At 71.6% G+C, this 55,874-nt stretch carries 52 protein-coding genes and 4 tRNA genes (1 of these 56 running past the window's edge); 20 read left to right on the top strand and 36 right to left on the bottom strand.

Annotated features, from left to right (window positions below; all coding sequences use genetic code 11):
* The 6 genes from ACGFW5_RS25300 to ACGFW5_RS25275 form a co-directional block, all read right to left on the bottom strand.
* Positions 1–915, bottom strand: partial view of a hypothetical protein gene (locus ACGFW5_RS25300; RefSeq protein ID WP_393836582.1) — the 5' portion only. The gene continues 12 nt to the left of window position 1, outside the view; 915 of the gene's 927 nt are visible here — the first part of the coding sequence; it begins with the start codon at positions 913–915; its stop codon lies off the left edge, out of view.
* 176 nt (positions 916–1,091) lie between these two features.
* Positions 1,092–1,814: a 50S ribosomal protein L1 gene (gene rplA, locus ACGFW5_RS25295; RefSeq protein ID WP_393836581.1), complete on the bottom strand. Its 723-nt coding sequence runs from the start codon at positions 1,812–1,814 to the stop codon at positions 1,092–1,094.
* A gap of 115 nt (positions 1,815–1,929) precedes the next feature.
* Positions 1,930–2,364 carry a 50S ribosomal protein L11 gene (gene rplK / locus ACGFW5_RS25290; protein ID WP_267055802.1) on the bottom strand — a complete coding sequence of 145 codons (435 nt, stop codon included), beginning with the start codon at positions 2,362–2,364 and terminating at the stop codon, positions 1,930–1,932.
* A gap of 180 nt (positions 2,365–2,544) precedes the next feature.
* On the bottom strand, positions 2,545–3,498 hold the full coding sequence (nusG, locus tag ACGFW5_RS25285) for a transcription termination/antitermination protein NusG (RefSeq protein ID WP_393836580.1): 954 nt from the start codon (positions 3,496–3,498) through the stop codon (positions 2,545–2,547).
* A 74-nt stretch (positions 3,499–3,572) separates the two neighbouring features.
* A complete protein-coding gene (gene secE, locus ACGFW5_RS25280; RefSeq protein WP_053731183.1) occupies positions 3,573–3,869 on the bottom strand; it encodes a preprotein translocase subunit SecE in 297 nt (98 codons plus the stop codon).
* A gap of 106 nt (positions 3,870–3,975) precedes the next feature.
* Positions 3,976–4,048 (bottom strand) — tRNA-Trp (locus ACGFW5_RS25275).
* Positions 4,049–4,342: 294 nt separating this feature from the next.
* Here ACGFW5_RS25275 and ACGFW5_RS25270 point away from each other — a divergent pair.
* Both ACGFW5_RS25270 and ACGFW5_RS25265 read left to right on the top strand, forming a co-directional pair.
* The gene (locus ACGFW5_RS25270) at positions 4,343–5,581 is read left to right on the top strand and encodes a pyridoxal phosphate-dependent aminotransferase (RefSeq protein WP_393836579.1); all 1,239 of its coding nucleotides are present in this window, start codon (positions 4,343–4,345) and stop codon (positions 5,579–5,581) included.
* Between the two features lie 131 nt (positions 5,582–5,712).
* A complete protein-coding gene (locus ACGFW5_RS25265) occupies positions 5,713–6,732 on the top strand; it encodes an adenosine deaminase (RefSeq protein WP_393836578.1) in 1,020 nt (339 codons plus the stop codon).
* Positions 6,733–7,163: 431 nt separating this feature from the next.
* Here the strand turns inward: ACGFW5_RS25265 and ACGFW5_RS25260 are convergent, their stop codons facing one another.
* A complete protein-coding gene (locus tag ACGFW5_RS25260; protein ID WP_393836577.1) occupies positions 7,164–7,787 on the bottom strand; it encodes a TetR/AcrR family transcriptional regulator in 624 nt (207 codons plus the stop codon).
* A gap of 86 nt (positions 7,788–7,873) precedes the next feature.
* On the opposite strand from ACGFW5_RS25260, the gene ACGFW5_RS25255 reads away from it, so the two are divergent.
* A complete protein-coding gene (locus ACGFW5_RS25255) occupies positions 7,874–8,506 on the top strand; it encodes an NAD(P)-dependent oxidoreductase (protein WP_393836576.1) in 633 nt (210 codons plus the stop codon).
* A gap of 63 nt (positions 8,507–8,569) precedes the next feature.
* On the opposite strand, the gene ACGFW5_RS25250 is transcribed toward ACGFW5_RS25255, so the two are convergent.
* The 6 genes from ACGFW5_RS25250 to ACGFW5_RS25225 form a co-directional block, all read right to left on the bottom strand.
* A complete protein-coding gene (locus ACGFW5_RS25250) occupies positions 8,570–9,625 on the bottom strand; it encodes a UDP-N-acetylmuramate dehydrogenase (protein WP_393836575.1) in 1,056 nt (351 codons plus the stop codon).
* 342 nt (positions 9,626–9,967) lie between these two features.
* Positions 9,968–10,402 (bottom strand): MaoC family dehydratase, encoded by a 435-nt coding sequence (locus ACGFW5_RS25245; protein ID WP_393836574.1) that lies wholly within the window; start codon positions 10,400–10,402, stop codon positions 9,968–9,970.
* 1 nt (position 10,403) lies between these two features.
* Positions 10,404–10,856 carry a MaoC family dehydratase N-terminal domain-containing protein gene (locus ACGFW5_RS25240; RefSeq protein ID WP_393836573.1) on the bottom strand — a complete coding sequence of 151 codons (453 nt, stop codon included), beginning with the start codon at positions 10,854–10,856 and terminating at the stop codon, positions 10,404–10,406.
* Between the two features lie 116 nt (positions 10,857–10,972).
* Positions 10,973–11,137: a 50S ribosomal protein L33 gene (gene rpmG, locus ACGFW5_RS25235; protein ID WP_003956487.1), complete on the bottom strand. Its 165-nt coding sequence runs from the start codon at positions 11,135–11,137 to the stop codon at positions 10,973–10,975.
* 88 nt (positions 11,138–11,225) lie between these two features.
* A tRNA-Met gene (locus ACGFW5_RS25230) sits at positions 11,226–11,298 on the bottom strand.
* A gap of 44 nt (positions 11,299–11,342) precedes the next feature.
* Positions 11,343–11,415 (bottom strand) — tRNA-Thr (locus ACGFW5_RS25225).
* 231 nt (positions 11,416–11,646) lie between these two features.
* Between ACGFW5_RS25225 and ACGFW5_RS25220 the strand changes: the two genes are divergently transcribed.
* Together ACGFW5_RS25220 and ACGFW5_RS25215 are read left to right on the top strand one after the other, a co-directional pair.
* The gene (locus ACGFW5_RS25220) at positions 11,647–12,918 is read left to right on the top strand and encodes an amidohydrolase family protein (RefSeq protein WP_393836572.1); all 1,272 of its coding nucleotides are present in this window, start codon (positions 11,647–11,649) and stop codon (positions 12,916–12,918) included.
* A 72-nt stretch (positions 12,919–12,990) separates the two neighbouring features.
* Positions 12,991–13,647, top strand: coding sequence for an SDR family oxidoreductase (locus ACGFW5_RS25215; RefSeq protein ID WP_393836571.1), 657 nt, complete (start codon positions 12,991–12,993; stop codon positions 13,645–13,647).
* A gap of 83 nt (positions 13,648–13,730) precedes the next feature.
* On the opposite strand, the gene ACGFW5_RS25210 is transcribed toward ACGFW5_RS25215, so the two are convergent.
* Positions 13,731–13,812: transfer RNA gene (locus ACGFW5_RS25210), tRNA-Tyr, on the bottom strand.
* Positions 13,813–14,040: 228 nt separating this feature from the next.
* Here ACGFW5_RS25210 and ACGFW5_RS25205 point away from each other — a divergent pair.
* From ACGFW5_RS25205 to ACGFW5_RS25195, 3 genes are all read left to right on the top strand, one after another.
* A complete protein-coding gene (locus ACGFW5_RS25205; protein WP_393836570.1) occupies positions 14,041–14,529 on the top strand; it encodes a YajQ family cyclic di-GMP-binding protein in 489 nt (162 codons plus the stop codon).
* 110 nt (positions 14,530–14,639) lie between these two features.
* Positions 14,640–15,149 carry a methylated-DNA--[protein]-cysteine S-methyltransferase gene (locus ACGFW5_RS25200; RefSeq protein WP_393836569.1) on the top strand — a complete coding sequence of 170 codons (510 nt, stop codon included), beginning with the start codon at positions 14,640–14,642 and terminating at the stop codon, positions 15,147–15,149.
* Positions 15,146–15,817 (top strand): alpha-ketoglutarate-dependent dioxygenase AlkB family protein, encoded by a 672-nt coding sequence (locus tag ACGFW5_RS25195; protein WP_393836568.1) that lies wholly within the window; start codon positions 15,146–15,148, stop codon positions 15,815–15,817. The genes ACGFW5_RS25200 and ACGFW5_RS25195 overlap by 4 nt, the downstream gene beginning before the upstream one ends.
* A 34-nt stretch (positions 15,818–15,851) precedes the next feature.
* Here the strand turns inward: ACGFW5_RS25195 and ACGFW5_RS25190 are convergent, their stop codons facing one another.
* From ACGFW5_RS25190 to ACGFW5_RS25125, 14 genes are all read right to left on the bottom strand, one after another.
* A complete protein-coding gene (locus ACGFW5_RS25190) occupies positions 15,852–16,121 on the bottom strand; it encodes a GlsB/YeaQ/YmgE family stress response membrane protein (RefSeq protein WP_393836567.1) in 270 nt (89 codons plus the stop codon).
* Positions 16,122–16,374: 253 nt separating this feature from the next.
* Positions 16,375–16,767: a YccF domain-containing protein gene (locus ACGFW5_RS25185; protein WP_393836566.1), complete on the bottom strand. Its 393-nt coding sequence runs from the start codon at positions 16,765–16,767 to the stop codon at positions 16,375–16,377.
* Positions 16,764–17,627 (bottom strand): zinc metalloprotease HtpX, encoded by an 864-nt coding sequence (gene htpX, locus ACGFW5_RS25180; RefSeq protein ID WP_393836565.1) that lies wholly within the window; start codon positions 17,625–17,627, stop codon positions 16,764–16,766. The genes ACGFW5_RS25185 and htpX overlap by 4 nt, the downstream gene beginning before the upstream one ends.
* A gap of 146 nt (positions 17,628–17,773) precedes the next feature.
* A complete protein-coding gene (locus ACGFW5_RS25175; protein ID WP_393836564.1) occupies positions 17,774–18,232 on the bottom strand; it encodes an MscL family protein in 459 nt (152 codons plus the stop codon).
* A 142-nt stretch (positions 18,233–18,374) separates the two neighbouring features.
* Positions 18,375–20,012, bottom strand: coding sequence for an NADH-quinone oxidoreductase subunit N (locus ACGFW5_RS25170; protein WP_393836563.1), 1,638 nt, complete (start codon positions 20,010–20,012; stop codon positions 18,375–18,377).
* Complete coding sequence (locus ACGFW5_RS25165) at positions 20,009–21,583, bottom strand: NuoM family protein (protein ID WP_393836562.1); 1,575 nt, start codon at positions 21,581–21,583, stop codon at positions 20,009–20,011. The genes ACGFW5_RS25170 and ACGFW5_RS25165 overlap by 4 nt, the downstream gene beginning before the upstream one ends.
* Positions 21,584–21,586: 3 nt before the next feature.
* Positions 21,587–23,587, bottom strand: coding sequence for an NADH-quinone oxidoreductase subunit L (locus ACGFW5_RS25160; RefSeq protein WP_393836561.1), 2,001 nt, complete (start codon positions 23,585–23,587; stop codon positions 21,587–21,589).
* Positions 23,584–23,958 (bottom strand): NADH-quinone oxidoreductase subunit NuoK, encoded by a 375-nt coding sequence (gene nuoK, locus ACGFW5_RS25155; RefSeq protein WP_393836560.1) that lies wholly within the window; start codon positions 23,956–23,958, stop codon positions 23,584–23,586. Before nuoK ends, ACGFW5_RS25160 begins: the two co-directional genes overlap by 4 nt.
* Positions 23,958–24,668, bottom strand: a complete 711-nt coding sequence (locus tag ACGFW5_RS25150) for an NADH-quinone oxidoreductase subunit J (RefSeq protein WP_393836559.1) — start codon at positions 24,666–24,668, stop codon at positions 23,958–23,960. The genes nuoK and ACGFW5_RS25150 overlap by 1 nt, the downstream gene beginning before the upstream one ends.
* Positions 24,665–25,375 (bottom strand): NuoI/complex I 23 kDa subunit family protein, encoded by a 711-nt coding sequence (locus ACGFW5_RS25145; RefSeq protein WP_393836558.1) that lies wholly within the window; start codon positions 25,373–25,375, stop codon positions 24,665–24,667. Before ACGFW5_RS25145 ends, ACGFW5_RS25150 begins: the two co-directional genes overlap by 4 nt.
* Positions 25,375–26,343 carry an NADH-quinone oxidoreductase subunit H gene (locus ACGFW5_RS25140; RefSeq protein ID WP_393836557.1) on the bottom strand — a complete coding sequence of 323 codons (969 nt, stop codon included), beginning with the start codon at positions 26,341–26,343 and terminating at the stop codon, positions 25,375–25,377. Before ACGFW5_RS25140 ends, ACGFW5_RS25145 begins: the two co-directional genes overlap by 1 nt.
* Complete coding sequence (locus tag ACGFW5_RS25135; RefSeq protein WP_393836556.1) at positions 26,336–27,937, bottom strand: NADH-quinone oxidoreductase subunit C; 1,602 nt, start codon at positions 27,935–27,937, stop codon at positions 26,336–26,338. Before ACGFW5_RS25135 ends, ACGFW5_RS25140 begins: the two co-directional genes overlap by 8 nt.
* Positions 27,934–28,539: an NADH-quinone oxidoreductase subunit B gene (locus ACGFW5_RS25130; RefSeq protein ID WP_393836555.1), complete on the bottom strand. Its 606-nt coding sequence runs from the start codon at positions 28,537–28,539 to the stop codon at positions 27,934–27,936. Before ACGFW5_RS25130 ends, ACGFW5_RS25135 begins: the two co-directional genes overlap by 4 nt.
* A complete protein-coding gene (locus ACGFW5_RS25125) occupies positions 28,530–28,937 on the bottom strand; it encodes an NADH-quinone oxidoreductase subunit A (RefSeq protein ID WP_393836554.1) in 408 nt (135 codons plus the stop codon). The genes ACGFW5_RS25130 and ACGFW5_RS25125 overlap by 10 nt, the downstream gene beginning before the upstream one ends.
* 209 nt (positions 28,938–29,146) lie before the next feature.
* Between ACGFW5_RS25125 and ACGFW5_RS25120 the strand changes: the two genes are divergently transcribed.
* The 5 genes from ACGFW5_RS25120 to ACGFW5_RS25100 all read left to right on the top strand — a co-directional run bounded on the left by ACGFW5_RS25120 (position 29,147) and on the right by ACGFW5_RS25100 (position 36,381).
* Complete coding sequence (locus ACGFW5_RS25120; protein ID WP_393836553.1) at positions 29,147–30,370, top strand: sensor histidine kinase; 1,224 nt, start codon at positions 29,147–29,149, stop codon at positions 30,368–30,370.
* Between the two features lie 298 nt (positions 30,371–30,668).
* Positions 30,669–31,994: a sensor histidine kinase gene (locus tag ACGFW5_RS25115; RefSeq protein WP_393836626.1), complete on the top strand. Its 1,326-nt coding sequence runs from the start codon at positions 30,669–30,671 to the stop codon at positions 31,992–31,994.
* A gap of 408 nt (positions 31,995–32,402) precedes the next feature.
* Positions 32,403–33,062 (top strand): LuxR C-terminal-related transcriptional regulator, encoded by a 660-nt coding sequence (locus ACGFW5_RS25110; protein WP_393836625.1) that lies wholly within the window; start codon positions 32,403–32,405, stop codon positions 33,060–33,062.
* Between the two features lie 324 nt (positions 33,063–33,386).
* Positions 33,387–35,324 carry a 2-oxoacid:acceptor oxidoreductase subunit alpha gene (locus ACGFW5_RS25105; RefSeq protein ID WP_393836552.1) on the top strand — a complete coding sequence of 646 codons (1,938 nt, stop codon included), beginning with the start codon at positions 33,387–33,389 and terminating at the stop codon, positions 35,322–35,324.
* Complete coding sequence (locus ACGFW5_RS25100; RefSeq protein WP_393836551.1) at positions 35,317–36,381, top strand: 2-oxoacid:ferredoxin oxidoreductase subunit beta; 1,065 nt, start codon at positions 35,317–35,319, stop codon at positions 36,379–36,381. The genes ACGFW5_RS25105 and ACGFW5_RS25100 overlap by 8 nt, the downstream gene beginning before the upstream one ends.
* A gap of 96 nt (positions 36,382–36,477) precedes the next feature.
* On the opposite strand, the gene ACGFW5_RS25095 is transcribed toward ACGFW5_RS25100, so the two are convergent.
* A complete protein-coding gene (locus ACGFW5_RS25095; protein ID WP_393836550.1) occupies positions 36,478–36,882 on the bottom strand; it encodes a winged helix-turn-helix transcriptional regulator in 405 nt (134 codons plus the stop codon).
* Positions 36,883–37,048: 166 nt separating this feature from the next.
* Here ACGFW5_RS25095 and ACGFW5_RS25090 point away from each other — a divergent pair, with 166 nt between their 5' ends.
* The 3 genes from ACGFW5_RS25090 to abc-f all read left to right on the top strand — a co-directional run bounded on the left by ACGFW5_RS25090 (position 37,049) and on the right by abc-f (position 41,141).
* A complete protein-coding gene (locus tag ACGFW5_RS25090) occupies positions 37,049–37,915 on the top strand; it encodes an SDR family oxidoreductase (protein WP_393836549.1) in 867 nt (288 codons plus the stop codon).
* 181 nt (positions 37,916–38,096) lie between these two features.
* On the top strand, positions 38,097–39,137 hold the full coding sequence (gene rarD / locus ACGFW5_RS25085; RefSeq protein ID WP_393836548.1) for an EamA family transporter RarD: 1,041 nt from the start codon (positions 38,097–38,099) through the stop codon (positions 39,135–39,137).
* 375 nt (positions 39,138–39,512) lie between these two features.
* Positions 39,513–41,141: a ribosomal protection-like ABC-F family protein gene (gene abc-f, locus ACGFW5_RS25080; protein ID WP_393836547.1), complete on the top strand. Its 1,629-nt coding sequence runs from the start codon at positions 39,513–39,515 to the stop codon at positions 41,139–41,141.
* A gap of 135 nt (positions 41,142–41,276) precedes the next feature.
* On the opposite strand, the gene ACGFW5_RS25075 is transcribed toward abc-f, so the two are convergent.
* From ACGFW5_RS25075 to ACGFW5_RS25060, 4 genes are all read right to left on the bottom strand, one after another.
* Positions 41,277–41,882 (bottom strand): TetR/AcrR family transcriptional regulator, encoded by a 606-nt coding sequence (locus ACGFW5_RS25075; protein WP_393836546.1) that lies wholly within the window; start codon positions 41,880–41,882, stop codon positions 41,277–41,279.
* Between the two features lie 219 nt (positions 41,883–42,101).
* Positions 42,102–43,013 carry an ABC transporter permease gene (locus ACGFW5_RS25070; protein WP_393836545.1) on the bottom strand — a complete coding sequence of 304 codons (912 nt, stop codon included), beginning with the start codon at positions 43,011–43,013 and terminating at the stop codon, positions 42,102–42,104.
* Positions 43,000–43,950 carry an ABC transporter ATP-binding protein gene (locus ACGFW5_RS25065; protein WP_393836544.1) on the bottom strand — a complete coding sequence of 317 codons (951 nt, stop codon included), beginning with the start codon at positions 43,948–43,950 and terminating at the stop codon, positions 43,000–43,002. Before ACGFW5_RS25065 ends, ACGFW5_RS25070 begins: the two co-directional genes overlap by 14 nt.
* Positions 43,951–44,055: 105 nt before the next feature.
* Entirely contained in the window at positions 44,056–45,291 is a 1,236-nt protein-coding gene (locus ACGFW5_RS25060; RefSeq protein ID WP_393836543.1) for an outer membrane lipoprotein carrier protein LolA, read from the bottom strand.
* 316 nt (positions 45,292–45,607) lie between these two features.
* Here ACGFW5_RS25060 and ACGFW5_RS25055 point away from each other — a divergent pair, with 316 nt between their 5' ends.
* Positions 45,608–46,147: a hypothetical protein gene (locus ACGFW5_RS25055; protein ID WP_393836542.1), complete on the top strand. Its 540-nt coding sequence runs from the start codon at positions 45,608–45,610 to the stop codon at positions 46,145–46,147.
* A 3-nt stretch (positions 46,148–46,150) separates the two neighbouring features.
* Here the strand turns inward: ACGFW5_RS25055 and ACGFW5_RS25050 are convergent, their stop codons facing one another.
* Positions 46,151–47,161, bottom strand: a complete 1,011-nt coding sequence (locus ACGFW5_RS25050; protein ID WP_393836541.1) for a polyprenyl synthetase family protein — start codon at positions 47,159–47,161, stop codon at positions 46,151–46,153.
* 190 nt (positions 47,162–47,351) lie between these two features.
* Between ACGFW5_RS25050 and ACGFW5_RS25045 the strand changes: the two genes are divergently transcribed.
* Together ACGFW5_RS25045 and ACGFW5_RS25040 are read left to right on the top strand one after the other, a co-directional pair.
* The gene (locus ACGFW5_RS25045) at positions 47,352–48,851 is read left to right on the top strand and encodes a peptide MFS transporter (protein ID WP_393836624.1); all 1,500 of its coding nucleotides are present in this window, start codon (positions 47,352–47,354) and stop codon (positions 48,849–48,851) included.
* A 31-nt stretch (positions 48,852–48,882) separates the two neighbouring features.
* Complete coding sequence (locus ACGFW5_RS25040) at positions 48,883–50,883, top strand: CocE/NonD family hydrolase (protein ID WP_393836540.1); 2,001 nt, start codon at positions 48,883–48,885, stop codon at positions 50,881–50,883.
* A gap of 357 nt (positions 50,884–51,240) precedes the next feature.
* Here the strand turns inward: ACGFW5_RS25040 and ACGFW5_RS25035 are convergent, their stop codons facing one another.
* Positions 51,241–52,446: an FAD-dependent oxidoreductase gene (locus ACGFW5_RS25035; RefSeq protein ID WP_393836539.1), complete on the bottom strand. Its 1,206-nt coding sequence runs from the start codon at positions 52,444–52,446 to the stop codon at positions 51,241–51,243.
* 105 nt (positions 52,447–52,551) lie between these two features.
* Positions 52,552–53,787 carry an ATP-grasp domain-containing protein gene (locus ACGFW5_RS25030; RefSeq protein ID WP_393836623.1) on the bottom strand — a complete coding sequence of 412 codons (1,236 nt, stop codon included), beginning with the start codon at positions 53,785–53,787 and terminating at the stop codon, positions 52,552–52,554.
* 223 nt (positions 53,788–54,010) lie between these two features.
* On the opposite strand from ACGFW5_RS25030, the gene fahA reads away from it, so the two are divergent.
* A complete protein-coding gene (fahA, locus tag ACGFW5_RS25025) occupies positions 54,011–55,237 on the top strand; it encodes a fumarylacetoacetase (RefSeq protein WP_393836538.1) in 1,227 nt (408 codons plus the stop codon).
* The last annotated feature ends 637 nt before the right edge of the window (positions 55,238–55,874 follow it).

Genomic DNA, 55,874 nt, shown 5'->3' with positions numbered 1-55,874 from the left:
GCCTGCGCCTGCGCCGGCGCCCTTCATCATGTCGGCGAAGTCGAACATCTCGTTCTCCGACGGAGCACTGACCGCGACCTTGGCGCCATAGTCCGAGTAGTGCGCCTTCATGGTCATCCTGCCCATCGGGACGTCGATGCCGACGTTCGTCTGGACCGGGTAGCCGTCCTTGTTGATCCAGAGCTCGGTGTCGTAGCCCGTGATACCGCCCTTCTTCGCGGTGTCGATCAACTTCTGGCGGTCCTGGGCGGACATGCCGTCGAGCGTCTGGTTGCCGGCGGCCATCTCGTCGATGCTGAGGGTGCCCTTGTAGTGCTCGGCAGGGGCGCCGTCGATCTGCTCGGTACCGAGGTGCTTCACGTTCGGCGAGCTCGTCAGGAGCGCGAGCTGCTGGGCCGGGTCCTGCTTCTGGGCGCCCCCGGCCAGCGTCGTGGTGGCACCCTGGGTGGCGCCCCCGGCTGCGGCCATGGCGCCGAGGTCCATCTTCATCCAGTGCTTGCCGTCCATCTCCTTGGCCACCGCGGCGCCCATGTCCATGTACATGACGTTGTCCAGCTGGACCACATGGATCTTGTTCAGGAGGCCTGGTTCGGTCTGGGTGAGGGCCGGACCGCCCATAGTCATGTCCATCGCGGCCGGGTCCCAGGACTGGACGCCGGACATTTCCATGTCGCCGCCGACGACACCCGGAGCGACCTGGGTCCCACTCGGGATCGACATCTTCATGGTGAACCTGGCCGACTTGGCCGCCGAGGTCTTCTTGTAAGCCGCCTGGAGCGCCGTGCGAGCCGCCTTCGGGCTCGGCTCCTGGGCGCCCTTCTTGGAATCCCCTCCGCTCTGACACGCGGAGGCCCCCGCCACCAGTACCGCGACCGCTGCCAGGGATATACCGGCGCGCTTGACCGACCTGCTCATGTTGTCCCCACCCCATTGACTCAACTACGACGAGATCTTCACAACCGTAGCTCAGGACGCTGACAGGCCGACCACAAAAAACCGGCCCCCGCGCCTCTGACGAGGTGCGGGGGCCGGTCTCGGTACGCGGCGTACGTCTCCGTACGCGAACCCGCGACTGCCGGTGATCCGGGGGATCAGACGGCGGCCGGGTCCTCCTCGACGAGGAGGTTGCGGGTGCGGTTCTGGTCCAGGGTGATACCGGGGCCCATCGTGGTGGTGATGGTCGCCTTCTTGATGTACCGGCCCTTGGCGGCGGACGGCTTCAGACGAAGGATCTCGTCCAGGGCCGCACCGTAGTTCTCCACCAGCTTGGTGTCGTCGAAGGACACCTTGCCGATGATGAAGTGCAGGTTCGAGTGCTTGTCGACGCGGAACTCGATCTTGCCGCCCTTGATCTCCTCGACCGCCTTGGCGACGTCGGGGGTGACCGTGCCGGTCTTCGGGTTCGGCATCAGACCACGGGGACCGAGCACGCGGCCGAGGCGGCCGACCTTGCCCATGAGGTCCGGGGTGGAGACGACGGCGTCGAAGTCCAGACGGCCCTTCGCAACCTCGTCGATGAGCTCGTCGGAGCCGACGATGTCGGCGCCCGCGGCAAGCGCGGCCTCGGCACGGTCGCCGGTCGCGAAGACCAGGACCCGGGCGGTCTTACCGGTGCCGTGCGGGAGGTTCACGGTGCCACGGACCATCTGGTCGGCCTTGCGCGGGTCGACACCCAGGCGGAAGGCGACCTCGACGGTGCCGTCGAACTTGGTCGTGGAGGTCTCCTTGGCGAGACGGACCGCTTCGAGCGGCGCGTACAGCTTGTCCGCGTCGATCTTGGCGTCCGCAGCGCGGAGAGTCTTGCTGCGCTTCACTTCTGCTCCTGTATGGAGTAACACCATGCGGCTGACGCCGCGTGGCAGGCATGGAGTCGTGGTGCGGGCCAGCGCTTGGCCCTACCACTGGAGGTCAAACGGGGGTGAGCTGAGATCAGCCCTCGACCGTGATGCCCATGGAACGGGCGGTGCCAGCGATGATCTTCGACGCGGCGTCGAGGTCGTTGGCGTTCAGGTCGGCCAGCTTCGTCGTGGCGATCTCGCGAACCTGGGCCTGCGTGATCTTGGCGACCTTGGTCTTGTGGGGCTCGCCGGAGCCCTTCTCGACACCAGCGGCCTTGAGGATCATCTTCGCGGCCGGCGGCGTCTTGGTGATGAAGGTGAAGGAGCGGTCTTCGTAGACCGTGATCTCCACCGGGATCACCCAGCCACGCTGCGACTCGGTCGCGGCGTTGTAGGCCTTGCAGAACTCCATGATGTTGACGCCGTGCTGGCCCAGCGCGGGACCGACCGGCGGAGCCGGGTTCGCCGCACCGGCGTTGATCTGGAGCTTGATAAGCCCCGTGACCTTCTTCTTCTTGGGAGGCATTGCTCTCTCCGGGTCCTAGTGAGAGTGAACCGCCTTCATCCGATCAACCGGATGGAGGCATACCGCACAACGATAACGGGTATAGCTGCGCGGCTAAAAACCGAGCAGGTCAGAGGGGCTGTGACAGCCTCTCTGACCTGCTCGGAAGTGCTGGTTCCAGAAGTGGTCGGCCGTGCGGCCCTAGTTCTTCTGGATCTGGTCGAAGCTGAGCTCGACCGGGGTCTCGCGACCGAAGATCTCGACGAGACCCTTGACCTTCTTCGAGTCGGCGTTGATCTCGTTGATGGTCGCCTGAAGCGTCGCGAACGGGCCGTCGGTGACGGTGACCGAGTCGCCCACCTCGAAGTCGAGCACCTGGACCTCGACCTTGCGCTGCGGCGCCGGCTTGCCCTCGGCCTCGGCTGCCTCGCGGGCGGCCTTCTCCTCGGCCTCGGGGGCGAGCATCTTGACGATCTCGTCCAGCGTCAGCGGGTACGGGTCGTAGGCGTTGCCCACGAAGCCGGTGACACCGGGGGTGTTGCGGACGACGCCCCACGACTCGTTCGTCAGATCCATGCGGACGAGAACGTAACCGGGCAGCTTGTTCTGCCGGACGTTCTTGCGCTCGCCGTTCTTGATCTGGACGATCTCCTCTTCGGGGACCTCGGCCTGGTAGATGAACTCCTCGACGTTCAGCGAGACGGCACGCTGTTCGAGGTTGGCCTTGACGCGCTTCTCGTAACCGGCGTACGTGTGGATGACGTACCACTCGCCGGGCAGGAAGCGGAGCTCCTGGCGCAGGGCCTCGACCGGGTCGACCGGGGCGGCGGGCTCCGCCGGCTCCTCGGCCTCGTCGGACGCCGCGTCCTCGTCGGAGTCGGTGGGCTCGTCGGAGTCGGTGGACTCCTCGTCGGTCTCGGCGGCGGCGTCCTCGTCGGAAGCCTCGTCGTCGGCGGTGTCGCTCGCCTCGGCGGCCTCGGGCTCTTCGGCCTCGGCGTCGTCGGACTCGACGTGCAGGGCAGCCTCTTCGGCCGCCTCGCCCGCAGCGGCGTCGGCAGCCTCGGCCTCGTCCTCGTCGGCCGCCTCGATGATGTCGAGCTCGTCCTCGACGGACTCGACCGACTCGGAGGCGTCGTTCAGGTTCGGGTCAGACACGGTGGCTGCTTCTTCCTGGCTACAGATGGGGTGGAACATGCGAAAGGGGCGCCAAAAGGGGCGCCCTTCGCGGATCAGCCGAAGACGTACTTGACTACCTGCGAGAAGCCGGAGTCAATCAACGTCACGATGCCAATCATGATGACGACGAACACGATCACCACGGAGGTGTACGTCGTCAGCTGGCTGCGTGTCGGCCAGACAACTTTACGGAGTTCGGCGACGACCTGCCGGTAGAAGAGCGCGAGACGGCCCAGAGGGCCCTTCTTTCCGCGCTTACCGCCCTTGCGGGCCTTCTTCTTCGAATCCTTGGACTCCGCTGCCTCGTCCTGGGCATCAGGCATGTCGATGGAGCCCACGGCGTCCGTCACGCTTCTCACCTGATTCCGGGTCATGGCCGTGCCGCGCCCGGTGGAGCCGCACGGCGGTGCATTGAAGTACGTACATGCGCACACACCCTGGCGAAGGTGTGTGTAGCAGGGCCGGAGGGACTTGAACCCCCAACCGCTGGTTTTGGAGACCAGTGCTCTACCAATTGAGCTACGACCCTTTGTGGTTCCCCCAACCTACCGCATGTGGTGGTGTGGTCGGTGAGGGCCAACAGGCAGTGAGTGTACGTGGTCGGCGGCCCGGCGTCGAACAGCTTCCCCCCGGACACCCCCGGTCACCCCCGGCCGCCCCCTCACGGCCCGCCTCCCCGCCAACGCCGCAACACCGCCGCTCCACGGCTGCCCCGCCGCTGCCCCACCATGGTTTCGAAGGCGGCTCGGACGCCTGTCCACACGCTGACCGGTCCGTGAAACGCGGGTGCTCCGGCCGCGGGGGGTCTGGGAGCATGGCCCGCATGAGCGCTGCAACTCCCTCGTCCTCCTCCCCCACCGAGCGCCGGGTCTCCGCGCGCATCGGCGCCATCTCCGAGTCCGCGACCCTCGCCGTCGACGCCAAGGCCAAGGCCCTCAAGGCCGCCGGGCGTCCGGTGATCGGCTTCGGCGCGGGCGAGCCCGACTTCCCGACGCCCGACTACATCGTCGAGGCCGCCGTCGAGGCCTGCCGTAACCCGAAGTACCACCGCTACACGCCGGCGGGGGGCCTGCCCGAGCTGAAGGCCGCGATCGCCGCCAAGACGCTGCGCGACTCCGGGTACGAGGTCGACGCCTCCCAGGTCCTGGTGACCAACGGCGGCAAGCAGGCGATCTACGAGGCCTTCGCCGCGATCCTCGACCCGGGCGACGAGGTCATCGTCCCGGCGCCGTACTGGACCACCTACCCCGAGTCGATCCGGCTCGCGGGCGGTGTCCCGGTGGACGTCGTGGCCGACGAGACGACCGGCTACCGGGTCTCGGTGGAGCAGCTGGAGGCGGCCCGCACCGAGCGTACGAAGGTCGTCCTGTTCGTCTCGCCGTCCAACCCGACGGGCGCCGTCTACAGCGAGGCCGACGCCGAGGCGATCGGGCGCTGGGCCGTCGAGCACGGCCTGTGGGTGATGACGGACGAGATCTACGAGCACCTGGTGTACGGCAGCGCCGCGTTCACCTCGCTGCCCGCGATCGTGCCCGAGCTGCGCGACAAGTGCATCGTGGTCAACGGTGTCGCCAAGACCTTCGCGATGACCGGCTGGCGGGTGGGGTGGATCATCGGCCCGAAGGACGTCGTGAAGGCCGCGACCAACCTCCAGTCGCACGCCACGTCCAACGTGTCCAACGTCGCGCAGATCGCCGCGCTGGCCGCCGTCTCCGGCAACCTGGACGCGGTCGCGACGATGCGGGAGTCCTTCGACCGGCGCCGCCAGACCATGGTGCGCATGCTGAGCGAGATCGAGGGCGTGGTCTGCCCGACGCCCGAGGGCGCGTTCTACGCCTACCCGTCGGTCAAGGGCCTGCTCGGCAAGGAGATCCGCGGCAAGCGCCCGGCGACCTCCACGGAGCTCGCCGCGCTCATCCTGGACGAGACCGAGGTCGCGGTCGTCCCGGGCGAGGCCTTCGGCACCCCGGGCTACCTGCGGCTCTCGTACGCGCTCGGCGACGAGGACCTGGTCGAGGGTGTCTCGCGGATCCAGAAGCTGCTGGCGGAGGCCAGGGACTGAGTTCCGATCCGCTCGCGGCAGGGTCACCTCCACTTTCTGGTAGGTGGCCCTGTTCCGTTTCTGTGTACGAGCGGGACCACCTTCAGGGAAAGCCCTACCGGTGTGGCGGGGGCGTGCGGCAGGATCTTGGGATGGAGCACGTACGTGATGTCTCTGCACTGCCGAAGGCCCATCTGCATCTGCACTTCACCGGGTCCATGCGGCCCTCGACCCTGCTGGAGCTCGCCGACAAGTACGGCGTACGGCTGCCCGACGCGCTGACCGGCGCGGAGCCGCCGAAGCTGCGGGCCACCGACGAGCGCGGCTGGTTCCGCTTCCAGCGCCTCTACGACACGGCCCGGTCGTGTCTGCGGGCCCCCGAGGACATCCAGCGCCTGGTGCGCGAGGCCGCCGAGGAGGACGTCAAGGACGGCTCCGGCTGGCTGGAGATCCAGGTCGACCCGACCTCGTACGCCCCGCTGCTGGGCGGGCTCATCCCGGCCCTTGAGATCATCCTGGACGCGGTCGACTCGGCGTCGCGCGAGACCGGGCTCGGCATGCGCGTCGTGGTCGCGGCGAACCGCATGAAGCACCCCCTCGACGCGCGCACCCTGGCCCGGCTCGCGGTGCGCTACGCCGATCGCGGGGTCGTCGGCTTCGGCCTCTCCAACGACGAACGCCGGGGCATGGCGCGGGACTTCGACCGCGCCTTCGCGATCGCCCGCGAGGGCGGTCTGCTCGCGGCGCCGCACGGAGGCGAGCTGTCCGGCCCGTCCTCCGTACGCGACTGCCTCGACGACCTGCACGCGCAGCGGGTCGGGCACGGGGTGCGGGCGGCGGAGGACCCCCGCCTCCTGCGCCGCCTCGCCGAGAAGGGCATCACCTGCGAGGTCTGCCCCGCGTCCAACGTCGCGCTCGGCGTCTACGAGAAGCCGCAGGACGTGCCGCTGCGGGTGCTGTACGACGCCGGGGTCCCGATGGCCCTGGGGGCGGACGACCCCCTCCTGTTCGGCTCGCGCCTGGCGGCCCAGTACGAGATCGCCCGCCACGACCACGGCTTCACCGACCCCGAACTGGCCGAACTGGCCCGCCAGTCCATCCGCGCGTCGGCTGCGCCGGCGGGGGTGCGGGAGGGGCTTCTGGCGGGGGTGGACCGGTGGCTAACCCCTTGACCGCGCCACGGCAACCGGGGCTGTCCGCGCCGGGTGCCCTACAGGGGCGCGGGGAACTGCGCGAGTGCCCCAGCACGGTCCGCACCCGAATGCGGCGGGGTCACTGGGGCTCCGCCCCAGACCCCTACGCGCCTTAAGGGCGCTCGTCCTCAAACGCCGGACGGGCTGAAGATGCGCACGCCACCCTGCATCGCATAGTCAGGGGCGAGGGGAACTGCGCGAGACCCGGACACAACCCGCAGGCGAAGGCGGGGGCGCCCAGGGGATGCGCATGCCGCCCAGCACCAGTCCCACCAAGGGGCGCGGGGAACTGCGCGAGACCCGGACACAACCCGCAGGCGAAGGCGGGGGCGCCCAGGGGATGCGCATGCCGCCCGGCACCAGTACCGCCAAGGGGCGCGAGGAACGGCGCGGACGCTGGGGGCCGGCCGCTACGCGACCCCCCGCAGGACCGTCCGCGCGACGGCCCGCGCGAAATCGTCCAGCCCCTGCGGCGGCACCCCGCCCGGCGTCATGTCGTACGCGAACGCCCGCTGAGCGCACGCGCCGAGCAGCAGACACGCGCCCGCGTACGTGTCCGCGTCCGCCCCGACCCGCCCCGCTCGCTGCTCCGCACGGAGATACGCGTCCACCCCCTCGATCGGCACATGCGGGCCGGACCCCAGTTCCCGCAGGGCCTCGTCGTGGCGGCGCTTGAGCTGGGGGTCCGCGTACAGCGACGCCGCGATCGGGAAGCTCTCCGCGTAGAACAACGCCGCCTGGCGGGCGATCTCCGTCAGGTTCTCCTCGACCGAGCGCTCCCCCGGCTCCGCCGCAAGCCGCTCGACCAGCGGCCCCAGCTTGGGCAGCCGCTCCTTGAGGACCGTCACGAACAGGTCCTCCTTGCTGGCGAAGTGCTTGTAGAGCGCCGCCTCCGAACACCCCGCCGCCTTGGCGATCTCCTTCGTCGTGGCGCGGGCGAGCCCGATGGTGTGCATCAGCCGATGCGCGGCGTCGACGATGCGGACGCGGGCGGGCGGCGGCGAGGGCGACGGCGACCGCGACGGCACCTGCATGTGTGCTCCAAAAGGCTTGACGCGTGGGTGAGTACGTACCCACTCTAGGGGTGAGTGAATACTTACCCACCCCAGGAGGGCGCAGCATGAGGCTCACGGTTTTCGGTGCCACGGGCGGCATCGGACAGGAAATCGTCCAACAGGCCCTCGCTTCGGGGCACGAGGTCACGGCCGTGGTGCGCGACCCGGCGCGGTTCGCCGTGACCGGCGCGGGGCTCAGCGTCTTCCGGGCCGACCTGACCGACCCCGGGGCGCTGCGCGAGGCGGTCGCCGGGCGGCACGCGGTGCTGTCGGGGCTGGGCGCCCGCAAGCGATCGGACGCCGGGATCACGACCCCGCTCACCCGGTCGGTGCTCACCGCGATGGAGGCCGAGGGGACCCGGCGGATCGTCGTGGTGAGCGCGGCGCCGGTCGGGCCCGAGGCACCCGGCGACGGGCTGCTCGACCGGGGCATGCGGTCCATGATCAGCGCGATCCTGAAGGACGTGTACGTCGATCTGCGGGCCATGGAGGCCGAGTTGGCGGCCGGCGCCACGGACTGGACGTCCGTACGGCCGCCCAAACTGACCGACAAGCCGCTCACCGGGACCTACCGCCGGGTCGTCGGCGGCAATCCCAGGGCCGGGCGGACCATCGCCCGGGCGGATGTGGCCCACGCGATGCTGGCGTGCGTCGACGATCCGGCCACGGTCAAGCAGGGGGTGGGAGTGGCGTACTGAGCGGGGCGTGGGTGGTGGGAGCGGGCGAACGGGAGCGTCACGGGGCGCTTCCCTTCGGGCCCGTCAGATCTCCACGCCGACAGCCACCGGCTCGTTGACCAGCGTCACCCCGAAGGCCCGCTCGACGCCCGCGACCACCTCACGGGCGAGCGCCAGCAGGTCCTCGGTGGTGGCGCCGCCGCGGTTCGTGAGCGCGAGGGTGTGCTTCGAGGAGATGCGCGCCGGGCCGCTTCCGTACCCCTTGCAGAAGCCCGCCTTGTCGATCAGCCAGGCGGCGGACGTCTTGGTGTGCCCCTCGCCCGCGGGCCACGCGGGGGGAGCCACGTCGGCTCCCAGCCGCTCCTGGGCGCGGGCGAGGAAAGCCGCGTACGCCTCGTCGGGCAGGACCGGGTTGGTGAAGAACGAGCCGGCCGACCAGGTGTCGTGGTCCTCGGGGTCCAGCACCATGCCTTTACCGGCGCGCAGCTTCAGGACGGTCTCGCGGGCGGTCGCGGCGGGCACGCGCTCACCGGGCTCGACGCCGAGGGTGCGGGCGGTCTCGGCGTACTTGACGGGTGCGGAGAGGCCCCCGGCGTCCTCAAGACCGAACACGACGCGCAGGACGACGTAGCGGTCGGGGTGGCGCTTGAAGCGGCTGTGGCGGTACGAGAAGTCGCACTCGGCGTTGGTGAGGGTGACGGTGGTGCGGTCACGGCGGTCGTAGGCGACGACGTGCGTGATGGTGCTGGAGACTTCCTGGCCGTACGCCCCGACGTTCTGGATCGGGGTCGCGCCCGCGGAGCCCGGAATGCCGGCAAGGCACTCGATGCCGGCGAGGCCCGCCTCGACGCTGCGGGCCACGGCGTCGCTCCACACTTCACCGGCGGCGAGTTCGAGGCGGGTGCCGTCGAGGTCGAAGCCGCGGGTGGCGATGCGCAGGGCGGTTCCCGCGAAGCCCTTGTCCCCGATGAGCAGATTGCTGCCGCCGCCGATGACGAGCAGCGGCGTACCGGCGGCGTCGGCCTCACGGACGGCGTCGATGACCTCGGCGTCGGTGGTGGCCGTCACCAGGCGGTCCGCCGGGCCGCCGAGGCGGAGGGTGGTCAGGGGGGCGAGGGGGGCGTCGTGGAGTTCCTGCACGGGGTCCAGCGTACGGGGGTGGGGCGGGGCCGGGGGCGCGGGTCGGCCGCGGTCGGGTGCGGGCCCGTTTCGGGGGGCGCCGCCCTGCGGGCGGCCGTGCGGGCAGATGCGGCGGGCCGGGGCTGCGGCTTCGGCGGCACGGAGCGCGTCGTTGCGGGGTGGGGGGCGTGAACGCGGCGGGGTACTTCCTCATACGTCGCGCGGTTGTGCCCACCGAGAGGGCGCCCGGTATCGGCGCTCCTCCTTGCGGGGGCACCCCGCCGCGTCCCCACCCGACCGCATCACGTCCGCCCGCCGTCGCCATGCGTCGTACCGGCTCACACGGGTGCCGGAGCGCCGTTCTCAGGCCAGTCGCACTACGGCACGCGACATGCCGAGGACCTTCTGGCCCGCGCTCATCGCGATGAGGTCCACCCGGACCGTGCGCGCCTCGTCGTCCAGCTTCGCCGCCACCTTGGCGCTGACCTCGATCAGCGCGCCGGTGTCGTCGTTCGGGACCACGACCGGCTTGGTGAAGCGGACGCCGTACTCGGTGACCGCTCCCGGGTCGCCCACCCAGTCCGTGACCACGCGTACCGCCTGGGCCATCGTGAACATGCCGTGCGCGATGACGTCGGGCAGCCCGACCTCCTTCGCGAACTTCTCGTTCCAGTGGATCGGGTTGAAGTCGCCGGACGCGCCCGCGTACCGGACGAGCGTGGCGCGGGTCACGGGGAAGGACGCGGCCGGCAGCTCGGTGCCGGGCTCGACGTCCTCGTAACGGATCTTCGCGGTCATCTCAGGCCCCCTCGGCCGCTCGGGACACCAGCTTGGTCCAGGCGGTCACGACGTGTTCGCCCGCCTCGTCGTGGACCTCGCCCCGGATGTCCAGGATGTCGTTGCCCGCAAGGGACTTGATCGCCTCGATGGTCGAGGTGACGGTGAGCCGGTCGCCCGCACGGACGGGACGGCTGTACGCGAACCTCTGGTCGCCGTGCACCACCCGGCTGTAGTCCAGGCCCAGCTGCGGGTCCTCGATGACCTGGCCGGCGGCGGTGAACGTGATGGCGAACACAAAGGTCGGCGGCGCGATCACATCGGTGTGGCCCAGCGACTTGGCCACCTCCGGGTCGGTGTACGCGGGGTTGTCGTCCCCGACCGCCACGGCGAACTCGCGGATCTTCTCGCGGCCGACCTCGTACGGGTCGGTGGGCGGATAGGTCCGCCCCACGAAGGACTGGTCGAGCGCCATCGGCTGGCTACCTCCTGCGAATGAGGAACGGGAGTGTTGGTGTGATCAACGCCGAGAGGCCGCTCCCCGGTATGGGGAACGGCCTCTCGAACGAGCCTGAATGCCAGACGCCGTGATTAGCGGGTCTCGCGGTGCGCAGTGTGCGAGTTGCAGCGCGGGCAGTGCTTCTTCATCTCCAGTCGGTCCGGGTTGTTACGCCGGTTCTTCTTGGTGATGTAGTTCCGCTCCTTGCACTCCACGCAGGCCAGCGTGATCTTCGGGCGGACGTCGGTGGCAGCCACGTGAGTGCTCCTTGACGGACGGGTTGACGGATGAACGCATGAAAGAGTAGCCGATCGAAGGACCGACCCCACAATCGGCTACTGTGTGTAGCGGTGACCGGACTTGAACCGGTGACACAGCGATTATGAGCCGCTTGCTCTACCGACTGAGCTACACCGCTTTGACACGGAGTCCCTCACCCGAAGGTGAGGGCTTCCGCACCAGAGCCCCAATACGGAATCGAACCGTAGACCTTCTCCTTACCATGGAGACGCTCTACCGACTGAGCTATTGGGGCGAGCGAGGAAGACATTACACGCTCCCTCGCCGATCGCCCAAATCCGTTTCGTGCCGCCCCACCAGCGGTCTCCCGAGGGCCCGCCCCACCGGTCCCGTAGGCCACTCAGGGCCACACCGGTACGACTATTTCGCTCCTCCTCGATGCGCGGGTGGGGCGCCCCTAGGCTCGCCTCACGCTGCGTGATCATGCCCGCCCGAGCCCGATCACCCGAGCCCGATCAGGAGCGCGATGTCCGACAGCCACCAGCAGCCGGCCCACTCCCCCGGCACCGGCGAAGGCCCCGACCCGACCGCAGGCTCCTCGCTGCTGCTGTGCGGCGCCCTGCTGCCCGACGGGCGGAGCGTGGACGTGCGGCTCGGGGGCGGTCGCATCGAGGCGGTGGGCACCGCGGGCAGCCTCGCCGCGCACGGTGCCTCCCGGGTCGACCTCAACGGCTTCCTGCTGCTGCCCGCCCCCGTCGAGCCGCACGCCCACAGCGACACCGCCCTGACCGCGTTCAGCGCGGAGGGGCCCGTCTCGTACGCGGTCGAAGAGGTGCAGCGCCGGGCCACCGAGGCCGCGCTGCTCCAGCTCGGGCACGGAGCGACGGCGTTGCGCTCGCACGTACGCATCGACGAGGTGAGCGGTCTTGACCCGCTGGAGGCCGTGCTCCAGACCCGCCGTTCCCTGCGCGGCCTCACCGAGCTCGCGGTGGTCGCGGTGCCGCGCCTGCTCACCGGGGTGGCCGGCGCCGACGGGCTCGCCATGCTGCGTGACGCGGTCAAGATGGGCGCGTCCGTGGTGGGCGGCTGCCCCGACCTCGACGCCGACCCGGCCGGCTACGCGGAGGCCGTGCTCGAACTCGCCGCCGAGCACGGCTGCGCGGTCGACCTGCACACCGACGCCGCCGACCCGGCGCGCCTGGCCCGGCTCGCGGCCATGTCCGGCGGGCTGCGCCCCGGCGTCGTGATCGGACCGTGCGGGGGCCTGTCGCGGCTCCCGCGCGAGACCGCGGCCCGCGCCGCCGGCCAACTCGCCTCCGCCGGAGTCGCGGTGACCTGCCTCCCGCAGGGCGGCTGCGGCATGACGGATCGTCAATCCGTCGCGCCCGTACGCCTGTTGAGGTCCGCCGGGGTGCGCATCGCGGCCGGGAGCGGCGCGTTGCGCGACGTGTCCAACCCGGTCGGCCGCGGCGACCCCCTGGAGGCCGCCTACCTGCTCGCCTCCCAGGCCGGCCTGCGCCCGGAGGACGCGTACGCGGCGGTCAGCACGGTGGCCCGCGAGACGATGGGCCTGCCGGAGGTGCGCGTGGAGGCGGGCTTCCCCGCCGAACTGCTCGCCGTACGGGGCGAACGCATCGCGGGCGTCCTGTCGCTGGCCTACAGCCGCATCGTCATCCACCGGGGCCGGGTGGTGGCCCGCACGAGCGCGGTGCGCGAGTACTGCGACTCGGCCGCGGCCGTCGCACTCGACCTCCCCCGCCAGGGCCGCGCGGAGTCCGGGCGCACCGACCCCGGCTGACGGCCGGGCACACCGGGGGCAGGATCACCGCTCCGCCAGCGGGCCGCGGCATCTGCGCGTACCGTCGTGACCATGCGCATTGTCATCGCTGGAGGTCATGGTCAGATCGCGCTGCGGCTCGAGCGGTTGCTCGCCGCGCGCGGCGACGAGGTGGCGGGGATCATCCGCAGGCGCGAGCAGGCGGACGATCTGCGGGCGGCCGGCGCGGAGCCGGTGGTCCTCGACCTGGAATCGGCGACGGTGGACGCCGTCGCCGAGGTGCTGCGGGGCGCGGACGCGGTCGTCTTCGCGGCGGGCGCGGGCCCCGGCAGTGACGCCGCCCGCAAGGAGACCGTGGACCGCGCGGCGGCCGTCCTGTTCGCCGACGCGGCCGAACGGGCGGGCGTGCGCCGCTACGTCATCGTGTCGTCCATGGGCGCGAACGCCTCCCACACCGGTGACGGCGTCTTCGACGCCTATCTGCGCGCGAAGGGCGCCGCCGACGACGCCGTACGCTCCCGGGCGGCCCTGGACTGGACGGTCCTGCGGCCCGGATCGCTGACCGACGACGCGGGCAAGGGCCTGGTCTCGCTGGCCGCGTCGACGGGCCGCGGCCCCATCCCCCGCGACGACGTGGCCGCCGTGCTGGCCGAGCTCCTGGACACCCCTGCGACAGCGGGCCTGACCCTGGAACTGATCACCGGTTCGGCGCCGGTGGCGGTCGCGGTGAAGGGCGTGGCGGGCAACTGAGCCGACCGTCCCGGTCCCGCCGGGGCCCGGCAACGAAGAGACCCCGGGTGACCTTTGCAGGTCACCCGGGGTCTCACCCAGTGTGGCGGCGCCAGGATTCGAACCTGGGTAGGCAGAGCCGACGGATTTACAGTCCGTTCCCATTGGCCACTCGGGCACACCGCCATGGGATGTCGCCGCCGGTTTCCCGCTGTGAGGCGGTGCTCCGTGGCAACGACGTAAACGATACCTGATGCTCAGGGGTGCTTCGCCACCCCATTGATCAGCGCTGGGCCGGGCAGGGGATGGCTAGGCTTTGGGGCGGTGGTTCGGCAGTGGGGCCGGGTCGCCGCGCGTTCGGCCGCAGGGCTCGTGCGCACCCCGACACACCCCCGATCCAAGGAGCCACAGGACATGGCCGACTCCAGTTTCGACATCGTCTCCAAGGTCGAGCGGCAGGAGGTCGACAACGCCCTCAACCAGACCGTCAAGGAGATCTCGCAGCGCTACGACTTCAAGGGCACGGACGCCTCGATCGCGTGGTCCGGCGAGAAGATCCTCATGCAGGCGAACGGCGAGGAGCGCGTGAAGGCGATCCTCGACATCTTCCAGACCAAGCTGATCAAGCGCGGCATCTCCCTGAAGTCGCTGGACGCGGGTGAGCCGCAGCTGTCCGGCAAGGAGTACAAGATCTTCGCCTCCATCGAGGAGGGCATCTCCCAGGACAACGCCAAGAAGGTCGCCAAGGCCATCCGCGACGAGGGCCCCAAGGGCGTCAAGGCGCAGGTGCAGGGCGACGAGCTGCGCGTCTCGTCGAAGAGCCGCGACGACCTCCAGGCCGTCCAGACCCTGCTCAAGGGCAAGGACTTCGACTTCGCCATCCAGTTCGTGAACTACCGCTGACCCGCGTTCGCACCGCTCGCCCGACGTCCGGACGTGGTGTCCGATTTCCGCCAGCACCCGGCGGTCGGGGGTCGCAGACTCGGTGTCGTACAGGAAGAAGGGAATGTGCGATGACTGTCTACGCGACCCTCGACAGCCCCTTGGGTGAGCTGCTGCTCGTGGGCGAGGAATCGGCGACCGCGCCGGGCGGGACCGCGCTGGTCTCGCTCTCCGTGCCCGGGCAGAAGGGCGGCGCTGTCGTGCGGGACGGGTGGCGGCACGCGCCCGGCGCGTTCGCCGCCGTCGCCGCCCAGCTGCGGGCGTACTTCGCGGGCGAGCTGACCCGGTTCGACATCGAGTACGCGGCCGGCGCGCCCGGCACCGCTTTCCAGCGCCAGGTCTGGGCCGAGCTGGACGCCATCGAGTACGGGACGACGACTTCGTACGGGGAGATCGCCCGCAGGATCGGCGCGTCCTCGGTGCTGGTGCGTGCGGTCGGCACCGCGATCGGGCGCAATCCGCTGCTCGTGGTGCGGCCCTGCCATCGCGTGATCGGCTCCGACGGCAGCCTGAAGGGGTACGCCGGCGGACTTGAGCGCAAGCAGGCGCTGCTCGGGCTGGAGGGTGCGCTGTCGTCGTGAGCGAGGGGCTGTTCCGGTTGCCACGGCCCGACCGCGCCGAGATCGCGCCCGGCGCGGTCCATGTGCCGGGCTGGCTTTCGCCCGACGGCCGGCGCGAGCTGGTGGCGGCCTGCCGGGAGTGGGCGCGCGGGCCCGTGCCCATCCGGCACACCCGGCTGCCGGGCGGCGGTGTCATGTCCGTGCAGACGGTGTGCGTGGGATGGCACTGGCAGCCCTACCGGTACACGCGTACCGCGGCGGACGTGAACGGGCGGCCCGTCGCCGCGTTCCCCGGCTGGCTCGGCGAGTTGGGGCGGTCCGCGGTGGCCGCGGCGTACGGCGATCCGGAGGCGGCGGCGCGCTACTCCCCCGACACCGCGCTCATCAACTTCTATGACGGGTCCGCCAGGATGGGCCTGCACCAGGACAAGGAGGAGCGGTCCGACGCGCCCGTCGTCTCGATCAGCATCGGCGACAGCTGCGTCTTCCGTTTCGGCAACACCGAGAACCGCGGGCGGCCCTACACGGACGTGGAGCTGGTCTCCGGCGATCTGTTCGTCTTCGGGGGGCCGTCCCGTTTCGCGTACCACGGGGTCCCCAAGGTGCTGCCCGGCAACGGTGATCCGGCGGCCGGCCTCACCGGCGGGCGGCTCAACATCACCCTGCGCGAGACGGGGCTCGACGGCTGATCCGCTCAAGGCGGCGTGGTCCGTGCCCCGGTGGTCAGCGGCTGCGCGAATTGCCGAACAGGATGCGGTAGATGATCAGCAGGACGAGCGAGCCGCCGATCGCCGCCGCCCAAGTCGCGCCGTCGTAGAAGTGGTTGGCGATGGGGCGGTCGAGCCAGCGGGCCGATATCCAGCCACCGACGAAGGCTCCCGCGACCCCGATGACGGCCGTCCCGACGAAGCCGCCGGGGTCGCGGCCGGGGAGCAGGATCTTGGCTATGGCTCCCGCGAGCAGGCCGAGAATGATCCAGCTGAGGATGTCCATGCCGGAGACCCGCCTTTCGTCCGTACGCGCCGCGGCGTACCTGCCGTGTTGCGTAACCGCGCAACTGTCGTGTTCGTACGGGAGGACGCGGGCGGGGGCACGCGCGGTTGCATGCGGGGTTGCATGCGGGGTCCGGGGGCGGTCCGTGACACAGGAGTGCGGAGCCTGAGCGGCGCCGCCCGGGCGCGGGGCGCCGCATGCCGGGCGGGCCCGCGCAGCACGTCGGTTCACCAGACCGGCGCCCGCCGTAGGCTCAGCGCGCGGCGAACGGCTGGTCCGTGCGGACGATCTCCTTGCCCAGGGGCAGCAGCGACACCGGGATCAGCTTGAAGTTGGCGATGCCCAGCGGGATGCCGATGATCGTGACGCACAGGACGATGCCGGTGACGACGTGGCCGAGCGCCAGCCACCAGCCCGCAAGGATCAGCCACAGGACATTGCCCACGCAGGAGGCGGCGCCCGCGTCGCGCCGGTCGACGACGGTGTAGCCGAACGGCCAGAGGGCGTACACACCGATACGGAAGGCCGCCAGGCCGAACGGGATCCCGATGATGGTGATGCAGAGCAGCAGGCCCGCGAGCAGGTAGCCGAGGAACATCCAGAAGCCGCACAGAATCAGCCAGATGACGTTCAGGATTGTCTTCACGGGCGGCGACCTGCCATCTGTTCGAGTCGGGCGATGCGTTCTGCCATGGGCGGGTGGGTCGAGAACAGTTTGGACACTCCCTGACCTGGACGGAAGGGGTTGGCGATCATCATGTGGCTCGCCGTCTCGATCCGGGGCTCGGGCGGCAGGGGCAGCTGCTTGGTGCCCGCGTCGAGCTTGCGCAGCGCACTGGCGAGGGCCAGCGGGTCCCCGGTGAGCTGGGCTCCGGACGCGTCGGCCTCGTACTCACGGGAACGGCTGATCGCGAGCTGGATCACGGACGCCGCGAGCGGGCCCAGGATCATGATCAGCAGCACGCCGAAGATGCCAGGACCGTCGTCGTCGTCGGAGCGGCCGATCGGGATCAGGAACGCGAAGTTGACCAGGAACATGATCACCGCGGCGAGGGCGCCGGCGACCGAGGAGATCAGGATGTCGCGGTTGTAGACATGGCTCAGCTCGTGGCCGATCACGCCCCTCAGCTCACGCTCGTCGAGGATCCCCAGGATCCCGTCCGTACAGCACACCGCCGCGTTGCGCGGGTTGCGGCCCGTCGCGAAGGCGTTCGGCGCCTGGGTGGGCGAGATGTACAGCCGGGGCATGGGCTGGCGGGCCTGTGTGGAGAGCTCGCGGACCATCCGGTAGAGCTCCGGGGCCTCGAACTCGCTGACCGGCCGCGCGCGCATGGCCCGCAGCGCCAGCTTGTCGCTGTTCCAGTACGCGTAGGCATTGGTGCCCAGCGCCACGAGGACCGCGACGATCAGCCCCGTACGCCCGAAGAAGCTGCCGATGACGATGATGAGCGCGGACAGTCCTCCGAGGAGGACAGCGGTCTTCAGCCCGTTGTGCCGGCGGTGCACGGTACGCCCTCCAAATGGTGCGGTGGGGAGCCTTCGCTGGTGGTCGTTCCACTGTCCAGTGGACTCTCCCGTACTGGTCAACGCCAGGCGGGAGGCGCAGGTTCCCTTGTGCGCACTGGAGGGCGCGTTACGCCGTCCGGGGCGCGTCAGCGCGGGGCGGGCAGCCCGGCCATCTCCAGCGCCCTCGGGTCGGGCTCCAGGTCGCTGGTGCAGTGCGAGCAGCGGGTCGCGATGCCGGGGACCTGGGAGTAGCAGCGGGGGCAGTCGCGCAGCGCGGCCTTGATGTCGACCGGCTTGTCCTTCCGGTCGAAGCGGGCCTGCACCTTCATCATGGGCACGACGACAATGAAGTAGAGCACCGCGGCGGTGACCACGAAGGCGATGGCCGCGCTGATGAACTTCCCGTACGGGAACGTCACGCCCTCGGCGGTGAAGGTCGCCGCGCTGTAGTCACCGGTCGAGCGGGTGGCCAGGCCGATCAGTGGGGTGATGAACGCGGTACTGAATCCCGTGACCACCGCGGTGAAGGCCGACCCGACGGCCAGACCGACCGCCATCGTCACTATGTTCCCGCGCAGGATGAAGTCCTTGAACCCGCTCAGCACCGCTCTGCTCCCTGATGTCTCTCGTCTGGTTCCGCGCCGTCGCACGTGACCGTGCGCTCCCGTCCCGGATGTGCGCGTACGACAGTGCCGTCCCAAGCACCTGTGCGGCAAACCGTGCCCTCGCCGCGGGCGGCCCAAAAGCTCAGAAGAGGGTCACCGTGGCGAAGTGCAGGGCGAGTTGGGGCAGACCGGACAGAACGACCCCGCCGAGCGCGGTGAGCCCGATGGCGACGGCGAGCGGGGCCGGGATGCGCGGGCGGGCGGGACGCGGGGCCCCGCCCGAGGTCGCGGCTTGGGCCGGGGGCCGCTCGTCCGCCGCTTCCACGGCCTCCGCCGGATCCGCGGTCGCCGCTGTCTCCGCGGTCGCCGCTGTCTCCGCCGTCGTTGCCACCTCCGCAGGCCGGAACAGGATCGCCGTCCAGCGCAGGTAGTAGTAGAGGGCGACGACGACGTTGACCGCCATCACGACCGCGAGCCAGCCCAGGCCCGCGTCGACGGCCGCCGAGAACACGGTGACCTTGGCGAACAGGCCGATGATGCCCGGCGGGAGCCCGGCGAGGCACAGCAGGAAGAAGGCGAGCGCGAGGGCGGCCAGGGGGTGCTCGGCGTACAGCCCCCGGTAGTCGCTGAGGCGGTTGAGGGGCTTGCTCCGGGCCACCAGCACGGCGACCGCGAACGCGCCCAGGTTCACCACGGCGTACATCAGGGCGTACGCGACGGTGGCGCCGACCTTGCTGTCGCTGGAGTAGGCGGCGGCCGCGATCGGCACCAGGAGGTAGCCGGCCTGGCCCACCGATGACCAGGCGAGCAGCCGGACCGCGCTGTGGGCGCGGGTGGCGGACTGGCGCAGGGCGGCCGCGTTGCCCAGGGTCATGGTCAGCGCGGCGAACACGGCGAGCGCCGGGCCCCACACGTCGGCGTACGCGGGGAAGGCGACGACCGTCACCAGGATGAGCCCGGAGAAGCCCACCGCCTTGCCGACGACGGAGAGGTACGCGGCGATGGGCAGGGGCGCGCCCACATAGGTGTCGGGCACCCAGAAGTGGAAGGGCGCCGCGGCCGTCTTGAAGGCGAAGCCGACCAGGGTGAGCACGACGCCGGTCTCGGCGACGGTCCCCAACTGGCCGGGGACGGTGGCCAGTTCGGTGGCGAGCTCGGTGAGGTGCAGGGTGCCCGTCGCCGCGTACACGAAGCTGACGCCGAGCAGCATCACGGCGGTCGCGGTGACCGACGACAGGAAGAACTTCAGGGCCGCCTCGGAGGAGAGCCGGTCGCCGCGCTTGAGCCCGACCAGGGCGAACGCGGGCAGTGAGGCGACTTCCAGGGCGACGACGAGGGTGGCCAGGTCGCGCGCGGCGGGCAGCAGGGCGGCGCCTGCCGCGGAGGACAGCAGCAGGAACCAGAACTCACCGGCGGGGAGGTCTTCTTCGGTGTCCTTCATCGAGAGCAGCGCCGTCAGGAGCGCGCCACCGAGCACCAGCACCTGGATGACGAAGGCGAACTGGTCGACGGTGTAGCTGCACGCGTCCGGATTGGCGGTCAGGCAGAAGGTCGAGCGGCTGCCGGTGCGCAGTGGCGTGAGCGAGGCGAGCGCGGCGACCAGGCCCCCGATGGTGATCCACCCGAGCAGCGGCTTGCGCGCCGGGGGCAGGAACAGGTCGGCGAGCAGCACGACAAGAGCGAGGGCCGCGGCGATCAGGGGCGGTGCGATCGCGACCCAGTCGACGGACTGGACCAGGCTCGCGGTGCCGGCCGCCGCGGTGGTGACGTCGGGGGTCACGACTTGCCTCCTGCGAGGAGCTTCTGGACGGCCGGGTCGGTGAGGCCGAGGAGGACCGCGGGCCAGAGCCCGCCGATGACGGTGAGCGCGACGAGCGGGCTCCAGGCGGCGAACTCGTAGCCCTGGATGTCGGCGAGCACGGGACCTTCGGCGGGCTTGCCGCCCATGCAGACCCGGCGCACGACGACCAGCAGGTACGCGGCGGTGAGCAGGGTGCCGAACGCGGCGATCGCCACGAAGGTGAGGAAGGCGGGGCGGCTGAGGCCCGGCGCCGGGTCGAACGCGCCGAACATCGAGAGCATCTCGCCCCAGAACCCGGCGAGTCCGGGCAGTCCGAGCGAGGCGACCGCCGCGAAGGCGAGGAGGCCGCCCAGGCGGGGGGCCCGGCCGTAGAGGGCGGCTCCGGTGGCGCCGGCCAGGGTGTCGAGGTCGGCGGTGCCGTACCGGTCCTTCAGGGCGCCGACCAGGAAGAACAGCAGGCCCGTGATGAGGCCGTGGGCGATGTTGGCGAACAGCGCGCCGTTGACGCCCGTCGGGGTCATCGAGGCGATGCCGAGCAGTACGAAGCCCATGTGGCCGACCGAGGAGTACGCGATGAGCCGTTTCAGGTCGCCCTTGTTGCCCTGCTTGGCGAGGGAGAGGCAGGCCAGCGATCCGTAGATGATCCCGGCGACCGCGAACGCGGCCAGGTAGGGCGCGAAGGTGTGCATGCCGTGCGGTGCGATCGGCAGCACGATGCGCACGAACCCGTACGTGCCCATCTTCAGGAGCACGCCCGCGAGCAGCACCGAGCCGACGGTCGGCGCGGCGGTGTGGGCGTCCGGGAGCCAGCTGTGCAGGGGGAACATCGGGGTCTTGACCGCGAGCCCGATCCCGATCGCCAGAACGGCGATGACCTGCACGGATGTGGTCAGGCCCCGGCCGTTGTCAGTGGCGAGTGCCACCATGTCGAAGGTGCCCGCCTTGACCCCGATCAGGAGCAGGCCGAGCAGCATGACGACCGAGCCGAGCAGGGTGTAGAGGATGAACTTCCAGGCGGCGGCGGCCCTTTCGGCGCCGCCCCAGCGGGCGATGAGGAAGTACATCGGGATGAGGACCATCTCGAACGCGAGGAAGAACAGCACGAGGTCGAGGACGGCGAAGGTGGCGAGGGTGCCGGCTTCCAGGACGAGCAGGAGCGCGACGAACGCCTTCGGGGACGGGCCCGAAGGCATGTTGAAGTAGCTGTACAGCGCGCAGAGGAAGGTCAGCAGCGCGGTCAGGACGACCAGGGGGAGCGAGATGCCGTCGATGCCGAGGTGGATGTGGACGTTGAGCGCGGGGATCCACTGGACGTCCGTCGTGGCCTGCATCTTGGCGGGGTGGCCGTGGTCGAAGCCGAGCGCGAGGACGATCGCGGCGAGCAGGATCACGCCGGTGACGGTGACGCCGTGGCGCAGCACGGCCTGGTCCGGGCTTTTGCCCTTCAGGCCGGGTGGGGCGGGCAGCAGCGCGGCGACCGCGCCGATGAGGGGGACGACGACGATGAACGCCAGAAGGAACTGCATCACGGACTCGCTGATATCGATCACGGCTCAGGACCCCGCGGTGACGTTGGCAAGGACGACCACGGCGGCCGCCAGGACGAGTGAGCCGGCAAGCAGCGCGCTGAGGTAGCTCTGCACATTGCCGTTCTGCGCGCGGCGCACGGCCCAGCCGAGCCAGCGCGGTCCGGCGCTCGCGGCGCGTACGTACGTCTCGACGACCTCCCGGTCCAGGAAGCGGACCAGGCCGGCCGCGGCGAGGACGGGGCGCACGAACAGGGCGTGGTAGACGGCGTCCAGGTGGAAGCCGGTGGCCGCGTGGCGGTGCAGCGGGCCGAGCAGGAGACGGCCCGGGTCGGCGGGGTCCGGCGCGGACGCGATGGAGCCGTAGACCTCGGTGTGGCTGGCGATGGCTTCCTCCTCGACCAGGCTGCCGTCGCCCTCGGGGTGGGCGGCGACGGCGCCCATCGGGGTGCGGGCGGCAAGCGCCGAGGTGTGGCGCCAGGCCGCGTAGGTGACCAGGCCGCCGACGAGGGCGACACCCGTGGACAGGACGGCGGTGGTGACGGCCGGGGTGAGGGCCCGCCCGTCGAACCAGTCGCCGAGGTAGCCGGTGGTGAGACCGAAGCCGATGGAGGGGATGGCGAGCACCCAGAGCACCGCGTTCATGACGACGGGCTGTTTGCCGTGGTCGGGGGCCTCGGCGCCCCGACCACGGAAGGCCAGCAGCCACAGGCGCGTCGCGTACGCGGCGGTGAGGAGGGCGGTGAGCAGACCGGCGACCAGCACGGTCCAGCCGGCGCCGGACGGGGCGACCTGGCTCTCGCCGAGCGCGGTGTGCTCGGCGGCGGACAGGACGGCCTCCTTGGAGAAGAAGCCGGCGAAGGGCGGGATCGCGGCGAGCGCGAGCAGGGCCACGGTCATCGTCCAGAACGCGTCGGGGATGCGCTTGGCAAGGCCGCCCATGCGGGACATGGCGGTCAGGGAGTTGGTGCCGGTCGCGTGGATGACCACGCCCGCGGCGAGGAAGAGCAGCGCCTTGAAGGCGCCGTGCGACAGGAGGTGGAAGACGGCGGCCCCGCGGTCGCCGACGGCCAGGGCGCCCGAGAGGTAACCGAGCTGGCCGATGGTCGAGTACGCGAGGACGCGCTTGATGTCGTCCTGGGCGAGCGCGGCCAGCGCCGAGCCCACCATGGTGATCGCGGCCATCACGGCGAGCACGGTCATCGCGGCGGCCGACGCGGCGAAGACGGGCAGCAGCCGGGCCACGAAGTAGATGCCGGCGGCGACCATCGTCGCGGCGTGGATCAGCGCGGAGACCGGGGTCGGGCCGGCCATCGCGTCGGGCAGCCAGGTGTGCAGCGGGAACTGGGCGGACTTGCCGGCCACCCCGGCGAGCAGCAGCAGCGCGATGAGCGTGGGGTGAGCGATGCCGCCGGTCAGGGCGGCCTGGACGACGCCGGTGATCCGGAACGTACCGGCGTCGGTGGCGAGCGCGAACAGGCCGATCAGGAAGGGGACGTCGCCGAGCTTGGTGACCAGGAAGGCCTTCAGGGACGCGGCCCGCGCCTCGGGGGTCTCCCAGTAGTGGCCGACCAGGAAGTACGAGCAGATGCCCATGATCTCCCAGCCGACGAGCAGCACCATCAGGTCGCCGGAGTAGACGACGAGCAGCATCGCGGAGGTGAACAGGGAGACGAGCGCGGCGTAGGAGGTGTAGCGCGGGTCGTCGCGCAGATAGCCCGTCGAGTAGAGCTGGACGCAGGTCGCGACCAGGCCGACCAGGACGGCGACGAGGACCGCGAACCCGTCCAGGTGGAGGGCGAGGTCGATCGGTACGGAGCCGGTCGGGGTGAGCCGGGTGGCCGCATCGATCGCCTTGTCGCCGCCCTGGTCGACGGCGACGACGACGGCGAGCACGAACGCGGCGAACGTGGGCAGCACCGCGAGCGGCCGGACGAAGCCGGGGGCTCGGCGGCCGAGCAGCAGGCCGGCCGCGGCGCCCAGGAAGGGAAGGAGCGGAACGAGGACGGCGAGGGTCGTGGTGGTCACGCGGCGGCCTCAGCCTTCTGTGCCGGGGCGGCGGGGTCTTCGGGGTCGGCCGGGTCGGGGCCCGCGCCCTCGGCGGTGTCGCGGAGCCGGTCGATGTCGGAGGTGCCGCGGTCCCGGTACACGGCGAGCACGATCGCCAGGCCGATACCGATCTCGGCGGCGGCGATGGCGATGGTGAACAGGGTGAGCGCCTGGCCGGCGTGGAGGCTGTCGCGCAGCCACACGTCGAAGGCGACGAGGTTGAGGTTGACGGCGTTGAGCATCAGCTCGACGGACATCAGGACCAGGATCGCGTTGCGCCGCGCGAGCACACCGTAGAGGCCGGTGCAGAAGAGGAGGACGGCGAGCACGGCGGGATAGGCGAGGTGCATCAGCGCGACTCCGTCTCACGGGCGGGGGCGGGGGCGGAGGCGGCGGAGCCGGGGGTTGGGTCGGTGGCGGGGGTCTGGCCGGGGCGGGGGGCGCCGCCGGTGTGGGGGGCGCCGCCGGTGCGGGGGGCGTCGCCGGTGGCCGGGGCGTCGCCGGGTTCGCCGCTCTTGCGGGACAGCACGATCGCGCCGACCAGCGCGGCGAGCAGCAGCACGGACAGCGCCTCGAAGGGCAGCACCCAGTGCCGGAAAAGGATCTCTCCGGACACCTTGGTGGAGCCCTGGGCGGGTCCGCCGAGGTCGATCCAGCTCGTACGGAACGCGTCCACGACGACCCAGACCAGGGTCCCGGCCGCGGCGACGGCCACGGCGAGCGCCGCCCAGCGGTTGCCGGAGTCGGCATCCGGGGAGCGGCCGATGGGCGCCCTGGTGAGCATCAGCCCGAACAGGAGGAGCACCACGATCGAACCGACGTAGATGAGGACCTGCACCCAGGCGATGAACTCGGCGGTGAGCAGGAGGTATTCGACGGCAAGGCCGCCGAGCGCCACGACGAGCCACAGCGCGGCGTGCACCAGCTGCCGGGTCGTGACGGTCATGACGGCCGCGCCGAGGGTGGCGATCCCGACGAGGAGGAAGGCGATCTCCACGCCGGTCGGCGACAGGAAGCCCTGGGGCGCGGTGAGGGCCGCCTGGGCGAGGATCGCGCTCATGCCTGCCCTCCTTCGGAGCCGAGGGGGGAATCCGGGGTGGGCTCCGTGGGAGCGGGGGCCGCATCGGGCGCGGCTGCCGCCTCGGGCGCGGCTGCCGCATCGGCATCAACTGCCTGGGCGGCTTCCGCTGCCTGGGCGGCTTCTGCTGCCTGGGCGGCTTCCGCTGCCTGGGCGGCTTCCGCTGCCTGGGCGGCGGCACGCTTGTCGGCGGTCTTGCGGGCGGCGGCGACCTCCTTGGGCTCCTCGGCTCCGGGGTCGAGCGCGGGCGGGGCCGGGACGGTCCACATCCAGTCGCGCAGCTTGTCGCGCTCGTGGGTGAGTTCGTGGATGTCGGTCTCCGCGTACTCGAACTCCGGGGACCAGAAAAGCGCGTCGAAGGGGCACACCTCGATGCAGATGCCGCAGTACATGCAGAGCGAGAAGTCGATGGCGAAGCGGTCGAGGACATTGCGGCTGCGTTCACGGCCGCCCTCGACGGCCGCCGGGACCGTCTCCTTGTGGGAGTCGATGTAGATGCACCAGTCGGGGCACTCGCGGGCGCACAGCATGCACACCGTGCAGTTCTCCTCGAACAGGCCGATCACGCCCCGGCTGCGGGGCGGGAGTTCGGGCTGGACGTCGGGGTACTGCGCGGTGACGGTCTTCTTCGTCATCGTGCGGAGCGTCACGGCGAGGCCCTTGGCGAGGCCGGAACCGGGGAGAGCCATTAGCTGATCGCCACCTTCACGATGCCGGTGAGCGCGATCTGCGCGAGCGCGAGCGGGATGAGCGTGGTCCAGGCGAGCTTCTGCAACTGGTCCTCACGGAGCCGGGGGTAGCTGACCCGGAGCCAGATCACCACGAAGGCGAGCACGGCCGTCTTGAGCAGGGTCCACACCCAGCCGAGCCCGTCGGCGCCCCACGGGCCGTGCCAGCCGCCGAGGAACAGGACGGTGGTCAGGCCGCACAGGACGACGATGCCGGCGTACTCGGCGAGCAGGAACAGCGCGAAGCGCAGACCCGTGTACTCGGTGTACGCGCCGAAGATGATCTCGGAGTCGGCGACGGGCATGTCGAAGGGGGGACGCTGGAGTTCGGCGAGACCGGCGACGAAGAAGACGAGCGCGCCGACGATCTGCCAGGGCAGCCACCACCAGTGGAAGGCGTTGAGGATGCCGGGCAGCGAGACCGTGCCGGCCGCCATCGCCACGGAGGCGGCGGCGAGCAGCATGGGCAGCTCGTACGCCAGGAGCTGGGCGGCGGTGCGCAATCCGCCGAGCAGGGAGAACTTGTTGGCCGACGCCCAGCCCGCCATGAGCGAGCCGAGCACGCCCACGCCCATCACGGCGAGCACGAAGAAGATGCCCGCGTCGACGGCCTGGCCGACCGCGCCCTCGCTCGGTCCGATCGGGATCGTCACGAGGACGAGGAGGTAGGGCAGCAGGGCGACGGCGGGCGCGAGCTGGAAGATCCGCCGGTCGGCCGCGGCCGGGACGATGTCCTCCTTCTGCGCGAACTTCACGCCGTCCGCGACGAGTTGGGCCCAGCCGTGGAAGCCGCCGGCGTACATGGGGCCGAGCCGGCCCTGCATGTGCGCCATCGCCTTGTGCTCGGTCTGCCCCACCACCAGCGGCAGGACGAGGAACACGACGAAGACGACGACCAGCCGGATGGCGACGTCGAGTGCGTCATTCACGCGGGTCGCCTCCGGCGGGGTCGGTTGGTTCGGCTGGGTCGGACGATTCGGGTACGCCGATTCCGGCGGCCGGGGCGGGTTCCCCCTCCGGGGTGGGTTCCGGAGCCGGGGTGGGCTCCCCTTCCGGGGTGGGCTCCCCTTCCGGGGAGGGTTCCGCAGCCGGGGCGGGCTCCCCTTCCGGGGTGGGCTCCCCTTCCCGGGTGAGGCCCGCAGCCGGGGCGGGCTCCCCGTCCTGGGTGAGGCCCGCAGCCGGGGCGGGCTCCCCCTTCCGGGCGGGCTTCGCAGCCGGGGCGGCTTCCGCAGCCGGGGTGGGCTCCCCCTCCGAGGTGGGGCCCGCAGCCGGGGCGGGCTCCCCCTCCAAGGTGGGGCCCGCAGCCGGGGCGGGCTCCCCCTCCAAGGTGGGCTCCGGAGCCGGGGCGGGCTCCCCCTCCAAGGTGGGCTCCGGAGCCGGGGTGGGTTCCGCAGCCGGGGCGGGCTCCCCTTCCCGGGTGGGCTCCGGAGCCGGGGTGGGCTCCGCAGCCGGGGCGGGCTCCCCTTCCCGGGTGGGCTCCGGAGCCGGGGTGGGCTCCGCCTCCCGGGCGGGTCCCGCAGCCGAGGCGGGCTCCTCCTCCCCGGCGGGCTTCGCAGCCGGGGTGGGCTTCCCCTCCCGGGTGGGCTTCGCAGCCGGAGCGGGTGCCGGGGCGTCTTCGGTGAAAGCCGGTTTCGGGTTGTGCCAGGGTGCGTCCGAAGTCGTCGGGGCGACCGGAGCCGCCGGGCCGGCCGGGGTCGCCGTACTCGCCGGGCCGGTCGGGGTCGCCTCGCTCGCCGGGGTCGCCGGGGTCGCCGGAGTCCCCGGGGCGGACGGTGTGGGCGGAGTCGGCGTTTGGGATGCCGAGCCCTCCGACACGCTGCGGGCGCGCCGCACCGGGCGTTCTCCCGCCGCGCGGACAGGGCGCTCTCCCGCCGCGCGGGCAGGGCGGTCGCCCGCCGCGCGGGGGGTGCGGGTCGGGCGGGTTGGGGCCGGGGGGAGTTGGCCCTTCAGGGGGCCCCACTCGTTGGGGTCGGGGACGCCGGGCGGGAGCATCTGGCGGCGCTTGGGGCCGCCATGCGCCGCACCCGCCGCAGGCTCGCCCGGCTCCTTCGCGCCCGGCCACGCCTTCGCGACGCGGGCCGCGAGCACGAAGTCCTTGCGCAGCGGGTGGCCCTCGAAGGTGTCGGGGAGAAGCAGCGGGGCCAGGTGCGGGTGGCCGGTGAAGTCCACGCCGAACATTTCGTGCGTCTCGCGCTCGTGCCAGGCCGCGCCCGCGTACACGTCGACCGCGGAGGGCAGCACGGGAGCCGCGTGCGGGACGGTCGTGCGCAGCAGCAGGCGGCGGACCGTGCCGTCGCCCAGTGCCACGACGTGGGCGCAGATCTGGAAGCCCGTGCCGGGTTCGTCGACCGCGCTCAGCCAGTCGAAGTAGGTGCAGCCCAGCTCGTCACGGGCGGTCCGCAGCGCCGCGATCCAGGCGTCGGCCGGCACGTCGACGGTGAGCAGGTCGTACGCCCGGGCAGCCGTGGCCTGCTCGCCGAAGACGTCGGTGACGCCGTCGGGCAGGGTGTCGTACGCGTTCACGCCCGGTCCTCCCCCGAGGTCGGCGGCGCGGCGACGAGCCCGCTGGTCAGCTGGGCCGGGGTGGCCGTGTGCGCGTACCGCTCGCCGAGCGATTCGCGGGCGATCTTCTCCTGGAGCTTGAGGATGCCCTGGAGCAGCGCCTCGGGCCGGGGCGGGCAGCCTGGCACGTACACGTCGACCGGGATGATCTGGTCCACGCCCTTGGTCACCGAGTACGAGTCCCAGTACGGGCCGCCGCAGTTGGAGCAGGCGCCGAAGGAGATGACGTACTTCGGCTCGGGCATCTGCTCGTACAACCGCTTGACCGCGGGCGCCATCTTGTCCGTCACCGTGCCGGAGACGATCATGAGGTCGGCCTGGCGCGGGCCCGGCGCGAAGGGGATCACGCCGAGCCGGATGAAGTCGTGGCGGGCCATCGACGCGGCGATGAACTCGATGGCGCAGCAGGCGAGGCCGAAGTTGAAGACCCAGAGGCTGTAGCGGCGGCCCCAGTTGAGGACCACCTTCATCGGCTCGGGGGCCAGCCGCGAGAGGACACCGAGCCGCTGGGGCTCGGACAGCGGCTGGGGGTCGGGCACCCGCTGGGGGTTGGTCACGTCCATTCCAGGACGCCCTTCTTCCATGCGTAGAGCAGTCCCAGGGCCAGGAAGCCGAGGAAGATGAACATCTCGACGAGGGTGGTCGCGCCGAAGCCCGCGGCGGCGAAGACGGTCGCCCAGGGGAAGAGGAAGATCGAGTCGACGGCGAAGATCACGTACAGGAAGGCGTAGACGTAGTAGCGGACCTGGGTGTGGGCCCAGCCCTCGCCGACGGGGTCGACGCCGCACTCGTACGTCAGCAGTTTCTCCGGCGTCGGCACGGCGGGCCGCAGCAACCGCCCGGCTCCGAAGGCCGCGGCGACGAACAGCACGCCGATCACGGCCAGGAGGCCGACGACCGCATAGCTGTGGAAGTAGTCGGCAGCCAACACCTGCGTCTGGCGCACGGTCGGTTCCGGCACGTCGCGCCCCTCGTTCCCTGGCCTCGATGGTCTCGATGATCTCGTCGCGCCCTGTTCGACGCTGTGTACGGACGGGAGTCTAGGCCCTGCTAAGGGGGCCCTTGGCAGGCGCGTCTCACGGTGTGGGCCGCCGGGGTGGGGTTTTCCCCCGTACAAGAGGGTGCGGCACCCCATGGCGTCGCCGATCGCGGCCCGGCAGTCTTGGGACCATGACCAGGACCCTCCGCGACCAGCAGTGGTACGCAGCACGACCCGCAGGTGACGCCGGCGGCGACGAGACGGCCGCACCGCCCGCGGTGCGGTTCGCCTACGACCGGCACACCTGGAAGGAGATCGCCCACCTCCTGACCAACCTGCCGCTGGGGATCCTCGGTTTCGTCTACGTCGTCGCCATGGTGATGCTCGGGCTCGGCCTGTCCATCACCGTGATCGGTCTTCCGCTGCTCGCGGTGGGCCTGCTCGGCGCGCGGCAGCTGGGCAAGGTGGAGCGGGCCAGGGCGCGGGCGCTGCTGGGGGTGCGGGTCGAGGAGCCCACCCCCATCCCGGCGGGCCCGGGCAGGCACGGCGGCTTCTTCCCCTGGCTGTGGACGAGCCTGCGGGACCCGGTCGCGTGGCGCGGGGTGCTGTACGAGTTCGTGCGGCTGCCCTGGGGCATCCTGACCTTCGCGGTGACGATGGTCTCGCTGTTCGTGGCGTGGCCGGTGCTCGGGTTCGTCGCCCGCGGGCTCACCAACGGCGACCGGATGATGGTGCGCGCGCTGCTCTCGCCGTCGGACGAGCTGGAGCGGCGGATCGCCGAGCTGGAGTCCGACCGGGGCGTGGTCGTGGACACCGCCGCCGCCGACCTGCGCCGTATCGAACGCGATCTGCACGACGGGGCGCAGGCCCGCCTGGTGGCGCTCGCCATGGGTCTTGGCCTGGCGAAGGAGAAGCTGCTCGACGACCCGGACACGGCGGCCGCGATGGTCGACGAGGCGCACGGCGAGGTGAAGCTGGCCCTCCAGGAGCTGCGCGACCTGGCGCGCGGCATCCACCCCGCGGTGCTCACCGACCGCGGTCTGGACGCGGCGCTCTCCTCCGTCGCCTCCCGCTGCACGGTGCCGGTCAAGGTCGCGGTCGACCTGCCCGCGCGCCCGGCCCCGGCCATCGAGGGCATCGCGTACTTCACGGTCTCCGAGCTGTTGCAGAACGTCAGCAAGCACAGCCGGGCGCGGGCCGCGTCGGTCGAGGTGTGGCGCAGTGCCGAGCGGCTGCTCATCCAGGTCGAGGACGACGGGGTGGGCGGTGCGCGGATCGACGGCGGCACCGGCATGGCGGGTCTCGCCGAGCGGCTCGGCGCGGTGGACGGGCTGCTCGTCCTCGAATCGCCCGTCGGCGGGCCGACCGTCGTCACGGCCGAACTGCCGTGGCGCGACCGGGGCCCGAAGGACTGACCGGGCGTTGTCGGGGGCTATGGGCTGACCCGGTGTTGTCGGGGGGCGAAGGGCTGACCCGGCGTTGTCGGGGGCGAAGGGCTGACCCGGCGTTGGCGGGGGGGCGATCGGGGCCGTGGGCCTGGCCTGGTCCCGTCCCGCCGGGGGCCGGGGGCCGGGGTAGGGAAAACCCCCGGCCGAAGAGGGTGACCGGCTGCATGGTCGCGGGCGGCGCCGCACGGCAGGCTGGTGTGCAAGAGGGGGCGACGGTCAAGACGGCGGTCGCATCACACGGAATGGACGGACAGGGCCGATGACCATGGAGACCGAGTACGGGTACGGCGGGTCACGCTCCCGCGAGCCGCGGCGGCACCTCGTTCCGCCGGTGCTGCGGGCGCCGTTCGAGGGGCGCACCTTCCGGGAGTTCGGCCATCTGCTGCTCAGCCTGCCCATCAGCATCGTGCTGTTCTGCTGGGCGGTCGTCATGGTGTCGATGAGCGCCGGTCTGCTCGTCACCTTCCTCGGCATCCCGCTGATGGCGGTCAGCCTGATGGGCTGCCGGGGCTTCGGAGTGATGGAGCGGGCCCGGGCACGGGCGTTGCTCGGCGTGGAGATCGCCGAGCCGCAGTCGGTGCGCTCGCGCGGCGGCGTCATGTCGTGGGTCGGCGGGGTGCTCAAGAGCGGGGTCTCCTGGCGCCACCTGCTGTACTCGGTCCTGCACTTCCCCTGGGCGATCTTCGCCTTCGTCACGTCGCTGACGACATGGACGGTGGGCTGGACGCTGTTCTCGTACCCGCTGTGGCAGTGGGTGTTCCCGACCTACACCAACCACGACGGCATCCAGATCTACGGCGGCGAGAAGCGCGACGTCTACCTGGACACGCCCTCCACGGTCGCCCTGACGTGCCTGGTCGGGCTGTTGATCACGCTGGTCGTGCCGTGGCTGATCCGCGCGCTGGCCACGGTGGACAAGGTGATGGTCGTCGGCCTGCTCGGCCCGTCCCGCCTGGAGGAGCGGGTGACGGAGCTGGAGTCGGACCGCGGGATCGTGGTGGACACCACGGCGGCCGATCTGCGGCGTATCGAGCGCGATCTGCACGACGGTGCGCAGGCCCGCCTGGTGGCCCTCGCCATGGACCTGGGTCTGGCAAAGGAGAAGCTGGCCGAAGACCCCGAGGCGGCCGCCGTGATGGTGGGTGAGGCGCACGGCGAGGTCAAGGTGGCGTTGCAGGAGCTGCGCGACCTGGCCCGGGGCATCCACCCGGCGGTGCTCACCGACCGCGGCCTGGACGCGGCCCTTTCCTCCGTCGCCTCCCGCTGCACGGTCCCGGTGCGGGTCGAGGTGGACCTGCCGGGCCGGCCTGTCCCGGCCATCGAGGGCATCGCGTACTACACGGTGTCCGAACTGCTCCAGAACGTCAGCAAGCACAGCGGCGCGGGCCGGGCCACCGTCGACGTGTGGCGGGCCGGGAACCGGCTGATGCTCCAGGTCGGTGACAACGGACGCGGCGGCGCGGACGCTGCGGCCGGGTCGGGCCTCGCGGGGCTCGCGGAGCGGCTGGACGCGGTGGACGGGATCCTGGTCGTCGACTCGCCGCCCGGCGGCCCGACCACCATCACGGCCGAACTGCCCTGGCGCGCCTAGGGATTGCCCTCGCCGCAGTCCCGTCCGCAGTCCCGTCCGCAGTGCCGTCCGCAGTGCCGTCCACAGTCCCGCCCGCAGTCCCGTTCGGCTGCCCGTCGGCCGGACGGGACTGCGACGACACGGCCCGGCGCCCGCGGCGCCCCGATCCGGCGCCGCCTGCCACCTCCGGCGCCCCGATCCGGCGTCGCCCGCCGCCCCCCGGGCGGCCCGGCACCGCGGTCCGGCCCCCGCCCCGCACACACGGGGCCGGGGGTTTTTGCCTGGCGGGGGCGGATTCTTGCCCGAATGCTGGGATGCTGGACGGGCACACGCCACAGCTCGCACAGAGCCGTGGGGCGGGCGCCCTGGACGGGTGCCCGCCTGGGGAGCCAATGGAGCGCGGGGGGCAGCGGAGTCGTGGAGGACAGGGTGCGGGTGGTCATCGCCGAGGATTCGGTGTTGCTTCGGGAGGGCCTGACCCGGCTGCTGACCGACCGGGGGCATGACGTCGTCGCGGGAGTGGGCGACGGGGATGCGCTGGTCAAGACGGTGGGCGAGCTGGCGGAACAGGGCGCGCCGCCCGATGTCGTGGTGGCGGACGTACGGATGCCGCCCACCCACACCGACGAGGGTGTGCGCGCGGCGGTGCTGTTGCGCGCGCGGTATCCCGGCATCGGGGTGCTGGTGCTCAGCCAGTACGTGGAGGAGCAGTACGCCACCGAACTGCTCGCCGGGTCGAGCCGGGGCGTGGGCTACCTCCTGAAGGACCGGGTCGCCGACGTGCGGGAGTTCGTCGAGGCCGTGGTGCGGGTCGCCCAGGGGGGCACCGCCCTCGACCCGGAGGTCGTGGCCCAGCTCCTGGGGCGCAGCCGCAAGCAGGACGTGCTCGCCCATCTGACGCCCCGTGAGCGTGAGGTGCTGGGTCTGATGGCCGAGGGGCGGACGAACTCCGCGATCGCCAAGCAACTCGTCGTCAGCGACGGCGCGGTCGAGAAGCACGTCAGCAACATCTTCCTGAAGCTGGGGCTCTCGCCGAGCGTCGGCGACCACCGGCGCGTCCTCGCGGTGCTGACCTACATCAACTCATGACCGGCGGCCGCCCTGCCGGGGATCGAGCGGGGCCCTGCCGTCAGGGGCGAAAGTCGCTCGCCGGGCCGGGTCGGGCGACCCCTCGCGGGGCTCCCGGCGCGGTGCGGTGCGGTGCGCGGTCCGCGCCCGGGGGCGGATCGCCGGGCGGCTGACGAAGGTCCGGGGGCGAGCAGTTCGTGGCAGTTCAGGGCAGTGAGGCGTCTCAAAAGAGCGTCCAACATATGAGCGGTCCAGGGAAGGCCACCCTTACCGACGTAGGGTGGGCCTTGGCGCTACCGGTCGGCCGGAGGCGCCCGAGCAGCCGCCCGAGGGAGGTCCAGTTCAGTGACCAGCCAGGTCAGTAGCCCAGCCGAGCAGGCCGACGGAGCCGAAGAGGCCCTTGTCGGAGAGCAGCGCAGGCCAGCCGGCGAGAAGGAAATCCGGCGCCTCGACCGCGTCATCATCCGCTTCGCGGGTGACTCGGGCGACGGCATGCAGCTCACCGGCGACCGGTTCACTTCGGAGACGGCGTCGTTCGGCAACGACTTGTCGACGCTGCCGAACTTCCCGGCCGAGATCCGGGCACCTGCCGGAACACTGCCGGGCGTGTCCAGCTTCCAGCTGCACTTCGCCGACCACGACATCCTCACGCCGGGTGACGCCCCGAACGTGCTGGTGGCGATGAACCCGGCGGCCCTGAAGGCGAACCTCGCGGACGTGCCGCGCGGCGCCGAGATCATCGTGAACACGGACGAGTTCGCCAAGCGCGCGATGGCCAAGGTCGGCTACGACACCTCCCCCCTTGAGGACGGCTCCCTGTCCGCGTACAACGTGCACCCGGTGCCGTTGACGACGCTGACGGTCGAGGCGCTGAAGGAGTTCGGGCTCTCGCGCAAGGAGGCCGAGCGCTCGAAGAACATGTTCGCGCTCGGTCTGCTGTCGTGGATGTACCACCGGCCCACGGAGGGCACGGAGAAGTTCCTGCGGGCCAAGTTCGCGAAGAAGCCGGCCATCGCCGAGGCGAACGTCGCGGCGTTCCGCGCGGGGTGGAACTTCGGGGAGACCACCGAGGACTTCGCGGTCTCCTACGAGGTCGCGCCGGCCACCACGGCCTTCCCCTCGGGCACCTACCGCAACATCTCCGGCAACCTGGCGCTGTCGTACGGCCTGATCGCGGCCGGGCAGCAGGCGGACCTGCCGCTCTACCTGGGCTCGTACCCGATCACCCCGGCCTCCGACATCCTGCACGAGCTGTCGCGCCACAAGAACTTCGGCGTGCGGACCTTCCAGGCGGAGGACGAGATCGCGGGCATCGGCGCCGCGCTCGGTGCGGCGTTCGGCGGTTCGCTCGCCGTCACCACCACGTCCGGCCCCGGTGTGGCCCTGAAGTCCGAGGCGATCGGCCTTGCCGTCTCGCTCGAACTGCCGCTGCTGATCGTGGACATCCAGCGCGGCGGCCCCTCCACGGGCCTGCCGACCAAGACCGAGCAGGCCGACCTGTTGCAGGCGATGTACGGCCGCAACGGCGAGGCCCCGGTGCCGGTCGTCGCGCCGAAGACGCCCGCCGACTGTTTCGACGCGGCGATCGACGCGGCACGCATCGCGCTGACCTACCGCACCCCGGTCTTCCTGCTCTCGGACGGCTACCTGGCCAACGGCTCCGAGCCGTGGCGGATCCCGGAGACCGACGAACTCCCGGATCTACGCGTGCAGTTCGCGTCCGGGCCGAATCACACCCTGGCCGACGGCACCGAGGTGTTCTGGCCCTACAAGCGCGACCCGCAGACGCTGGCCCGCCCCTGGGCGGTCCCCGGCACACCGGGCCTCGAACACCGCATCGGCGGCATCGAGAAGCAGGACGGCACGGGCAACATCTCCTACGACCCGGCCAACCACGACTTCATGGTCCGTATCCGTCAGGCCAAGATCGACGGCATCGAGGTGCCCGACCTCACCGTGGACGACCCGGACGGCGCCCGCACCCTCGTGCTCGGCTGGGGCTCCACCTACGGCCCCATCACGGCCGCCGTACGCAGGCTGCGCGCCCAGGGCGAGCCCATCGCCCAGGCCCATCTGCGCCACCTCAACCCCTTCCCGAAGAACCTCGGCGAGATCCTGGCGCGCTACGACAAGGTCGTCGTGCCGGAGATGAACCTCGGTCAGCTCGCCACCCTGATCCGCGCCAAGTACCTGGTCGACGCGCACTCCTACAACCAGGTCAACGGCATGCCGTTCAAGGCGGAGCAGCTCGCCACCGCGCTCAAGGAGGCCATTGATGCCTGACGCTCTCAGCAACGAGCTCCTGCAACTGGTCCCCAGGGCCGAGGGCAAGCAGTCCATGAAGGACTTCAAGTCCGACCAGGAGGTGCGCTGGTGCCCGGGCTGCGGCGACTACGCGATCCTGGCCGCCGTGCAGGGCTTCATGCCCGAGCTCGGCCTGGCCAAGGAGAACATCGTCTTCGTCTCCGGCATCGGCTGCTCCTCCCGCTTCCCGTACTACATGAACACGTACGGGATGCACTCCATCCACGGCCGCGCCCCCGCGATCGCGACCGGACTCGCCTCCTCGCGGCGGGACTTGAGCGTGTGGGTGGTCACCGGTGACGGCGACGCGCTGTCCATCGGCGGCAACCACCTCATCCACGCGCTGCGCCGCAACGTCAACCTCAAGATCCTGCTCTTCAACAACCGGATCTACGGCCTGACCAAGGGCCAGTACTCCCCGACCTCCGAGGTCGGCAAGATCACCAAGTCGACGCCGATGGGATCGCTGGACGCCCCGTTCAACCCGGTGTCGCTTGCGATCGGCGCCGAGGCGTCGTTCGTGGCGCGCACCGTCGACTCCGACCGCAAGCACCTCACCGACGTGCTGCGCCAGGCCGCCGAGCACCCGGGCACCGCGCTGGTGGAGATCTACCAGAACTGCAACATCTTCAACGACGGCGCCTTCGAGGTCCTGAAGGACAAGGACCAGGCGGAGGAGGCGGTGATCCGCCTGGAGCACGGGCAGCCGATCCGCTTCGGCGCCGACGCCGCCAAGGGCGTGGTCCGCGACCCGGCCACCGGCGACCTCAAGGTGGTCCCCGTCACGCCGGAGAACGAGGCCGACATCCTCGTCCACGACGCCCACACCGCGTCGCCCACCACGGCGTTCGCGCTGTCCCGCCTCGCCGACCCGGACACCCTGCACCACACCCCGATCGGTGTGTTCCGCTCGGTGGGCCGGCCGGTCTACGACACCCTGATGGCCGACCAGCTCGACACCGCCATCGAGCAGAACGGCAAGGGCGACCTGGGCGCGCTGCTCGCGGGCAAGGACACCTGGACCGTCGTCGGCTGATCCAGTGGCATGAACACCGGGCGCCGGCCCGGAGAACCCCCAGGGGCTCTCCGGGCCGGCGCCCTTTTCGCGCTCGACACGCGCCGTCGCGGCTTCCTATGCGGGAGTCGGCTTGCGCGTCGCGTCATAGGCGGCCCGCGCCCGTTGCACATCGTCCATCCGCACCCCAGTCCAGCGGGCCAGCGCCCGCACCTGCTCGGCCGCCTCGCGTCCTAGCGGGGTGAGCGAGTAGTCGACGCGGGGCGGGATCACCGGCTTGGCGTCGCGGTGCACGATGCCGTCGCGCTCCAGCGTCCGCAGCGTCTGGGCGAGCATCTTCTCGCTGACCCCGCTCAGTTTGCCGATCTCACGTCGCAGCTCGCTGAACCGGTACGAGCGCTCAAGGAGCGCGTCCAGAACCAGGACGCCCCACCGGCTGGTGACGTGCTCCAGCACGAGCCGGTGCGGACACATCTCCTCGCGCCGGGCCGAGTCAGCGCCGCCGCCCTCACTTACTCCCATACCAGTACCTTACCTCAAAGTGGGTACTTACGAATGGTTAGCGCGATCCGTAGGGTGGTTCAAGAAGCCGCTCCAGAAAGCGCTCCAGAAGCCGTGGAGAGCGTTCCAGGAAGCGTTCAAGGGAGCGCGTTTCCCGCTCCCCATCCCCCCTCCAAGGAGAGTCACCATGAGCATCGTCGTCACCGGAGCCACCGGAGCACTGGGCCGCCTCGTCGTGGACGAGCTGCTCGCGCGGATACCGGCGAGCGAGCTCGTCGCCGTCGTACGCGACAAGGAGAAGGCGGCCGGGCTCGCCGCGCGCGGCGTGGAGCTGCGCGTGGCCGACTACAGCGAGCCCGCCACCCTGGCCGGGGTCTTCCGGGCGGGCGACCGGGTGCTGCTGATCTCCGGCAGCGAGGTCGGACGGCGGGTTCCGCAGCACACCGCGGTGATCGAGGCCGCGAAGGCGGCGGGCGTGGCCCAGCTCGCCTACACCGGCATCCTGGGCGGCCCGGACGCCGACTTCGCGCTGGCCGACGAGCACAGGGAGACCGAGCGTCTGATCCTCGCGTCGGGCCTGCCGTACACGTTCCTGCGCAACGGCTGGTACACCGAGAACTACACGGCCAACCTCGCCCCGGTCCTGGCACACGGGGCGGTCGTCACCAACGCGGGCGAGGGCCGCGTCGCCTCGGCGGCCCGCGCGGACTACGCGGCGGCCGCGGCGGTGGTCCTGACCGAGGACGGTCACCTGGGCCGGGCTTACGAGCTGAGCGGCGACGTGGCGTGGTCGTTCGCCGAGTACGCGGCCGAGGTCGCCGCAGCGTCGGGCAAGCCGGTCACCCACACCTCCGTGGCCCCCGAGGCCCACCTGGCCGTGCTGACCGGCGCGGGCCTGCCGGCCGCCTTCGCGGAGATCCTGGTCGACGTCGACCACGCCATCGAGCGGGGCCGGCTGGCCGCCACACCGGGCGACCTCTCCCGCCTGATCGGGCGCCCGACCACCCCGCTGGCCACCTCGGTCCGCGCGGCACTGGCCGCACTGACCGCATAGGGCGCGGCGGCGCGGGGGCCCGGCACGACCCGGCCCCCACCTCCACCCCCGCCCGCAGGCCCGACCCGACCCGCGTTTCTCCCCCGCCCTCCCCCGTCAGGACCGTATCGCGGTACGGACATGACACCGCGGCCCGTTCGGCGCTACCTTCTGCTGGATCGAGCGCGCACAGGGAGGGCCAGTGGTCAAGGAACCCGCGGGACAACAGAGGACCGGACTGCTGTACGGGATCGGCGCGTACGGAATGTGGGGGCTCGTCCCCCTGTTCTGGCCGCTCCTCAAACCCGCCGACGCCATCGAGATCCTGGCCCACCGCATGGTGTGGTCCCTCGCGCTCGTCGGCATCGTCCTGCTCGCCCTGCGCCGCTGGGCGTGGATCGGCGAGCTGGTGCGCCAACCGCGCAAGCTGGCGCTCATAGCCGTGGCCGCCGTCGTGATCACGGTCAACTGGGGCCTGTACATCTGGTCGGTCAACTCCGGCCACGTGGTGGAGGCGTCGCTGGGCTACTTCATCAATCCGCTCGTGACCATCGCGATGGGCGTGCTGATCCTCAAGGAGCGGCTGCGGCGGGCCCAATGGGCGGCGGTGGCGACGGGGACCGCGGCTGTCGTCGTCCTGGCGATCGGCTACGGGCAGCCGCCGTGGATCTCGCTGACGCTGGCGTTCTCGTTCGCCACGTACGGCCTGGTGAAGAAGAAGGTGAACCTCGGCGGGCTCGAATCGCTGGCCGCCGAGACCGCCGTGCAGTTCCTGCCCGCCCTCGGCTATCTGCTGTGGCTGGGCGGCCAGGGGGAGGCCACGTTCGTGAGCGGGGGCGCAGGGCACGCGGCGCTGCTCGCCGCGACCGGCGTGGTGACCGCCATACCGCTGGTCTGTTTCGGCGGCGCGGCGATCCGGGTGCCGCTCTCGACGCTCGGCCTGCTCCAATATCTGGCGCCGGTCTTCCAGTTCGTGCTCGGCATCGTGTACTTCCACGAGGCGATGCCGCCCGAGCGCTGGGCCGGCTTCGCCCTGGTGTGGCTGGCCCTGACGCTGCTGACCTGGGACGCGCTGCACACCGCCCGGCTCTCACGCAAGGCACTCGCCGCGGCGCTCGCCAACGTGCCGAATGTGCCGAACACGCACGGCGCCGCGGGAACGGGCGGCCTGCTCCCCCCGCCACCACGGATGGAGCCGGACACCCCGAACACCCCGAACACCCCACCGACCTCGCACCCCTGACCCACGCGGCCGGGCAGGCAGGACCCCAGCCGGGCCGGGGCTCGACCCACGCGGCCAGGGCAAGCAGCACCCCAGCCGGGCCGGGGCTCGACCCACGCGGCCAGGGCAAGCAGCACCCCAGCCGGGCCGGGGTCCGATCCTCGCGGCCGGGCAGGCAGGAGCAGGCGGGCCGGGAGCCGCCCCCCGGCCCGCCGAGTCAAAAACCCCGGGACACCTCAGCCCGCCCCCGCTAACCTGAACCCCATGTACTCGTACTACTACTTCCGCTGACCCGCCCCGCGGCGCGCCCCGCCCCCGCCACACCGTGCCGGGGCGCAACCCCGCGCTGCCCTCGGCCAGGAAGTAGTCCACATCGAGTACCCCCAGAGGCTGCCCATGCGCTCCCGCGCCCATCACCCTTCCCAGCTGTCCCTCAGCGACGTCCGCAAGGCCTACGGCGACCGCCTCGTGCTCGACCAGGTGTCGTTCACGATCCGCCCCGGCGAGAAGGCCGCCGTCATCGGCGAGAACGGGTCCGGCAAGTCGACCCTGCTGCGGCTGCTCGCCGGCGTCGAGCAGCCCGACAGCGGTGAGGTCACCGCCGTGTTCCCCGGCGGCACAGGACACCTCGCCCAGACCCTCGCGCTGGCCCCCGAACGCACCGTCCAGGACGCCGTGGACCTCGCGCTCGCCGAGCTGCGCACCCTGGAGGCGGACATCCGTACCGCCGAGACCGGGCTCGCCGACGCGACGGACGCCCAACTCGCCGCGTACGGCGACCTGTTGGCCGCATACGAGGACCGCGACGGCTACCGCGCCGACGCCCGCACCGACGCGGCCCTGCACGCCCTCGGCCTCGCGCACATCACCCGCGACCGCGCCCTCGGCTCGCTCTCCGGCGGCGAGCAGTCCCGCCTGGCGCTGGCCTGCGTCCTGGCCGCCGCCCCCGAACTGCTGCTGCTCGACGAGCCGACCAACCACCTGGACCGCCGGGCCGTCGACTGGCTGGCCGAGCAACTGCGCGCCCACCGGGGCACCTTGGTGGTGGTCACCCACGACCGGGCGTTCCTCGAACGCGTCTCCACGACGATCCTGGAGGTGGACCGGGACCTGCGTACGGTCGTCCGCTACGGGGACGGCTGGGCCGGATACCGCACGGCACGGGCCGCGGCCCGGCGCCGCAGGGAGCTGGCACACCAGGAGTGGGTCGAGGAACTGGCCCGCACCCGCGAACTGGTCGAGGCCGCGGCCCGGCGGCTCGCCGCGAGCGGTGGCGACCCCCGCCAGGGCTTCGGCAAACACCGCCGCTCCTCGGAGGCCAAGCTCTCCGGGCAGGTCAGGTCGGCCAGGACGCGCCTTGACCAGTTGGAGCGCGAGCCGGTCGCCGCCCCGCCGCCGCCCCTGCGTTTCAGCGCCCGCCCCACCACGACGGAGGCCCCGCCCGAAGGCCCGCTCGTCGAGCTGACCGGGGTGAGGGTGGGCGACCGTCTCGACGTGCCGGGCCTGACCATCAAGCCGGGCCGGCGCCTGCTCGTGTCCGGCCCCAACGGCGCGGGCAAGACGACCCTGCTCCGCGTCCTCGCGGGCGACCTGGTCCCGGACGCGGGTGAGGTACGCCGCAGCTGCCGCCATGTCGGCTACCTGGCACAGGAGTTGGGCCACCGCCCGAGCCGCATGCCGCTCCTCGGCGCCTACGCGGCGGGGCGCCCCGGGTTCCCCGAGGAGTACGCCGACGAGCTGCTGGCGCTCGGTCTGTTCCGGGAGGAGGACCTGGCGGTGCCGGTCGCGGCGCTCTCCGTCGGCCAGCGACGCCGGCTCGAACTGGCCCGCCTGGTGACCCGCCCGGCCGACCTTCTCGTCCTGGACGAGCCGACGAACCATGTCTCGCTCGCACTGGTCGAGGAGGTCGAGGAGGCGCTGGCCGGTTACCAGGGAGCCGTCGTCGTGGTCTCGCACGACGAACGATTCCGGTCCGCCTTCTCCGGCGACCGGCTGGAGCTCCGCGCGGGCACACCGGTGAGCTGAGTCACAGCAGGCCGGCGCGGTGAGCAACCGCCCGGCCTGCCACCCCGGCCCGCGGCCCCACCCTGCGCCGCCCCGCCCTGCGCGGCCCCTCCCCGCCCCGCCCTCTGCGCGCCGAGACGCGCGCCACGACCTTCTTCAGCTCGACACCGACGTCCGCAGCGCACGCATGACATGGGTCACCAGCGCGTCCACGAGCTCGGGGGAGGGCAGCGGCCGGCCCAGCGCGTGGCGGTAGTAGAGCGGCCCGTACATCATCTCGACGCCCAGATGCAGATCCGCGCCCGGGGGCAGCTGACCCTGCTCCTGGGCCTCGCGCATGCGGGCCAGGACGAGAGAGACCCGCGGGATCACGAGCTCGTCGTTGACCGCCCTGGCCAGCCGCTCGTCGTGCAGCACCTCCGAGAGGATCCCCGTGTACGCGGGGCCCGCCACCGGCGAGGTGAACACGTGCACCAGGCTTCCGATGTGGGTACGCAGATCGGCGTCGATGTCGCCGGTGTCGGGGAAGGGTGTGTCGTTGACCACGAGTTCGGTCACGGCGTCGAGCAGGACCGCGCCCTTCGTCGCCCACCAGCGGTAGATCGTCTTCTTGCTCACACCCGCGCGTGCCGCGATGGCCTCGATGGTGACCTTGTCGTATCCGTTCTCCGTACACAGTTCGAGCGCGGCGGACAGCGTCGCTCGACGTGACTTCTCGCTGCGGCGCCGGGAAGTCGGGGCGGATTCGGACGGGGCGGCCATGCCCTCACTCTACGAGCAGGCCGGAACCGGATTGACAGCAGAACGTGTGGCTCCAACAATGTCGCAGGAAACGGAACGTGTCGTGTCGAGCTGTCACGGGGGTGGGCTCGACACGGCCGGACCGTTCCGGTCTGCGTTCCCGCACCGGTCCCTGTCCCGGATCCGGTTGCGGTCCCGGTTTCGGTCCAGCGCCCGGACCCGGTCGGGGTCCGCGCACGCTCACGCCGTGATGTCCTTCGTCGTGAAGCGTGCCCAGGCCGCCGAGCCGAAGACCGCGACGTACAGGGCCTGGAGTTCGACGTTCTTCACCAGCTGGTCCCAGAAGACGGGATCGCGCAGCAGGTCGGCGAACGACAGCCAGTAGTGCGGGAAGAGGTACGGCCCGAGCGCGTGCAGCTGCGGAATCTGGCCCAGGATCTGGACCGTGATCAGCAGTGCGACGGTCGAGGCCATCGCCGCGATCCCGCTGTTGGTCAGCGTCGACACGAACAGGCCGAGCGCGGCCATCCCGGACAGGGAGACCGCGACCACCCCCGCGATCGCCACGGCGCGCAGCAGCCCGTCGGCGAAGGAGATGTGCGTGCCGGAGATCGTCATGACGTCGCCGAGCGGGAAGAGCAGCGCGCCGACCGCCAGCGCGGACGCCGCCACCACCAGCGTGGCCACCAGGCAGAACGCGAGCACCGAGGCGTACTTGGCGAGCAGCAGCCGGGTGCGGCCCGCGGGGGCGACCAGCAGATAGCGCAGGGTGCCCGAGTTCGCCTCGCCTGCCACCGCGTCCCCCGCCACCACGCCGACCGCCAGGGGCAGGAAGACCGGCAGGGTGGCCGCGAGGGCGGCGAAGACCAGGAACAGCCCGTTGTTGGTGATCTGCGAGACGAAGGCGGGGCCGCCGCCTCGGCCACCGCCCCTGCCGCCCGCCCCGTCGCCGCCCGTCTCGATCCGCACCGCGATGCCGATGAGGACGGGCACCGCGGCGAGCACCGCGAGCAGGGCGAGGGTGCGCTTGCGACGCAGCACGATGACCAGCTCGGAGCGGAAGAGCCCGAGCGACCACAGCACGCCCGGTTTCCGCGCGGGCGGCGGCTCCGGGTCCCGGACCGCCACGCCTTCGGTCTCAGCCCGCGACATCGAAGCCCTCCCCGGTCAGTGCGACGAAGGCGTCCTCAAGCGAGGCCCGTTCGGCCGCGAAGCCACGCACCCGCACCCCGGCCCGCACCAGCTCGGCGTTGATGTCCGCCAACTCGACGCCCTCGGGCGGGAGTTCGCCGATCACGCGGTCGTCGTCCGCCACCGTCACCCCGGCGATCCCGCGTTCCTTGAGGAGCCTGGCCGCGGCTCCCGTGTCCGGGGTGGTCACGGCGAGGCGGCCGCGCGCGGTCGCGGCCAGCTCGGCCACCTCGCCCTGGACGACGAGCCGGCCCTGGTTCAGCACGGCGGCGTGCGAGCAGACCTGCTCGATCTCGTCGAGCAGGTGCGAGGAGAGGAAGACGGTCGTCCCTTCGGACGCCAGCTCCCGGATGAGCGAGCGGATTTCCCGCATGCCCTGCGGGTCGAGGCCGTTCGTCGGCTCGTCCAGGACGAGCAGTTCCCGGGGCTGGAGCAGCGCCGCCGCCAGGCCGAGGCGCTGCTTCATGCCCAGCGAGTACGCCCGCGCCTTCTTGCCCGCCGCGGCCGTGAGGCCCACCCGGTCGAGGGCGTCCGTTACGCGGGCGGCGCGGGTGCGCGGGTCCGCGGTGGGGTCGGCGGCGTCGTAGCGCAGCAGGTTGTCGCGGCCCGACAGGAAGCCGTACAGCGCCGGCCCCTCGATGAGGGCGCCGATGCGGGGAAGTACGGTGCGGACCGCCTTCGGCATGGGGCTGCCGAGGACCCGTGCGGTACCGGAGGTCGGCTCGATGAGGCCCATCAGCATGCGGATGGTGGTCGTCTTGCCGGAGCCGTTGGGCCCGAGGAAGCCGAAGACGCTGCCGCGGGGCACGGTGAGGTCGAGCCCGTTCACGGCCGGCCGGCCGCCGGGGTAGCGCTTGCTCAGGCCGTGCGTCTCGATGACCGGTTCAGGATCTCCCACACTCCGCGCCTTCCCGCCGTGGCAGCCGGGCAAGAGCCCGGCCAAAGAGGGGCCGCCCCGGCTGCGGCCGGCCCCTCCCCCAACCTCCTTGTTAGTGACCCGAGGTTAGTGACCCGAGTTCGCGGCCGCGACCAGGGCGTCCTTGGTCACCGCGCCCACGTACACCGTGCCGTTGTCCGTGATCAGGGCGTTGACCAGGCGGGTCTTGAAGACCGTGCCCGTGCCGAACGGACCGGAGACCTTGTCGCCGAGGGAGTCGAGGAACTTCTGGGCGTCCTGGCCGCCCTGGCCGCCCTTGCCCTGGTCCGCCTTCGGCAGGCCCTTGCCGCCGGTCTGGATCTCGGCGATGGCGCTCCAGCCCTTGCCGATCACCTTGGTGTTCTTGCCGTCCTTGGCGTCACTCAGACCGCCGAGCCCGCCGGGCAGGTTCTCCCCGGGCTTGAACGTCTGCTTCTGCTTGCCGTCGTCCTCGGTGACCTTGGCGCCCTTGGGCGGGCTGAACGTGAAGGTGCTCGCGGACGGCTTGGAGAAGTCGACCTTGGTGAAGCCGGCGTCGACCACGGCCTTGCCGCCCGCGCTCGGCAGGAGCGTGAACTTCAGCGGCACGCTCGTCCTGGCGTCCACGGCTATGCGGACCGAGCCGATCGTCGAGCCGGACTGCTTCGGCTTGATCAGGAGCTGGTACGCGTCGCGCCCGGCCACCCGTACCGTGCCGTCGACCGACACCGCCGTGGTGGGGTCGACGTTCTTGAGGAACTGGTCGGCCAGCGCCTTGGGCGTGGTCGGCACCCCCGCGTCCGGCGTCCTGCCGCCGTGCTCCTTGCCCGCGTCGGCCGCGGAATGCCGGGAGTGGTACGCCTGGTTGGAGCCGCTGTCGTACGCCCAGACGTCGTTGCCGTTGTGGATCAGGCTGTACTCCGCCGCGTCCTCCAGGATCGACACCTTCTGGCGGTCGGGGCCGTCGGCCGCGACGCGCAGGGTGTGGGTGCCCGAAGCGAGCTCGGTGAGCTTCGCGTCGGGGGAGGCCGACGTGTCCGAGCCGCCGCCCTTGGGCATGAACGAGCCGAGGCTGCCGAGGCCCGGAAGGCCCAGGTCGGTGCTGACCTTCACCGTGCCGGACAGCTGCTGGGTGTCCGAGGCGGCCATCTTCTCCAGGAGCTGCTGCGCACTGATCTTCGGCAGGCTCGGGTCACCGGCCGCCGCGAGTGCCGGGACGAGCCCGATGGTTGCCGCCGCCACGCCCGCGACCGCGATCGGGACGGCATAGCGCGCGGCCTTCCGGCGGCCCGCGCCGGGCTCCTTGGCCTCGCCGGTGGCCTGTGCGCTGTCGTTCGGTGCCATGTGTGCCCTACCTCCGTGGTCGGCGGCGTCCGTCCGTCGTGCTCAGTTCCACCCCGCGCCGCCATTCTCACCCGAATTGGTCAGGAGTGGTGATATCCATTCGACCAAAATGCACGGCCTTTGGCGTCAGCCCCCGGGAGCAACCGCCGTACCTCTCTGGGATGACGGAGACCGGCACCGGTCTCCCCACCCCGTAGGGGTACCCGCCACCGGGCGACGGGGTACGTCCCGAATTGATCCGGTTCGTCATGAATCGCAGGGCTCCCACATCCGTATCCGAGTGCGAGAGCAAGCGGCACTACGAAGGGGGATCGCCATGCTCAGGACCCAGCGCTACGCCGTGGGCGCCGCAGCGGGTGCGTTCGTTCTCGCGCTCGCCGTCAGCGGCTGCGGAAGCGGCGCAACCAGTTCCACCCCCAGCCCCTCGAAGACCGGCAGCAGCTCCTCACAGCCCTCCGGCGCCGCCCTGTCCACCGCGAAGGCCGACAAGGTCGGCACGGTGGTCGTCGACGGCAAGGGGTTCGTGCTCTACCGCTTCGACAAGGACACCGCCAAGCCGGCGCCCAAGTCGAACTGCTACGGCACCTGCGCCGCCCAGTGGCCCCCGGCCCCCGCGCCCGCCGCCGGCGTCAACGTGAAGGGCATCGACAGCTCGCTCCTCGGCACGGTCACCCGCGCCGACGGCAGCAAGCAGCTGACCCTGGCGGGGTGGCCGCTCTACCGGTACGCCAAGGACGTCGCGCCGCACGAGGCCTCCGGCCAGGGCGTGGGCGGCATCTGGTTCGCCGCGACCCCGACCGGCGCGAAGGCCGCGAGCAGCACCGGTGACGGATCGGGAGGCGGTTCGGGCTACTGATCCTCAGCCGGCGCGGTGCACGACCGCGTCACAGAGCTCTTCGAGGGCCGCCTTGGCGTACCCGGAGGGCAGCGGAGCGAGGGTGGCCCGTGCCTCCTCCGCGTACCGCACGGTGTCCCTGCGCGCCTGCTCAAGGGCCGGGTGGACGCGCAGCCGCCGCAGCGCCTCCGCGTGCCGTGCGTCGTCGCTGAGGTCGCCGTCGAGCAGCGCCACGAGCTCCAGGTCCTCCGGACGCCCGTCCCGGGCGGCCCGCGCCCTCAGGTGCAGGACCGGCAGCGTGGAAATGCCCTCGCGCAGGTCGGTGCCCGGGGTCTTGCCCGACTCGTGCGAGTCGCTGGCGATGTCCAGGACGTCGTCGGCCAGCTGGAAGGCGGTGCCCAGTCGCTCGCCGTACTGCGTGAGGATGTCGACGACCGACTCGTCGGCGCCGGACATCATCGCGCCGAACCGGCCGGAGACCGCGACCAGTGACCCGGTCTTGCCGGCCAGCACGTCGAGATAGTGGTCGACCGGGTCGCGCCCGTCGCGGGGGCCCGCGGTCTCCAGGATCTGCCCGGTCACGAGCCGTTCGAACGCCTCGGCCTGAATCCGTACGGCCTCGGGGCCGAGATCCGCCAGTATGTGCGAGGCGCGCGCGAAGAGAAAATCACCCGTCAGGACGGCGACGGAGTTGCCCCAGCGGGCGTTGGCGCTGTCCACGCCGCGGCGCACGTCGGCCTCGTCCATCACGTCGTCGTGGTACAGCGTCGCCAGATGGGTGAGCTCGACGACCACGGCGGAGGGCACGATGCCCGGCGCGTAGGGATCGCCGAACTGGGCGGCCAGCATCACGATCAACGGGCGGAACCGCTTGCCACCTGCGCGGACGAGGTGCTGCGCGGCCTCCGTGATGAACGGAACCTCGCTCTTGGTGGCATCGAGCAGCCCCGCCTCGACAGCTGCCAATCCGGTCTGGACATCGGCTTCAAGTGCCTGGTCCCGCACGCTCAGCCCGAACGGCCCGACGACGGTCACGAGGGGTACTCCTGTCTGCTGACGATCACACGGATTGTCGATGTGTCGCTGCCTTCACTCAACTCAGCGTATCGGGTCGCTGTTCGATCACCATGGGCGCCTTCCCGTCACCTCCCGCGCACAGTCCCTTGTGCCCCGGTATGTTCTTGATCAGCTCATACGACCAGGAGTGGAGCTTGTGTCCAGAACGATGGCCGACACCCCGGGAGAACCGGCCGCGGAGCAGCCGCCGCCGCAGGACGACCACGCTTTTTTCGGCCAGCCCCGCGGCCTGCTCACCCTCTCCGGCCTGGAGGTCTGGGAGCGGTTCTCCTTCCTCGGCATGCAGGCGATCCTGGTCCTGTACTTCGCCGACTCCGTCGCGCACGGCGGCATGGGCATGGACGCGGGCACCGCGGCCTCCGTATCGGCCGCGTACGGCACGCTCGTCTACCTGGTCTCGGTGGCCGGCGGCTGGCTCGCCGACCGCATCCTCGGCTCCTACCGGGCCGTCCTGTACGGCGGCATCCTCATCGCCTGCGGCCACTACGCGATGGCCGTGCCCGCCCCGGTGACGACCTGGATCGGGCTCGGCCTGATCAGCGCCGGCACCGGCCTGCTCAAACCCAACGTCGCCTCCATGGTCGGCAAGCTCTACCGCACCGACGACGAGCGCCGCGACGCCGGGTTCGCCCTGTACTACATGGGCATCAACATCGGCGCCTTCCTCGGCCCGCTGATCACCGGCTGGCTCGGCGACCACAAGGGCTGGCACTGGGGCTTCTCGGCGGCCGCCATCGGCATGACGTTCGGCCTGATCCAGTACGTGCTCGGCCGCCGCCACCTGGCCGGGCGCAAGCACGCGGCCGAATTCGCCCTGCCGCCCGAGGGGATGCGGCGCGCGGTCCGCCTCATGATTCTCGGCGCCGTGATCGTGGCGGCGCTCGCCGTGCTCCTCGCGCTGGGCGGCTGGCTGACCATGGGCCGCTTCGTCGACCTGTTGACGCTGATCTCGGTCATCGCGCCGGTCGTCTACTTCGCGGTGATGTTCGCCAGCCCCCGCGTGAGCGCCGATGAGCGTGGCCGCCTGAGGCCGTACGTCGTGCTGTTCCTGGCCTCGGTCGCCTTCAACTTCATCCTGTTCCAGGCGTACTCGACGATGATGCTGCTCGCCTCCACCAACGCCGAGACGACCCTCCTCGGCTTCCACTTCCCGGCGAGCTGGTACGCCTCCGCGCTCGGCGCGTTCGAGGTGGCGCTCGCGCCGGTGGTGGCCGCCGTGTGGGCCCGCATGGGCCGGCGCCAGCCGCACGGCTCCAACAAGATCGCCTTCGGCGTGATCCTGGGCGGCCTGTCGTTCCTCCTGATGGTGCTGCCCACCTCGGGCCACTCCACGGGCACCTACAAGATGGCGGCCTGGTGGATCGTCGGCTCGTACCTGCTGCTCGGGCTCGGCGACATCCTGCTGGAAACCTCCGGCATGTCGGCCACCACCAAGCTCGCCCCGCGGGCCTTCGCCAGCCAGACGATGTCGCTCTGGTTCCTCTCCCTCGCGCTGGCCAACGGCATCCAGGCGCAGACCGTGAAGGTGTACGGAAAGGTCTCCAACCCCGCCTACTTCGGCGTCAACGGCGCCGTCGCGGTGCTCGCCGGCATCGCCGTCATCGTCGCCGCCCCCTGGCTCAAGCGCACCATGCACCCCGTCCACTGAGCACGCACCCCGTTCCCCCGAGGTCGCCGTCATGCACATCCGCACCGAGTTTCCGTACGAGACGCAGCGCGAGGATGTCCGGATCCCGCTGCCCGACGGCACGCTTCTGTACGCGCGCGTCTGGCGCCCGGTCACCGATGAGCCCGTCCCCGCGCTGCTCGAATACCTCCCCTACCGGCTGACCGACTGGACGGCGCCGCGCGACTGGCAGCGCCACCCCTGGTACGCGGGGCACGGCTACGCCTCGGTCCGCGTCGATGTGCGCGGGCACGGCTGCTCCGGGGGGCTGCCGGGCGACGAGTACGACGCCACGGAGCTCGCCGACGGTGTCGCGGTCGTCAACTGGCTTGCCCAGCAGCCCTGGTGCTCGGGCAGGGTCGGCATGTTCGGCATCTCCTGGGGCGGCTTCAACAGCCTCCAGATCGCGGCCCTCGCACCCGAACCGCTCAAGGCGGTCGTGACGGTCTGCTCGGCCGACGACCGCTACGACAACGACGTCCACTACATGGGCGGTGCGGTGCTCGCCGTGGACATGCACGCCTGGGCGGCGACGATGCTGGCCTTCGTCTCGCGCCCGCCCGACCCGGCGTTCATCGGGGAAGAATGGCGGGAAATGTGGCTGGAACGGCTCGAAACGGTGCGGCCGTTCATCCACACCTGGCTCGCCCACCAGACCCGGGACGCCTACTGGAAGCACGGCAGCGTCTGTGAGGACTACGCCGCGATCGACGCGGCGGTCCTCGCGGTGGGCGGCTGGCACGATCCCTACCGGGACACCGTGCTGCGGCTCGTGGAGCACCTGCCGTCCGACCGCGTACGGGGTCTGATCGGCCCCTGGTCGCACCAGTACCCCGACCGCGGCCTGCCGCCCGGCCCCGCGATCGGCTTCCTCCAGGAGACCCTGCGCTGGTGGGACCACCACCTCAAGGGCGAGGAGACCGGCGTCATGAAGGAGCCCCTGCTGCGCTCCTGGATCAGCGACTCGCACCCGCCGGCCACGGTGTACGCCGAGCTCCCGGGACGCTGGGTGGGCGATCCCGCCTGGCCCTCGCCCCACGTCACACCCGTCTCGTACGCCTTGGGCGGCGAGCCCGTACAGGTGCGTTCCCCGCAGCACACCGGGCTCGACGCGGGCCGCTTCTTCCCCTTCGGCAACGACGCCGACCTGCCGCCCGACCAGCGCGGCGAGGACGCCCACTCGGCCGCCTTCGACTTCCCCGTCCCGGCGGATTCCGGCCCGCTGGAGATCCTGGGCCGCCCGCGGGTGACCCTCCGGCTGCGCATGGACGTGCCCTTCGGGCAGGCGATCGCGCGCCTCTGCGACGTGGCGCCGGACGGCTCGTCCACGCTGGTGACGCGAGGCGTCCTGAACCTCTCCGCCCGCCACGGCCGGGACCGCGCGGAGGCCTGGCCGCTGGGCGCGACGCAGGACGTGGTGTTCTCCCTGAACGGCATCGGCCACGCCTTCCGGCCGGGCCACCGCATCCGGCTCGCGGTGTCCTCCGCGTACTGGCCGTGGATCTGGCCGCAGGCCGACTCGGTGGGCTTCACCCTCGACCCGGCGGGCTCCTCGCTCGAACTCCCGCTGCGGGAGCGGACGTCGGACGACACCATCGCCTTCCCCGACCCCGAGCAGTCCGAGCCGCTCGGCGTCTCCTACCCGGCCCCCCTGGACGAACCCCGGCCGGAACGGCTGGTCGTACGGGACGTGGCGAAGGGCGAGTGGCGCCTGGAGGTCGACCCCCGCTACGGCGGCACCCGGGTCTATCCCGACGGGCTCGAATTCACGGAGGACGCACGCGAGACGTACACGATCCAGTCGGACGACCCACTGTCCGCGCGGACCCACTCCACCTGGCATGTACGGCTGCACCGCCCGGAGCTGGGCTGGGACGTGTCCGTGGACACCCGCTCGGAGATCACGTGCGACGCGGCGGACTTCATCACCTTCGACGAGGTGGTGTGCCGGGAGGGCGGCGAGGTGGTCTTCCACCGCACATGGGAACGCCACGTCCCCCGCGAAGCAGGATGATCACCCCCCAGCAAGGAACGCGAGGAACCACGCGAGCAACCACCCACGCCCCACGGACGAAAGGGGGGTTTGAGGGGCGCGAGGAACTGCGCGAGAAGCGACCACAGCCCGCACCCGAAAACCGGTCTCTCAAGGGGCGCGAGGAACTGCGCGAAAAGCGACCACAACCCGCACCCGAAAACCGGTCCCTGAAGGGGCGCGAGGAACTGCGCGACCAGCCACCCACGACCCGCACCCGAAAGCCAACCCCGTGGGGCCGGGGCGCAGCCCCGGGTGGGGGGTCACCCCCGCGTGGGGGCCCAGCCCGTGGGGCCCGGGGCGCAGCCCCGTGTAGGGGGTCAGCCCCGCGCGGGGGGGTCAGCCCGCTGCCACCGAGGCGGCCAGCCGCGGCGACGCGTACCCCGTGCCACACACGAACCGCATCACCGGCCCGAACGACGCCGCCGCGGGCAGCCCCGTGAAGTAGAGCCCCGGCACGGAGGACCGCAACCCCGCGTCGAGGACGGGCGCCCCCCGCGAGGTCAGCAGCTGGGTGCGCAGACCGTGCCCGAGGAAGTCGAGCGCCGCCACGTCCACGCGGTACCCCGTCGCCGCCATGACATGGTCCGCGGACAGTTCCCGCTGAGGACCGGTCCCGCCGCTGAGGGTGAGGACGGGCCGGCCCCCCACCACCCGGGCCCGTACGATCCGGCGCCCGTCGGTCACCGCGACCCGCCCGGTGAAGCGTTCGCGCAGCCACCACGCGCCCAGCGGACCCAGCACATTGCGGACCAGATAGTGCCGGGCGGGAGCGGGCAGGTGGCGGAAGTGGGTCGCGTGGTAGGAGAAGGCGTACAGCGACCACGCCCTGCCGAAGGGCGAGTTGGGGCTGAAGCGGGGCTGGAGGTCGGGGGCCGAGCCGAACCCGACCGCCCCCGCACGCCGCGCCACGACCCGCACGCGCGCCCCCGCCTCTGCCATCAACACCGCGTTCTCCAGGGCGGACTGGCCCGCGCCGACCACCAGGACCTCGCGCCCCGCGAAGACGGACAGATCACGGTGCTGGGCGGCGTGCGAGACGGGGCCCGTCGCCGAGGGACCGTCCGGCACGGCCGCGGCCAGCTCGCGCGGCAGCCGGGCGAGCCCCGAGAGCCCGGTGGCCACGACGACCGCTCGCGCCTCGAAGCTCTCCCCACAGTCCAGCTTCAGGACGAAACCGCCGCCCCGCGCCCGGTCCACCGAGACGACCCGGACCTGCTCCACATCAGGGACGAGCTTCGCCGCGAACCACTGCCCGTACGCGGCGAAGTCCTCCACCGGGATCAGGTCCCAGTCCGATTCGAGCCGCCGCACCCCCGTGTCCGCGCAGAAGTCGAGCAGCGTGTGCCCCGGCTGCGGCGCGTCGATGCCGGAGGCGGCCGGCGTCGACTTGAGGACCATGCCCGCCGGCATGTGCTCGCGCCAGCTCACCATGGGCGAGCCGAAGACGCGGACCGGGAGGCCCCGGGCGCGCAGATGTGCGGCGGCGGACAGGCCGAAAGGCCCCGCCCCGATGACCACAACCGGACGTGTCGCAGTACTCACTGGTCGTCCCCTCCTCCAATTACTGGAACATCGACTCCGGATCACCGGGCCGCCAACAGGCGCCCACCACAAGCGAGTTCGGGCCGGCCTGGGCCTCGGTGGCCTTCATCGGGTCACCGCGCGACGGGAGCTCCGCCAGAGCCGGTACAGATGCCGCGCGCCGGGGCGCAGGAAGCGGGCCGTCATCGTGAGGAAGGGACGGAGGTCGTCCCTGGCGATCCAGGCGAGTTCGGTGCCGGTCGCCCGCCGGGGCGCGTGCGGCGTGGTGTATCCGCCACGCCGGGAGGCGAGCAGCGCGGGCAGGCTGATGTGCTCGACCACATAGCGGCGCCCGGCCCGCTGTTCGCCCGCCGGCACCCGCCGGCCGGTGAGGTGGAGGTGCTGTGCGCGCAGGACGTCGATGCCCGCCTCGTTCTCGAAGAGGCGGAACTGCGCACCCATGCGGGGGTTGAAGTCCAGGAGCTTGTAGCGGCCGTCGCGGCGGTCGAAGCGCAGATCGAGGTCGACGATGCCGGTGAAGCCGATCCGTCGGACGAACCGCTCGACCAGCGCGGCGAGTTCCGGGTTGCCGACGGCGTACGCGTTCGCCGTCATCCCGGCGTGCGGCGGCCAGGACCGTACCTTCACGCCGGTGAACAGCGCGAGCGGCGTGGAGTTCTCGTCGAAGTAGGCGTGCACGATCCAGTCCTCGCCGTGTTCACACGGCAGGTACTCCTGGAGGATCACCCCGGGCCGCTCGCCCCAGCCGCGGGCCAGCGCGAGCAGGTGCGAGGGGTCCGCGATCCGGGTGGTGCCGGGCACGGCGGGGCGGCGACGCCGCACGAAAGCCTCCCGGTTCTTGGCCACCACGGGAAAGCGCGCGTGCCGCGCGAAGTCCTCGATGTCGGCGTACGTGTCGGGAAACGCGGCGGCCGGGGACGGCACCCCGTGCTCCACGCAGAGTTCGTGCAGCCCGTGCTTGCTGGCCAGGCGCCGCGGCAGTCCCGGCGCCACCGGCGGAAAGAGGAAGAGGCCCCCGAGCTCCTTCTGGTGCTCGGCGATCACCACCGCGGCCTCCTCGTCGGTGGGGATCAGGACGGCGGGCCGCCCGATCCGCCGGCCGATCGCGAGCAGCCCCGCCACCAGCGCCTCGGGCTCCTCGGTGCCGGTCGTCGGCCAGGCGAACGCACGCGTGAGGTAACGGGAGTGGGCCGCGGGCGTCCAGCGGTCCTCGGTGATCGCGTACATCGGCACGCCCAGTCTGCCCAGACTGCGGATCGCGCCGACACCACCGTGGTGCAACGGATAGTTCCCGAACTTCACGATCAGTCCCGGTATGCACCGGTCCGCCGTGAACAGCACGCCCCTGCCCGCCACCGGTCCCCCCTCGGGACAAAAGGCACCCACAGCCCGGCGGGGCGCGCGCGGCCCCCTCGCCTGCAACGCCCCGGACAGAGACGCTAGGCGGGAATCACCGCTCCCCGAGACGGAATTTTCGGACATTGCGAACTCTTTAGGCACTGCCGCCCCGCGCACCGTCGACGTAACGTGTAGCCCACACCCGTGGAAAGCGAGGCAGGCACCGATGTCCGAGCAGAGCCCGCTCGAACTGGCCGAGGGCGATCCCTTCGGCCCGCACAATCTCCCGTACGGCGTCTTCTCCACGCCGGACCGCCCGGCCGACCGCAGGGTCGGCGTCCGCATCGGCGACCACGTCCTCGACGCGGGAGCGGCGGCGCACGCGCTGGGCTCCCCGTACGCGGCGCTCCTCGCGAAGCCCAGCCTCAACCCGCTGCTCGCGGCGGGGCGCACGGCCTGGCGCGATGTGCGCCGGGCGCTCACCGCCTGGGTGACGGTGCCCGCGCACCGCCCGGTGATAGAGCCCCTGCTGCACCCGCTCAGCGACGTCGAGATGCACCTGCCGTACGAGGTCGCCGACTACGTCGACTTCTACGCGAGCGAGCACCACGCCACGAACGTGGGCCAGATCTTCCGCCCCGACGGCGCGGCGCTCACCCCCAACTGGAAGCATCTGCCGATCGGTTACCACGGCCGATCCGGCACGATCGTGGTGTCGGGCACGGAGGTACGCCGCCCCCAGGGCCAGCGCAAGACCCCCGCCGACCCGGCCCCGCTCTTCGGCCCCTCCGTCAAGCTGGACATCGAGGCCGAGGTCGGCTTCGTGGTGGGCACGCCGTCCGCGCTGGGCGAGCCGGTGGACCTGGCCTCCTTCGACGACCACGTCTTCGGCCTTTTCCTGCTCAACGACTGGTCGGCGCGGGACATCCAGGCCTGGGAGTACGTGCCGCTCGGCCCCTTCCTCGGCAAGTCCTTCGCGACGTCGGTCTCGGCATGGGTCACCCCCCTTGAGGCCCTGACGGCGGCCCGCGTCACCCCGCCGGCCCGGGACTTCCCCCTCCTGCCCTACCTGGACGACTCCGCCGATGAGGTCCCGGGCGGGTTCGACCTGCGCATCACGGTCTCGATCAACGGCACGCCGGTCGCGGAGCCGCCGTTCGCCTCCATGTACTGGACGGCGGCGCAGCAGCTGGCCCACATGACGGTGAACGGCGCGTCGCTGCGTACGGGTGACGTGTTCGGCTCGGGCACGGTCAGCGGCCCCGAGCGCGACCAGCGCGGCTCGCTCCTCGAACTCACCTGGAACGGCACGGAGCCGCTGGAACTGCCGTCCGGCAAGCGGGCGTTCCTGGAGGACGGCGACGAGGTCACCCTCACGGCCTGGGCCCCCGGACCCCATGGCGTCCCGGTCGGCCTGGGCGAGGTCCGAGGCCGAATCACCGCGACGCCCTGACGTCCCCCCGTCCGGGGGGCCTGCGCCCCCTTCCGGCCGCGGCCCGTGCGGGGCTGCTCGCGCAGTTCCCCGCGCCCCCTGAACCCGCCATCGGCCGCGGCCCGTGCGGGGCTGCTCGCGCAGTTCCCCGCGCCCCTGGGGAGACCGGCCTTCGGGTGCGGGCCGTGCGGGCTGCTTGCGCAGTTCCCCGCGCCCCCAAAAACCCGTAGTTCCCTGCGGGCCGTGGTCGCTTTTCGCGCAGTTCCTCGCGCCCCTGAAACCCGTCTTCGGCTGCCGGCCGTGGTCGCTTTTCGCGCAGTTCCCCGCGCCCCTGGGGAGACCGGCCTTCGGGTGCGGGCCGTGGTCGCTTCTCGCGGCCACAGCGGCAGAAACCCCGCCTTCGGCCGCGGGCCGTGCGTGGCTGGTCGCGCAGTTCCTCGCGCCCCTGTAGGGCACCCGGAATCGCTTCTCGTGCCCACCGTGGCGGAGCCGCGCAATGACACAGCCCCGCGCCCCCAACAAACAGCACTGGTGCAGGGGGACGTGCCGGCCTGCATGGGCATCCTCAGCCTGTCCGGCGATTGAGGACGAGCGCCGTTCAGGCGCGAACGGGGGTGCAGGGGGCGGAGCCCCCGCATGGGGTCTGGGGCGCAGCCCC

Origin of the sequence: Streptomyces sp. NPDC048416, from assembly GCF_043200435.1 — a bacterium.
Classification (GTDB): domain Bacteria; phylum Actinomycetota; class Actinomycetes; order Streptomycetales; family Streptomycetaceae; genus Streptomyces.
The sequence above is the reverse complement of the archived record's forward strand: the minus strand, read 5'-3'. Positions and strand labels throughout refer to the sequence as shown.

Coding starts and splice junctions, on each gene's coding strand:
- rplK (WP_267055802.1), bottom strand. CDS start 2,364: ATGCCTCCCAAGAAGAAGAAGGTCACGGGGCTTATCAAGCTCCAGATC.
- ACGFW5_RS25270 (WP_393836579.1), top strand. CDS start 4,343: ATGAGCGCTGCAACTCCCTCGTCCTCCTCCCCCACCGAGCGCCGGGTC.
- ACGFW5_RS25265 (WP_393836578.1), top strand. CDS start 5,713: ATGGAGCACGTACGTGATGTCTCTGCACTGCCGAAGGCCCATCTGCAT.
- ACGFW5_RS25260 (WP_393836577.1), bottom strand. CDS start 7,787: ATGCAGGTGCCGTCGCGGTCGCCGTCGCCCTCGCCGCCGCCCGCCCGC.
- ACGFW5_RS25255 (WP_393836576.1), top strand. CDS start 7,874: ATGAGGCTCACGGTTTTCGGTGCCACGGGCGGCATCGGACAGGAAATC.
- ACGFW5_RS25245 (WP_393836574.1), bottom strand. CDS start 10,402: ATGACCGCGAAGATCCGTTACGAGGACGTCGAGCCCGGCACCGAGCTG.
- ACGFW5_RS25240 (WP_393836573.1), bottom strand. CDS start 10,856: ATGGCGCTCGACCAGTCCTTCGTGGGGCGGACCTATCCGCCCACCGAC.
- ACGFW5_RS25220 (WP_393836572.1), top strand. CDS start 11,647: ATGTCCGACAGCCACCAGCAGCCGGCCCACTCCCCCGGCACCGGCGAA.
- ACGFW5_RS25215 (WP_393836571.1), top strand. CDS start 12,991: ATGCGCATTGTCATCGCTGGAGGTCATGGTCAGATCGCGCTGCGGCTC.
- ACGFW5_RS25205 (WP_393836570.1), top strand. CDS start 14,041: ATGGCCGACTCCAGTTTCGACATCGTCTCCAAGGTCGAGCGGCAGGAG.
- ACGFW5_RS25200 (WP_393836569.1), top strand. CDS start 14,640: ATGACTGTCTACGCGACCCTCGACAGCCCCTTGGGTGAGCTGCTGCTC.
- ACGFW5_RS25190 (WP_393836567.1), bottom strand. CDS start 16,121: ATGGACATCCTCAGCTGGATCATTCTCGGCCTGCTCGCGGGAGCCATA.
- nuoK (WP_393836560.1), bottom strand. CDS start 23,958: ATGCACCTCGCCTATCCCGCCGTGCTCGCCGTCCTCCTCTTCTGCACC.
- ACGFW5_RS25150 (WP_393836559.1), bottom strand. CDS start 24,668: ATGAGCGCGATCCTCGCCCAGGCGGCCCTCACCGCGCCCCAGGGCTTC.
- ACGFW5_RS25145 (WP_393836558.1), bottom strand. CDS start 25,375: ATGGCTCTCCCCGGTTCCGGCCTCGCCAAGGGCCTCGCCGTGACGCTC.
- ACGFW5_RS25130 (WP_393836555.1), bottom strand. CDS start 28,539: ATGGACGTGACCAACCCCCAGCGGGTGCCCGACCCCCAGCCGCTGTCC.
- ACGFW5_RS25120 (WP_393836553.1), top strand. CDS start 29,147: ATGACCAGGACCCTCCGCGACCAGCAGTGGTACGCAGCACGACCCGCA.
- ACGFW5_RS25115 (WP_393836626.1), top strand. CDS start 30,669: ATGGAGACCGAGTACGGGTACGGCGGGTCACGCTCCCGCGAGCCGCGG.
- ACGFW5_RS25100 (WP_393836551.1), top strand. CDS start 35,317: ATGCCTGACGCTCTCAGCAACGAGCTCCTGCAACTGGTCCCCAGGGCC.
- ACGFW5_RS25095 (WP_393836550.1), bottom strand. CDS start 36,882: ATGGGAGTAAGTGAGGGCGGCGGCGCTGACTCGGCCCGGCGCGAGGAG.
- ACGFW5_RS25090 (WP_393836549.1), top strand. CDS start 37,049: ATGAGCATCGTCGTCACCGGAGCCACCGGAGCACTGGGCCGCCTCGTC.
- abc-f (WP_393836547.1), top strand. CDS start 39,513: ATGCGCTCCCGCGCCCATCACCCTTCCCAGCTGTCCCTCAGCGACGTC.
- ACGFW5_RS25075 (WP_393836546.1), bottom strand. CDS start 41,882: ATGGCCGCCCCGTCCGAATCCGCCCCGACTTCCCGGCGCCGCAGCGAG.
- ACGFW5_RS25070 (WP_393836545.1), bottom strand. CDS start 43,013: ATGTCGCGGGCTGAGACCGAAGGCGTGGCGGTCCGGGACCCGGAGCCG.
- ACGFW5_RS25060 (WP_393836543.1), bottom strand. CDS start 45,291: ATGGCACCGAACGACAGCGCACAGGCCACCGGCGAGGCCAAGGAGCCC.
- ACGFW5_RS25055 (WP_393836542.1), top strand. CDS start 45,608: ATGCTCAGGACCCAGCGCTACGCCGTGGGCGCCGCAGCGGGTGCGTTC.
- ACGFW5_RS25045 (WP_393836624.1), top strand. CDS start 47,352: ATGGCCGACACCCCGGGAGAACCGGCCGCGGAGCAGCCGCCGCCGCAG.
- ACGFW5_RS25040 (WP_393836540.1), top strand. CDS start 48,883: ATGCACATCCGCACCGAGTTTCCGTACGAGACGCAGCGCGAGGATGTC.
- fahA (WP_393836538.1), top strand. CDS start 54,011: ATGTCCGAGCAGAGCCCGCTCGAACTGGCCGAGGGCGATCCCTTCGGC.